Here is a 57,671-nt window from a genome sequence, read left to right as displayed (position 1 = left end):
GTGGTTTAGCGCTTCCTCGATTTCGAGGTCGAGCGTACGGCTGACGGTAACTTCATCTGATACGACTGCGTCAGTTCGAGTATCTTCTCGCCGTCTGGAGAGCGGGTCGCTCAGCGCCGCCGCGGCGCGGCTGTATGTCTCGCAGCGTCGCTGTCCCAGCAGATGCCGCCGAGCACGGTGCGGTGGCACGCGCTGTTTCCGACCGCCGTCCTTCGGGTGCACGACTTCTCACATCGGCGTGCGCTCGAGGACGCTGTTCGCAGTAGACAGGGCGATATCGCGGTCGGCCCAACTGGCGCAACGGTATCGCGACCTGCTCACCTCCCTCGAGTTTCCGCTCACCGACGCGGGGGACCTTCCGGCAGGGGCGCTGCGCTGTCAGCCTCCCGACCGAGTCAATTGGAGGTGCGTTGGTCGGCGCTTTCGGCCCGTCGGTGGAGGCGAATGAGACGGCCCCGGATCTCGAGGTGGACCTCGGGGCGGACCATGCCGAACCGGGGCGCGATGCCGTAGGCGGACAGGTCGATCCGCGCTGTCGCCGCGGCGACGACTTCGGGGCCGTCCGGGGTGAGCTCGACATCGAACTGCATTTCGGTCGTGGTGTCGCGAATGGTCAGCTTGCCTGCTACCTCGAGTCGGGCTGGGCCGTGACTGATGGCGTCGCCATGGAACGAAATCACCGGGTGCTTTCGGGCGTCCAGGAACTCGGGCGCGCGCAGATGCAGGTCTCGCAACCCGATACCGGTCGCGACGCTGGTGGCATGAAGTTCCAGCAGCACCATGGCCGTTCCATCCTGGCCCCAGGTCAACGAGCCGGACGCTCGACGAAAGCGGCCGGTTACCGGGAGTAGCCCCCAGAGCCCGCGGGCGAAGAACTTGATGTCCGCGGTTGCGGGATCGAGTTTCCAGACACCGGTTCGCTCGACGACGGTGGGTGCCTGCGGGGACCAAGACGATTCGTGCGATATCTGCTGTGCCAACGCCCGCACAGTGCTGTCGAGCGCAGTCGACGAGGGATTCGCGCAGACATAGTGGTCGGGACGGAGTACGACGAATGGTTGCCGCCTGAAGTATGGGCGGGCCAGCTCATGGAGGTCTTCGAGGATATGGGTCGATGCGCCCCGATGGACGGGGCGCTGCCCCGGTGAGGTCAGCGTTACGTAGGTTGCGCCCAAGACGTGTTCGGCGATGTGGCGGCCTTGTGTGCTCAGCGCTTGGCGTGGATCGGCGTCCCAGCCGATGATCCGCCAGCCAGAGCCCGCGACGTCATCGAGTCGATGCTCCGCTCCGCTGAACGTCCGCACGAGCGGTTGGGGAAACAGGCGGCCAACCGGCGAGCGCAGCGATGGGCGCGCCAACAGCAAACCGCGTCGGTACCGGGCCGGCGGGCGCCAACGGCCTTGGCGAACGTGTTCCCGTAACGGCGGGACGTGCAGGAGCGTCACACTCACCGCGTCGCGAATCGCCGCCGCCCACCGCGATCGCATGGTGACCAGACGGCCGACCCGAACCGACATCGCGGTTATCGCGTCGGCGTGCGGACGGCGCTCGGCCTCGTAGGAGTCGAGGATCCGCAGTGGCGCACCGGCATTCACCACGGCCGCGATTTTCCAGGTCAGATTGGTGACATCCCGGATTCCCGAATTCAGACCCTGGCCGATCATCGGAGGCATCAGATGGGCGGCGTCGCCGCACAGCAAAACCCTTCCGACCCGCCAACGCTCGGCGCTCTTGGCTCGGAAAGTGTAGATGAGGTGACGCAAGATTTCCGCGGTGTCGGGATCCGCAACCTCGGCGATCACCTGCCGTGCAGCGCGTGGTGTAAGGATCTCGTCGTGGTCCTCCCACGGCATTACCTTGCGTTCCCAGCGGTGCCCACCAGCGGCGAGTCGGCCGGTCAGACTTGGCGCCGCTGGGTCCAGCGTCATCTGAAAGTAGGGAATGTGGGTGACCGGCTCCGGCAGCTTCGCGTCGAGGATGAGCCAAGTGTCGGTGTATGCGGATCCGACGAGTTGGACGCCGATCGCGTCCCGGGTCGCGCTATTGGCGCCATCGCAGCCGAGAACGAAGCGTGCGCGCGCGTTGCCGGTCCGGTCGTCGGCATCACGAAACGTGAGTTCGACGCTTTCGTCGTCCTGGGTCAACCCGGTGAGCCGGTGACCCAGCCGGATATCGACATCCGGATACTCTGCGAGGGCCGCCCGAAGTTGCCTGTCCAGCAACGGCTGGTAGATCGCCGATATCCACGGATGCCCCTGGAGTTTCTCCGTCGGCAGCGTCGTCGAGACAACCTTGCCGCGAGCCGACACCCACTGGGCGCCGGCCCCGAGGAGCATGTCGGGAACCGCGCGCTCGTACACTCCCGCTTTCTGAAGCGTGCGCAGCGCTTCTCCGTCGAGAACACCGACGCGCGGATGGGGGTACACATCGGCTTCTCGCTCGAGTACCAATACCGTCAATCCCGCACGCGCCAGCAGAAGCGCCGCCAGCTCGCCAACCGGCCCCAGTCCGATCACGGCAACGTCGAATGTCATGACAGCCCCCGGCAACCCGTGAGAAGGGTATCGGTAGCTCGCGAACGACTCACGAGCCCGGCGGCCGAGCGTTCGAGTTGCTGCAGTACCTCTTCGACATCCGCGTCGAGCAGTCGGCCATCGCGCTTGACGATGCGCCCGTCCACGATCACGGTGTCGACGTTGCGGGTGTCCATATGCTGGACGACGGCGCCGGGCGCGTGATTCACCGGTCCGGCGTTGAGCGCACGTGCGTTCAGCGCGATGACATCCGCCCGCTTGCCCGGCGTCAGGGACCCGACGAGATGGTCGAGAGCGTCGGACCAGTACGGGCGCAGGGCGGTCTGGAACATGTGGTGCGAGTTCACGAAATCGGGAAGGACGATCTTGCCCGCACAGTCGAGCACCTCTGCGTCGGCGTCCAGATCAGGCCCGACCTGCGCGATCTTGCCGTCCTCGATGAGCACATCGCCGCGTTCGTAATCACCCAGCTCCTCGTGCATCGTGAGGACGATGCCGCCACCATCCGAATTCATGACCGCCTCCAATGGGACACACGAGGTGGGGGTGCAGACCGCATCTGTCATAATGGTCACAGTGTTGCCATTATTGTGGTCGGTGTCAAGATGTGAACATCAGCGGCCGAACGTGGCCCTCGCCGATCTCGAGTGACGGTGATATTGCGACATTGACGGGCCCATCTATAACGGACACACTGTAACCATTATGAGTGGACGGGCAGCTGCTGTTGGGCAGGTCGACCAGGGCTCGGTCTTTCGTGGCCAGCCGCACGACGGGAGTGCGCCGCAACTGCCGCAGGTCGCCGATCGGCTGAGCGCGCGGGAGCGCAGCGCTCTTCGCACCCGTGCGGCACTGGTTCGTTCCGGGCGGTGGGCCTTGGGTAGCGGTATAGCCGGACGGATCGGCATCGCTGGCCTGGCGCGGGAGGCCGGTGTCGCAACCGGATCCTTCTACAGCCACTTCAGCGGTAAAGATGATCTTTTCGATACTGTCCTCGCCGAGGTGATCGGGGAGTTGGTGTGGATACTCGACAGCGCTGCTGCAAGCGTCGACGACTCCGCCGGGATCGTTGTAGCGCACTTACATGCGATCGGCGAGGTCGGTATCGGCCACCCTGATATCGCCGCGATCATCCTTACCATGGGATACCGGCTCCTCGAAGACCCGGACGTCAGATCGCGGCTGGCCGCTGGCATTCGTGCCGGCATCGCTGCGGAGCGTTTCCACATCCACGACCTGAACGCCGCACTCGACCTGGTCGGTGGAGTCGCCCTGGCGATACTGCGAATGTCGCAGCGCGATCCGGCCGCCTTGACAGCGCCCTGGATGGACATCCTCGCCCAGCAGACGCTCACCGCGTTGGGGCACCGTTGAGGCGGCGCGGCGAGCGAGCATCACGCGTACGCCTGGTCGCGTCCGTGTGCGATACCGAAGTCTCGACTTCTCCGAAGGGCACGGCATAGCGTCGGCGCGGACTGTTGTCGAGTGCGCCGAATCTCTACGCCGAACAACAAATCAGGCGAAGCCTATCGACCCGTCTCCGCCGTGTTGAGTGATGCGAGGCCTGCGACGAGGTGTCGAAGCCCGAAGTGGAATTCGCTTTCCAGGGTCTGCGCGGGTAGGCAGTCGGCGACGGCGATAGTGGCGGGGAACTGCGCTGGTTCGAGTTGGCGATAGAGAGCGACGAGGGCGGTGGGGTCGATGTTCGCTTCGGTGTCGGGACCTTGAAGTTGTGCGGCGAAGCCGACGACGTAGCGGGCCAGGGTGGCGTACATCATGGCGGCGGATGGTGGGGGGAATCCGTTGGCCAGCAGCATGGCCAGCACTCGTTCACGCACGCGAAGGGCGTTGGGTCCGGTGGGCACTTGTTCGATGAGCAGGGGAGCGACACCGCGGTGGCGGTGCAGGGCGGCGAAGATGGCTTCGGCCGCCGCGATGCAGGCGCGCTGCCAGTCGCCGTCGGCGGCGTCGTCATCGATGTCGACCTCACCCAGAACGCAGTCGACGATGTGCCCGATGAGTTCGGCGCGGTTGGCCACGGCCCGGTAGAGCACCGCGGTACCGGTTTCGAGGCGTTGGGCCAGGGTGCGCATCGACAGCGCCTCGGCGCCTTCCTCGTCGACCAGGCGCAGCGCGGCTGTCACGATGCGATCGAAAGGAACCCGTGGGCGGCCAGGGGAGCGGCGGCCGGTGGTCTCGGTGGCGTCGGAATCGGCGGTGGGCACGCTCGCATTCTCCCCGATCGGCGGGCTGGACATCTGATCAGCATATAACGGTCACGACGTCGCTCTTTTGGTCCAACCTGTGCCGCAAGCATTCGGCAACATTTCCTCCACGGAACGCGGGCGGGTATGGACATGCCGAATGCTCGGTCCGTTTGATAACGCGCCCCGGTGACTTGCGCCGCCGGGGCAGGTGGAGTTCGCCGACTTTTCACCCCCCGATTCGCACGGCGTGGACAGTGCCGCTCAGTACTCGAGGATGGCTCCCGGCGATGCCGATCGGGTGATTGTGCCGATGCGGGCTGGCGTTGCCGCCCGCATCGGGCAGCGTTTCCTCTCAATGCGCGGTGCGCCGGCGGTGTTCGGCCAGACTGTCGAGCCCGAAATCCGACCGCGGATCGCGCCAGACCGAGTGGGCATGGTTGGCCTGGCGCTGGGTGTTGTCGTATTCGATGAGCAGGTCGGGGCCCTGGATTCGGTAGTAGTGCGGTTTCCCGGCCTCGAGGCTGCCCGCCCATCCGAAGTGGACCTCGTCGAGTACGTCGTCGGCCTCATAGTGTGTGGTGTGGATTTCGGCGAGTGCGCTGGGCGCGCGACCGGTGTACAGGCTGATCAGCTGCCGTAATACGTGCCGGTGCTCTGGGTCGAGGTCGCGCGCGGCCAAACCTCTGGGGGGAATGGAGATCGCCATGGCCGCATGGTCGGCTGCGGTGTATCCGCTTCCGCTTTCGGCGCGTATGTCGATGTCGTCGACCAGCTTTCGCAGCGCCGGGTCGGTGAACCTGCCGCGCCAGAGATCCTGCATGTGCATCATCGCGTCGCCGTGGGCGATGGTGGGCCGGTTGCCGGAGACGATGTCGGATATGGCGTTGGTGTGCAGTAATGCCGTGTGGTATCGGTCGGAGTCCAGTGACCGGGCCAGACGCCGCGCTGCCTCTTCCGGCCCGCCCAGCGGTCGTAGTGTTCCGCCGAGCAAGGCGGCGCTGGCTGGATCAGCTCCGATGAAGCATGGTGTCGTCGAGACGATGCGTCCGCCGATGACGAGGTTGTTCAGCGAAATGTGGTGGCCGCCGAAGCGCCATGCCCAGACCGAGTCGCCCGGTCGGCCGAACAATCTCAGCCAGTACAGGCCGGGGTCTCGGCCTCGTTGCCGTCCCCAGTGAACTTGCCATCCTTCGACCTGATCGAGAACGTTCTCCAGGCCCATTACAGTTGCGACGGTCGCGTATCCGGCCTCGGAAAGTCCCGAGGCGACCAGTCGCATCGCCAAGCCCTGCTGACGTGCGGTTTGGTCGCGCAGGGCGAGTCCACCGTGGTCGGTCGGAGTGTAGAACCAGCGAAGCCGCTCGGCCTCCGCGTCCGGAGCCAGAGGGGAGTCGAACAGCGCTCGAGTCAGTTGATCCGGGGCGAGCGATTCCAGCCATGCTGCCGCGCAGGCAGCCATGTCGGTGGCGACCAACTCGCGCACCGGAGCAAGCGTGGCCTCATCCGGTGACATCGAGCATGACCTTGATCGCGTTGTCTCGCCGTTCCGCGTAGGTGTCGAAAGCTTCGGCGATATTTTCGAGTGGGAAATGGTGGGTCACCAGGGGCCTGGTGCGCAGTCGTCCGCGCGATGCCAGCGACAAGGCCCTGGCTACCGAGTTCGCGCCTTCGCCGCGGACGGTGTTGATCGAGATTCCATTCATGACAGCGTGGTTGAGGTCAGCCGTCACCGGCTGTTCGAAGAATCCCGCCAACACGATTCTGCCGCCGCGCTTGACCATGTGGATCGCGTCGTCGACGGCGCCCGCAGCCCCGGAGCATTCCACGACGATGTCGGGGCCGAGTCCGCCGGTGATCTCCCGAACCGCGGCGACGGCGTCCTCCTCGCGGGAGTTGATCAGATAGTCGGCATCGAATTGCTTCCCTATCTCCAGTCGGCTGTTGCGGGTGCCGACGAGCATCACCGGGTCGGCTCCGAGTTCGCGGGCGACCTGGACGGCCATCAATCCGATGGGGCCGGGACCGATCACCGCGACGCCTGCGCCGACCAGCAGCGAGTCGAGTACGTCGAAAGCATGCATCACGGTGCCGACGGTGGTCAGCACGACGGCCGAGTCGAAGTCGATGTCATCGGGAAGCCGGTACAACGTGGAGACGTGGTTGACGACATACTCGGCGAAGCCGCCGTTGACCGTCATCCCCTGTGTCCGATGGCCTTTGGCCTGGTTGCCGTAGTTCAAACAGTCCGTGTAGGAGCCGGACAGGCAGTTCACGCATCGCATGCAGCCCCGATGCGCCTCGGTGACGACGCGATCGCCGACCGCGAACTCGTCGACCGTGCTGCCGACCGCGACCACGACGCCCGCGTACTCGTGGCCGGGGATGAAGGTGTCCGGCGCCGGGCCGGCGCCGTGGAAGAAGCGACGGCTGCGGACCTTCAGGTCGGTGCCGCACAGTGACGCACGGTGAACTCGTACGAGAACGTCGTCCGGGCCCGGACGGGGCACTGGCATGGTTTTGGTCTTGATAATTCCCGGCTCGCCGATCACTGCCGCGAGCATTGTTTCCGGAAAGGACATCACGTTGCCTTTCGTTGTCCTTTTATGGTCCATCAGGAGGCTATGTGAGCGATTTCTTTCCTGTCCAACGACGTGAGGCCGGTCATCACTGGAGCGCTTTCGCCGACCATGTGCTGTACTGCACGTATAAGTCTGTCCTATAGGCTGCGGCAAATATTGGTATTGGGTGCACTCGTCGGCGCGGTGTTACGGTGCGAAATATCTGGAAAATGCCGGGTTATCGGCGTTCGGTCGAGGAGTGGACTTTGGATCTCGAGATTGCCGGTCGAACCGCACTGGTTCTGGGCGCGGGCGGTGGCCTCGGTGGCGCCATCGCGGAGAAACTGGCGGCCGAGGGCGCCGAGGTGGCCGTCGCCGACATCCATCGAGAAGCCGCCGAATCCCGCTGCGACACGATCGTCGCGGCCGGCGGCCGAGCCGTCCCGGTGGCGTGGGATATCGCCGACCTCGACGCCATCGAGGGCAACGTCGCACTGATCGAGCGAACCCTCGGCCCGGTCGACATCTTGGTCAACAACACCGGCGGGCCGCCGCCCTCGCCGGTCCTGGGCCGGCCTTCTGCCGTGTGGCTCGATCATTTCCGTTCCATGGTGCTTTCGGTGATCGCCATCAGTGACGAACTCGTCCCGGGTATGCGGGCGCGCGGATGGGGCCGCGTCATCACCAGCACCAGCTCGGGGGTCGTCGCTCCGATTCCCGGTCTCGGCCTGTCGAACAGTCTTCGTGCCGCACTGCTCGGCTGGTCCAAGACGCTGGCGCGGGAAGTCGCCGCGGACGGCGTCACCTGCAACATCGTCGTGCCAGGTCGGATCGGCACCCGTCGCGTCGAGCATCTCGACCGGATCAAAGCCGAAGCCGAGGGCCGAACCGTCGAACAGGTGGTGGCCGACAGCGTCGCCACCATCCCCGTCGGCCGCTACGGCGACCCGGACGAGTACGCGGCGACGGTGGCGTTCCTGGCGAGCGTTCCGGCGTCGTACATCACCGGCACGGTGGTGCGCGTCGACGGCGGTCTCATTCCCAGCCTCTGATACCCACTGCGACAAAGGATTTCCACCATGGCCGTGCTCACTCGTGAGGCGAGCGGCGTCTTCGCCATCGCGCCCACCCCCTTCGACGAGGAAGGAGCGGTGGACTTCGACTCACTGCACCGGTTGGTCGATTTCTACGAATCGGTCGGCGTCACCGGGATCACCGTGCTCGGCCAGATGGGCGAGGCGCCGAAACTGTCGCATGACGAGGCGACCCGAATCGTGCGGCACGTGCTGCGCAGGACCCGGCTTCCGGTCGTCGTGGGAGTCTCAGCTCCCGGCTACGCCGCGATGCGCGCACTGACCGGTGAGGTCATGTCGGCGGGAGCGGCAGGCGTCATGGTCGCACCGCCCAATACCTTGCGCACCGACGATCAGATCGTCGGCTATTACGAGGGCGTGGCGGCCATGCTCGGCGACTCGGTTCCCCTTGTCGTGCAGGACTATCCCTTGTCGTTCTCGGTTGTCATGAGCGCCGGGGTCATCGCGCGGATCTCCCGCGCCGTACCGAACTGCGTCATGCTCAAGCACGAAGACTGGCCGGGACTGGAGAAGATCAGCGCTTTACGGCAACTGGAAGCCGAGGGCGAAATGCCACGACTGTCGATCCTGTGCGGCAACGGGGGACTCTTCCTCGATTTCGAGACCGCGCGGGGCGCTGACGGCGCCATGACCGGATACTGCTTCCCCGAGATGCTGGTCGATGTGGTCGGTCATACCGCAGCGGGTCGTTGCGAGGAAAGCCATGACATCTTCGACGCGCATCTGCCGTTGCTGCGATACGAACAGCAGCCGGGTGTTGGCCTGGCGGTGCGTAAATACGTCATGCAACGGCGCGGCCTGCTCGCCTCCGACTACCAGCGCGCGCCCCGCGGCGTGCTCTCGAGCCGAGCGCGGTCGGAAGTCGACCATCTGCTCGCCCGGCTCGCTCGCCGAGACAGTCGGGCGAATCCGGTCGCATGACGCGCTCGCTCTGCGTCTGCGGCCAACGGCGACGGCGGTAACCTCCTCCGATGCGACTGCGCCAGCTGGAGTACTTTCTCGCCGTCTGGGAAAGCGGATCGTTCAGCGCCGCCGCGGCACGGCTGTATGTCTCGCAGCCGTCGCTGTCGCAGCAGATGCGTCTATTGGAGAAGGAACTCGGCGCGCAACTGCTCGAACGCGGCCGCCATGGCCTGGCCCTCACGCCCGCGGGACGGGCCTTCCTGTCGCACGCCGAGCGGGTATTGCGGGCTGTCGGCGAAGCCGCGGATGCCGTGCACCAAGTGGCCGAGGGGCGAAGCGGCGACGTGCACGTGCTGACCGTCCGGTCGATCGCCTCCGGCATCCTGCCCCCGAGCGCCGTCCGGTGGCACTCCATATTCCCTACGGCAGTCCTCCGGGTGCACGACTTCTCGCACCGCCGCGCTCTCGAGGAGGCGGTCCGCAGCGGACAAGGCGACATCGCGGTCGGACCGCGGCCCGAACTGTGGGAGGGACCCGTCGTGTCACTCGGTTATGAGGAGATGGTTCTGGTCGGCCCGGCGGGGCAGGACACGGGTTCCTCGGTGGAACTCGACGAACTGGCCGCAGCCGACTGGATTCTCTACGAGCCAGAGCAAGGCATGAGTGAGATCGTGGACCGGACGGCCACCGCCCTCGGATTCACCCCACGCGCCGTCGCGCGCACCGGACAGGTGGCGGCCGCACTGCTGTTCGCCATGGAGGGCTTGGGAGTCGCGCTGGTGCCACACAACGCCGTACCCGGCGGCTGGATACGGCACGCCAGAAGGATCGGGCCGGGGGTCTACCGGGAGATCGTCGCCTACAGCCGCAGCGCGCCGACGCAACTGGCGCAGCGGTATCGAGACTTGCTCACGTCGCTCGAGTTGCCCCTCACCTCTGCGACGGAGCTTCCAGCGGGGGCATTGCGCTGCTAGGCGCTGCTCGCCACGATCCATCGAGGCCATCGAGGCCTGGATTTCGCTGCTGGGGGTCGATCCGCAGAACCGGGCCCTGCGCATGATGATCCGAGCGGCGGGGGGCGCCATCGACGAGGCCGCCGTCTATCGGCTGCCGAACGGTGAACCGTTCGACGTCGACGCTGTGGTCGAGTGCCTGATGCAGCTGACCGTGGCGGCGCTGCGTTCGGCCGCCCCGCTGGCTCCAAAAATAACGGCAACAATGTTATCGAAACATCTTGACGACTGGCGTGATATCGGCCACACTGTAGCCATTATGCCTGGACGAGCAGCTGTCGATAACCGGATCGACCCCGATCCGATCTTCGGGACCGAGTGGCAACGGAAGAGCTCACGCGGGAGCCGCAGGTGGTTGATCCGGCGAACGCGGGGCGCGAAGCGGTGCTGTCCACGCGTCGAAAGCGTCCACTGAATTGATGTTCATCCCTTCCGCTTCGAGCGGAGGGGCCAACTGAGCGAAATGCATAGTGATCGTGGACCGATCATGCGCGGACGCCGAAAAGCTGATCGGCGTATATCGGTCCCAAGCGAAAGTTCGATCGTTTTGACTCTGACACCCGACGTATTATCGCCGCCGCGGCGCGACACCTCCGCACTGCGGATCGTGCAAGCGAATTTCTCCGATACCGTTGTTTCGGGGGTGCGCACCGGCGGACGGATCGTGGACATCGCGTTGGAGACCGTCGGGGGGGCGTTGGCGGATCTGGTTCGTCGCCGCTTCCAGTGGCGCGAGATGCTGCAACAGGCGTGGTACCTGATCACGGTCACAGCTCTCCCCGCGATACTCATGGCGGTGCCCTTCGGGGTGATCGTCTCATTGCAGATCGGCAACATGATCCGGCAACTGGGCGGCGACTCCCTGCTGGGGGCGGCGAGCGGGCTCGGGGTCATCAAGCAGGGCGCTCCCATCGCCACCGGGCTACTGCTCGGCGGCGCCGGTGCGGCGGCGATCGCCGCGGACCTCGGCGCGCGCACGATCCGTGAAGAAGTGGACGCGCTGCGGGTGATGGGCGTCAGCCCGATCCATCGGCTGGTCATTCCCCGCACCGTCGCCATGGTGCTGGTCGCACCGCTGCTGAATGTGCTGATCATCTTCGCCGGCGTTGTCGCGGGATACATGGTCGCGATCGGGGCACAGGGTGTGACCTCGGGAAGTTACTGGGCTACTTTCGGTTCTTTCACCACGGTCACCGATGTGGGCATTTCGCTGCTGAAGGCCATGGTGTTCGGATTGATCGTCGCGATCATCAGCTGTCAGCGTGGGCTCGAGGCCAAGGGCGGCCCGCGCGGAGTGGCAGACGGAGTGAATGCCTCGGTCGTGCTCTCGGTGGTGTGCATCATGATCGTCAATCTCGCTGCCACCCAGTTGGTTCAGATGTTCGCCCCGGCGAGGTTGGCCTGATGACCGCGACCACGTATGCCCCGAAGCGACTGCGCTGGGCTTATCGATTGGCCCGCGACCGGAACATGCTGCTGCCGGTGGACTCCCTCGGATTCGCCCTGTCGTTCAGCTGGCAGGTGCTCTCGGCCATCCCCATGACGCTGAAGCACTATCGGATGCAAACCCTGCGCGCCATCGGTGACACAACCTGGGGGAGGGGTTCGCTGATCGTCGGCGGCGGCACCGTGCCGATGCTCGTCCTGCTGGGCATGGTGCTCGGCGCCAGTGTGGGCATCGAGTCCTACGGCACCTTGAATATGATGGGGCTCGGCCCACTGACCGGCGTGGTCTCGTCGTTCGCGAATACCCGTGAGCTGGCGCCGATCATCGCCGCCGTCGGATTCGCGGCGCAGGCCGGGTGCCGGATGACCGCCGAGATCGGATCGATGCGCATCTCCGAAGAAATCGATGCGCTGGAATGCCTGGGATTGCGGTCGATTCCGTTCGTGGTCACCACCCGGGTCATCGCCGGCGTCGTGGCGATCGTACCCACCTTCCTGGTCACGCTGATCCTCAGCTATCTGGCCTGTGCCGCGATCGTTGTCGGCGTCCACCGTCAGTCATCGGGGGTGTACCAGCACTATTTCGACCAATTCGTCAGCGGTCCCGATATCGCCGCGGCGGTGCTGAAAGTGCTGGTATTCGGCATCGCGGTGATCCTGATCCACTGCTATCAAGGGTTTTTCGCCGTCGGTGGGCCGGAGGGTGTGGGAATCGCCTCCGGCCGGGCGGTGCGTGCCAGTTTCGTAGCGATCATCACTTTGGACATGCTGCTGAGCCTGGTCATCTGGGGATTCAGCTCACCGGTCACGTTCACGGGGTAATGGAATGCCAACATATGGATTGCCGGGCACCGCGATCACCGCGAAGTCAGCACGCCGGACAGGTGCGCTCGCATGCGCCGTCGCCGTGGTCGTCGCCGCGGTGTGGGTTGGGCATCACGCGGTGCGTGTAGACGCTCGAATGGCGGTCACGCTGCGCACCGAGCGGATCGGCGACGGCGTGGTCGCCGGAGCTCACGTGCGGCTGGACGGGGTCGGTGTCGGCGAGGTCACCGGCATAAGCAGTGTCGGAGGCGGGCAGCAGCAGATCACCCTGCGGCTGGACGGCTCTCAGTTGACCGGACTCACCGACGCTCTCGTTGTCGACTACGCGCCGTCGAACCTCTTCGGTATCAGCGAGATCGAATTGCGTCGCGGCCAGGGTGGCGCCCCGTTGCGGGAGGGAGCGACCATCGACCTCACCGGTGCGGCGGCGTCCCGAGTCTCCGATGTCACGATGGGCACACTGATCCGGTCACTGGGGCAGGCCACCAATCACGTACTGACACCGGAACTGACCGGCGTGCTGACCGGACTCGCCACCGATGCCAAGGCATTCACGCCGATCCTGGAGGCCATCGTGATGTTGGGGCGAGCGGTGGCCGATACCCAGCGATACGATCCGTCGTTTCTGATCGGCCAGTATGCTTCGACGCTGTACGGGACGGCCGATTTGGCGGGCGCCACTGTCGACCTGCTCGACCACATCAACAACATCGAAGTTCTGCGCACCGACCAGCCGCTCTTCGATGCCGGTGTCACCCTGCTCACCGATGACCTGTTTCCCGCGCTCACGCGCTTGGGCCACGTCGGGCAGCGGCACTATACCGGCTACAGCGACATGCTGACGCCACTGCTGAGCGTCACCGCCCAGATGGTGCCCACCCCGCAAAAGTCGAGTGCGGAGCTGCGAACCATCTTGGAACGCATCGACAATTCGTTTGTCGACACCCCCGAGGGACCTGTCCTGCAGCTGGAACTCGTGCTACGCGGATTCCCCGTCCTCTCCTCCCCGCTACTCGGCTCTCTCGGGACAGCAGCGGTGCTCGGGGCACCCGCCTCGGCTGACCCGGCTGTGCTGCCGAGAGGAACTCGATGAAATCGACCCCTTACATAATCCTGCGTCTGGTGACCTTCGCGGTAGTGATGGCAGCCCTCTTGGCCCTCGTGGTAGCGGCGATCCAACGACCGGTAGCCGGAAGGACCGACCTCTATCGGGTGATCTTCACCGATGCCAACGGCTTGAAACCCGGTGACGACGTCCGCATGTACGGAGTGCAGGTGGGCAAGGTCGAGGCGATCACCTTGGATCAGGGGCGGGCCTCGGTACGAGTGACCGTTCAACGCGACCACGCGGTGTACGAGGCGAGCACATTCGCGATCCGGTATCAAACGCTGACCGGCCAGCGGTATGTCGACGTGCGCCAGCCGACCACGCCGGGCCCGAAACTGGCGACCGGCGTGACCGTTCCGCCCGAGCGCACGATCCCCTCTTTCGACATCACTACGTTGTTCAACGGACTGCAACCGGTGCTCAGGGAGTTCTCGCCCAGCGCGCTCAATCAGTTCGCCGAGAGCGTCCTAGCCGTGATCGAGGGCAACGGCACCGGGTTGGGGCCCGCGCTGGACGCGGTGGAGCAACTCAGCCGCTACGCCGTCGACAGACAGACCCTGATCTCCACGCTCGTTCGCAACCTGCACATCGTCGACGACCGCATCGGCGGCAAGTCGCCCTACCTGGAAGACCTGATCCAGGGCCTGACCGACCTGTTCTCCGTGCTGGAGAACAAGCTGGACGGTCTGGTCGACTTCGCACTCGCCGCACCACCGGTGCTCGGTCCCATCGACGATTTGCTCGCGACGCTCGGGTTGACCCCCGATACCAACCCGGATCTCGACGATGCCCTGCGCGCGGCGTTTCCCGACCCACAGTCGGCGGTGGAGGTGCTGGGCAAACTTCCCGGCGTTCTGCAGTCGCTGGCGGCGCTACTGCCGAAAACCGGGCCCGAAATGAACACCAGTTGCTCGAAAGGAGACGCCGCGGTGCCACCGCAACTGCGGGTATTCATCGGCGGCCAAAGGATCGCCCTATGCAACCGCTGAACAAATTGCCGCGCGGACGACTTCGATTCCGTGGCGATAGACCCGTTGCCGACGACCGGACGGTGCGCCGACGGGAGCTGCGGCTCGGCTTGATGGGCGCGGCCACGGTGGTGTCGGTGCTGGCTGCCTGCGGCATCTTGTACGCGCTACCGCTGGGCAAGGTGGAATACCGAGCCGACCTGAGCGAGGCCGGAGCCATTCGTCCCGGTGAGGACGTGCGCGTGGCGGGGATCAACGTGGGCACCGTCGAATCGCTGGAATTGCATGACGATCGAGTGCACATGGTCTTCACGGTGGACAGCGATGTGTTCGTCGGTGATCAGTCGACCCTGGACATTCGTATGTTGACCATAGCCGGCGGCCACTTCGTCGCACTGACGCCCGCGGGATCGAAGCCACTGGGCAAGAAAGTGATCGCCAAAGACCGCGTGCGGCTGCCGTACACGCTCGGTCAGGCGTTCCAAGACGCGATCACCCCGGTGCGGGAGGTCGATGGGGATGTTCTCCGGGACAATCTAGGCCAATTGCAGGCGGCATTGGTCGCGAGCCCGGATGGTCTGCGGCAGCTGGGACGAGCGGTGGATTCCATCGTCGACATCCTCGACCGACAGAATATGGATGTCTCTCGCGCACTGGCGGTTTCCCAGGAATACCTGAGCAGGATCAGCGGCAATATCGCGTTGTACGGCCGGCTCAACAGCAAGCTCAAGTTGACCACCGACATACTCGTCGACAAGCGTGCCGAGCTACGAGTGTCGTTGGCTCTGCTCGCGCGGTTGTTGTCGCGCATCGCGGCAGCCGAACCCGCCTACGACCACACGCTGAAGCCGATGCTGGACGAACTCGCGAAGGCGATCCCGGAGCTGGAGCGGCTCACCGGTCGCCTCGATCAGGTCGTCAACTCCGTCCAGAGCATCGGTCAGCAGCTACAGCAGATCGCCGGACCAGACGGGTACGCCATCGATCAATCGCAGACGACCGTCTCCGCGCCCGCACTGTGCATCCCCGTGCCCGGGAGGTCGTGCTGATGCGACGACTTCTCGCGTCCCGCGGATTCATGTCGGTCACGACCGCCCTGGTCCTGGTCGGGCTCTGCGGTGCCGCCTACGTCGTGCTGACCGGAGCCGGCAAATCGATGCGCTCGTACTGCGCGATGATGCCGGACGCGGTGGGGCTCTACCAGGGCAGCCACGTCACGATGCTCGGGATCCCGGTCGGCTCGGTGACTCGGATCGAACCGTCCGGTGATGGCGTTCGTGTCGATTTCACTGTCGAAGCCGATCACCCCCTGCGCGGCGACGTATCAGCGGTGACGCTGTCCGACACACTCGTCGCCGATCGCAACCTCGCCATTCTGTCCGCGCCGAGATCGGCGGCCGAGTGGGACGCCGGCCGGTGCATCACCCGGTCTCTCACTCCCAAGAGTATGACCGAGACGTTGAACGCCTTGTCGAAGCTCGCCACCGAGCTGAGCGCCCCGGACGACACGGGCAAACGGGACACGGTGAGCGCAGGACTGTCGGCTCTGGACACCGCAGTGTCGGGCACCGGCCCCGCGCTCAACGAGCTGATCTTCAAACTAGGCGATGCGCTGAAATCACCCGACGCGGCCATCGGACGCCTCGGTGAACTGATCGACGCGATCAGCAAACTCGGCGCGGCACTGAAGAACAACTGGGGCGATCTGAAACATATGCTGACACGACTCGGCGGAATGCTGGATCAGGCCAATAGCGAGGTGATCGCACCGATCATCGAAGTCCTCGATCGACTGCGAGTGATCCTGCCCTGGTTCAACGACATCACCACTACGTTCGGGCAGCCGCTGCTGAGCATCGTGCATGCGACGGTCCCGGTGGTCCGCTGGGCCGGCGCCAATGTCGCCACGCTCGAACAACTCGTCAACATGATCCCTGCGCTGACCGATGCCTTCCAGCGGTCCGTCGATCCGAATACCGGCCAGGCCGCACTCTCCTACGCTCCACCCAAAGTCGCTCTCGACCGAGCGGATGCCGAACAAGTGTGCTCGGTGATCGACGCGACACTCCCCGGTCGCTGCCGCGGCGCTGAAAACGGTTTGGTCACAATTGATCTGGCACCGGTAGTGCTGGCTCTGGTAGGTGCACGATGAGGGGTCGGGGCGGATCGAAAGGCGCGACGAGACTGATCGCCCTCGTTATCGCAGGTGCTTCGCTCGGCGGTTGTGCCTTCGATCCGTCGGCCATCACGATCCCCGGCACGGGCCGCGGCGAGGCATACCGCGTGCATGTCGAATTCGCCAATGCCCTCAACCTGCCCGCACGGGCGAAGGTGATGGCCAACGGCGTACAGGTGGGTGATCTGGCGGCGGTGACGGTGGTCGACCCCACGGCAACGGTCCCCGGCCATGTGATCGCGGATCTCGACATCGATCGAGCGGTAGAGCTGCCCGCGCGCACGACCGCGCAATTACGACAGAACACCCTGTTGGGGGACGTCTTCATCGAGCTGACCACACCGCCGGACGGATTCGACCACACTCTGGCCGACGGCGGCGGCATACCGATCGCGCAGACGAAACCACCTGTGCAGGTGGAAGACGTGCTGGCAGGCCTCGCGACGTTTGTCCAAGGCGGTGCGGTCCACCAACTCCAAGACCTGGTGAACCGCATGAACGCGGTGCTGCCGCAACAACCGCCCGATACAGCTCGCATCACACAGGTCATCGGTGCCGACTTCGAAGACGTCGCCCGGCATCTCGACGAGGTGGACCGCTTCCTCGACGGAATGGAGGCCGGTACGGCGATGGTGCTGGACCGCGATCGGGCATTGGATGGGCTGCTGAGCGAGCAAGGTACGACCCACGTCACCGCGGCACTGAAGTCCTTGATCCTCGTCCTGGGGGTAGCGGGCGTCACGGGCGATCTCGCCCACTCCATCTCCTGGATGACCTCGCTGGTGACAGCGGGCGATGCCGCCGCAAACGCCTTGATGCCGCTGATGTTCACCAACCGGCCGTTGGACCTGAACGCGCCGTCGAATCTCAACCGAATCGTGTCGCTCATTCGAGATCAGATCATTCCGTTCGCCGAGCACGGCGCGAAGGTGAACATCATCAGCATCGATGCGGGGACCGGCATCCCTGCCGACGAACAGACCAGCCGGATCGTCGACACCCTGCGCATGATCGGAGCCGTGCGATGACATCACGAGTTCGGGGCCCGGCGGTGTCGCTGGGCAGTCTCGCCGCCGTGTTACTCCTCGGCCTCGCCTACCTCACCTTCGATGTGGTCGGTGTCGACTGGTTCACCAGATACTCCACACTGACAATGACATTGACCAACTCGGGCAGCCTCGGCCCGCGCTCGCCGGTCCTTCTGTCCGGCGTCCGGGTCGGCGAGATCGTTTCCGTGCGCAACGAGAACGGTGGTGTCCAGGTCGGCATGCGCGTGCGGGACGACTACCGCATACCGGTCGCCAGCACGGTGATCATCGAAAACCTTTCCGCTCTGGGCGAACCGCAGGTCCGATTCACTCCCGTCCAAGGCGGCCACGGACCCTACCTGCGCGACGGACAGCACATCGACACCGCGGCGATCCGTACGCCGACGTCGATACCGGAGGTCGCGCGCCAAGTGACCCATCTGATGGAACAACTGGACCCGCAGGCACTGGAAGCCATCGTCGAGACCTTCGCCCAGGGGCTGGCCGGCACCGAAGTCGTCGTCCCGCAACTCGCCCGGTCGACCTCCCTGCTGGCCGCGACCCTGCTGGCCCGAACCGATGCGATCCGAGCCATGCTGGTGGACCTTCAGGCATTGGGCGCGGATATGGACTGGACCGGTCCGGCGATGAGCGCAGCCGCGCCGGGCTGGACACAGATCGGCGCTTCCATGAACGACATGGCGCGATCGATCGAGAGGTTTGTCCGGATCGGCACCGTGCCGGACATGTACGTAGAGGGCAACGGAGTCGTACCGTTCGCCGGTCGACTCACCGACTATCTGGATGAGATGGGGCCGGATCTCGCCCGATTGGTGCCCGTGCTGACCCCCGCGGCCGCGCATGCCGCTGGGCAGCTGGGCCGTGTCGAACTCAGCGCGCTGATTTCGCAAGCGCTCGCCGAAACCGGGGACGGCGTCGTGCGCTTGCAGATCAACGCCAAATAGCGGACCCCGCAGATGTGAACAACACCGCAGGAGCGCACATGACCATCGAGACCAACGACCGAATCGGCGAAGAAACGACAACCGACCGGCCTGCACAGGCAGGCGAACGATCCGTAGCGGCCGGGCGGGCATCGTGGACGGTGTCGATACGGCCGTCCGGAATCGCACTCGCGGCCGCGTTCATCGCCGTCGTAACGGCGATGGGCGTCTTCGCTGCTCTCTGGCTTTCGACTCGTAGCCAGCTTAACGATCGCGACGCCGCGGCGGCCGCCGACCGGCGTGCCGAGCAAGTCGCCACGGATTACGCGGTCGGCGCCTCCACCATCAACTTCCAGGACTACAACGCGTGGGTCACCAAACTCAAGGCGAACACCAGCGCGCCACTGGCGAACAAATTCGACGCCACGGCTCCGAAACTGCAAGAGATCCTGGTGCCGTTGAAATGGTCCTCGACCGCCACACCGATCAGTGCCGTCGTCGCCTCCGAGAACGGCGGCGTGTACAAGGTGAACGTCTTCTTGAACGTCCACTCCACCAACGCTCAGACGCCCGATGGAGGCCAGACGACGGTGACCTACAACGTCACCGTCGATTCGGGTGCGGGATGGAAGATCACCGATGTCGGCGGTATGGAGGGCGCTCTGCCGTTGAAATGACCGCTGCTGATACGTAGCCGAGTCGGTTCGTTACCGGTCTCGAGGCGCTCGGTCACGGCGTATACAGCGCGTCGGCGTCTTCCTCGTCGACCAGGCGCGGCCCGGTTGTCACGATCCGATCGAAAGGCCGGTCATCCGCTCGGCACTAACAGTCACAATGTTGCCGCAACACTTGACCTGGGCTCATATATCGGCAACACTGTAACCATTATGAGTAGACGAGTAGCTGTCGATGACTACATCGATCCTGATTCGCGCTTCGTGAGAGTCGAGGGCCACAACCTTCACTACAAACGGGCCGGAAGCGGGCGATCGGTGCTGCTCCTACATGGCAGCGGCTCCTCGCTGCACTGCTTCGACCAGGTGGCCGCCACCTTGTCGTCGTCCTTCGACGTCATTCGCCTCGATCTGCCCGGGTTCGGTCTTACCGGCCCGCGCCTCGACCGTGACTACCGGGTGCAGACCTACGCCACGACTGTCGCCGCCTTCTTGAACCGGCTCGGAGTGGTCGATGCCTCGGTGGTAGGCAATTCGCTCGGCGGCAACATCGCCTGGAATTTCGCACTGGATTACCCCCAGCGTGTGGATCGGCTCGTGTTGATCAATGCCACCGGCTATCCGGGCAAGTCGCTGCCGCTGGCGCTGCGGCTGGCCCGTAATCCGATCGGTCGGGCGTTGTTGCCTCGCTTGGCTTCTCGGTCGGCCACGGCACGCAATCTGCGCTCGGCGGTCGGATCGCGATCGTCGGTGGTGGACGACGAGATGATCGACCGCGTCCACGCGATGCTGACCAGGCCCGGCAACCAACAGGCATTCATCGACTTCGCCAATACCGACCAGATCGACCGAACAGCCGAGATCCCGGCCATCACCGTGCCCACCCTCGTGCTGCGTAGCGCGTCTATCGACGGCCAGCACTTCACCCGCGATATCCCCGGCAGCCACGAACGAGTGCACCCCAGCGGCGGCCACCTGCTCCCGGATGAAGATCCGGCGTGGGTGGCAGCCGCGGTCCTGGACTTTTTGACCACCGAGGTGGCCGCGCAGCCGAAGGAACAACGATGAAGTACTTCGTGGCCCGCGACGAGACCCGTCGTTTGGACGGGCCTACCAGAGGCGAGCTGCGCGGTGAGTTCCTCCAATGCGGCGATGGGATCACTCACTACGAGCTGAGCGGGCCCGCCGCGGCAGAGACCGTCGTCTTCGTGGGCGGTATCACTGTCCCCCTGTTCTACTGGGACGAACTCGCCGCCGAACTCCGCCGCCGCGGATTCCGCACCCTCACCTACAGCGCCTACGGCCGGGGCTATTCCGATCGCGTGGAGGCACGCTACGACGAGGCGCTGTTCGTGCGGCAACTCACCGACCTGACCGAGCGCCTGGAATTGTCCGAGCGGTTCCACCTCGTCGGAACTTCGATGGGTGCGCTGGTGGCTATGGCTTTCGCCGGGCAGCACGTCGACCGGGTAGCTACCTTGACGTTGGCGGGCCCCGCCGGGTTGCAGCCCGCACCTGCCGCCGCACGGCTGCTGCGCCACGAGTTATTGGGAACCGTCCTGGCCAAGAGCCTGGGAAGCAGAATGCTCGACCGGCACCTCTCACACAACGTGCGCGATCCACAGCAATCCGCGGCACTCACCGCGATGGTGCGGGAGTCCTACCAGTTCGAAGGCTCGATCTACGCGTTGGCTGCCACGATCGCCGACTTTCCGTTGGGCGGCCGCCAGGATCTCTACCGGCGAACCGGCCACCTGCCGGTGCCGCGGATGCTGCTGTGGGGCGATCAAGACCAGGTCACTCCCATCACGAACTACGACGAGGTGTGCGCATTGCTGGCGCCCACCGTGTCGCACATCTTCTCGCCGTGCGGGCACATGGTCCCCTACGAGGAGCCCGCCCGAATGAGTTCCCGATTCACCGCCTTCATAGACGCCGCCAAGGAAGGGACGCACCGATGACGACCCAGCCGAGCACCGATATCGTCGATGTCCTCGTCGTCGGCGGCGGGCCGACCGGCACCGCCTTGGCGATCGATCTGACCCGCCGCGGACTGGCGGTGCGGATCATCGACAAGGCCGCGCACGCCTTCGACGGTTCGCGCGCGAAGGGAGTCCAGCCGCGCACCCTGGAAGTGTTCGAAGACCTGGGCGTCCTCGATGACATCCGGGCCGGCGGGGCCGACTACCCGCTGTTGGGCATCCACGCGGGCCCGCTGAACATTCCTTGGCGCATGATGTCGCATACCGACGTGAGCTCGGATGTGCCGCACCCGAATACGTGGTTGATCCCCCAGTTCCGCACCGACGCCGCACTGCGCGCCGGACTGCAGCGGCTGGGCGTGTCCGTCGAAGCCAACTGCGAACTGGTCGGATTCGAACAGTATCCGGATACGGTCGTGGCGATGGTTTCCGGCCCTGACGGTGTGACCGAGATCGGCGCTCGCTACCTGGTCGGCGCCGACGGCGGAGGCAGCACGGTCCGGAAAACCGCGGGCATCGGCTTCGAGGGAACGACGGACGAAGCCGATCGAGTGATCATCGTCGACGCCGTGGTGGACGGCCTTTCCCGGGACCGCTGGCATGTGTGGCCGCGTCCGGGTGGCCGGTTCGTCGGTGCGTGTCCGCTGCCGCATTCCGATCGGTTTCAGGTGATGATTCGTCTGCGCCGCGATGAGGAGCCCGATCTCGACGAGGACAGCCTGAACGCGCGCCTCCGCAAGCAGACCGGCGACAAACATATCCGTTTGTCGCATATCAGCTGGAAGTCGGTGTTCCGCCCCAACATCCGCCTGGCTGAACGCTACCGGTCGGGACGGGTGTTCGTCGCCGGCGACGCCGCTCATGTACATCCCCCCACGGGTGCGCAAGGACTGAACACCGGTGTGCAAGACGCCTACAACCTGGGCTGGAAACTCGGTCAAGTGCTCGCTGGCGCGCCCGACAGCCTGCTCGACACCTACGAAGCCGAGCGGCAGCCGATCGCGGCCGGGGTCCTGGGTTTGTCGATCGAGAAGTACCAGGGGCTGTCCAAGCTCGACCCGTCGTCCATCAAACGCGGTGATGACGAACGCCAGCTGGCCCTCCATTACCGTGGTGGGCCCCTGGCGGCGAATGAGGCCCAGCGTACCGCGACCGTGCGGGTGGGCGATCGCGCGCCGGATGCGAAACTGCTAAGCGCGACAGGGGGATCGCAGCGGCTGTTCGATCTCTTCGCCGGGCCGCATTTCACCGCGATCGCCTATGGTCCCGCGGCGGCCAAGGACCTGGCCGCACTGCCGTGGCCCGCGGCGGGCGCGGCGCTGAGACGAGTCGCCGTCGACAGCGGTGATCTGGTGGAGGCCGATGTGGTCCTCGCCGACATCACCGAGTCCTTTGCCCGGATCTACGGCCTGACCGACTCCACCCTGCTGCTGATCCGCCCCGACGGTTACATCGGCTCGATCGCCACCACCGACTGGACCGCGCGCACACTGAAATCCGTCACCGCGATGACCCCGCCAGTCGAATCCCCGTGACACACATCATCGGGAGGGAGGAGTGAATCGCTGTGGCTCACCCGTCCTGGTGGGCTCAGCTATGGACGAGGGGTGCACGATCACCGCTGCGGCGACATCCCGTGTGGTGCGGACACCTCGCCGACTTGACGAGGTTCGGATATCGAATGCCCGAGGAATGTCCGGCTGCCGCCATCGGCATTGCTGAGGGCGCGCGTTCATGAGATCTGGAATGCCATGTGGCACTTGATGGCCGATTTCGGTCTGGGTTCCCCGTTGCATTTCGTTGCCTCTCGCGAGGCGGCCGTAACGTTCGCGCGCTTCGACCTTCTCGCCCGCAGTATTGCGGATATTGCCAAGTAATATCGGCCACATCGTTGCCGATTTGATTGGACAGAGGCAATCAATAGCGGCAACGTTGCCATTATGGTCACTCGATTATCAACGCACGACACCTTTCCCTCGTACACGCACCGCCCGATCGCGCGCGGGCCCCGCATCGGGTCGATGGCGCAAATCGCCTACGCCTTCGCCGTGGTCATGCTCGGCACGACCCTGCCGACGCCGCTGTACACGCTGTACGCCGCCCAGCTCGGGTTCTCCATCGGCATGTCCACCACGATTTTCGCCGCCTATGCCGCCGGAGTCGTGGCGGCGCTGATACTCTTCGGCCGATGGTCGGACATGCTCGGACGTCGACCGCTGCTCGTTGCCGGACTGGCCTGTTCCGCAGCCAGTTCCCTTGTCTTCCTCACCGCCGGGCCGGTGTGGCAGTTGCTGATCGGGCGGGTGCTCTCGGGGCTGTCGGCCGGCATCTTCACCGGTACGGCAACCGCCATGATCATCGAGGTCGCCCCTGCGAAATGGAAAAATCGAGCCACTACGGTCGCCGGTGTCGCGAATATCGGAGGACTGGGCATAGGACCGACGCTGTCGGGGGTGCTGGCGCAATACGCTCCATGGCCACTGCACTGTGTCTTCGCTGTGCATCTGGTGATGATCGGGGTGGCCGGGCTCGCGATCGGGCATGTGAACGAGACCGTTGCGACGCGGTCCCGAACTCAGCTCACCATGCAACGGCTGTCCATTCCGCCTCAGGCGCGAGGCGTGTTCACTCGTGCGGCACTGGCCGCCTGCGCCGGGTTCAGTGTGATCGGTCTGTTCACGTCGGTCGTGCCGACATTTCTGAATGAATCTCTGCACATTCACGACAAGGCGATGGTCGGCTTGCTGGTTGCCGCGGCGTTCGCCGCGTCCGCGGGAACTCAAGCGATCACCAGGACGCTACCTGCCTCCAAGGCCATGATCCTCGGTTGTGCGGCCCTGATACTCAGTGCCGCGCTGCTCGCCACAGCCTTGAGCACTCGGTCGGTGGTCGTCCTCACTGTGGCCGCGCTGATGACCGGCCTCGGGCATGGCGCGAGCTTCGGCAAAGGGCTCGGCGCGGTGGTGGAAGCGGCTCCGCAATCGCAGCGCGGCGAGATCGCCTCCGCCTATTTCGTCGTGGCCTATTTCGCGATTTCCGTGCCGATCCTGGGTGTCGGCTTCGCCGCTCAGCGCTGGAGCCTGTCCCTCATCGGAATCGTTTTCGGTGTAGTGGTCGCCGCCGTGGCCACAGCGGCGCTGGTCGGCGCGCTCTGCGCCGCCCGGTCCCGCGAGAACGCGTGACGCGAGCCCGCTATTCGGGCTCGAGTGAATCACTCTGCGGCGCACCCGCCGAGCCCGTCCACGAGTCGTTCTCGTCGACGGCACTGGCTTCCACGCCCTCCGCGCTCGGAACCGGCATCGCCAGTTGACACCGAGCTCAATAATGGCAACACTGTTACCATTATGATGATGGATGAGGCACTGGCCCGAGTCCGTCGCCGCGCGCACCCCGCCTCGCGAGCGCGGTGGCGGGGCGGCAACGGATCGTGACAACCGTCGCCGGTGCGTCGACCTCGAAACACCTGATCACACCCGAATAATCTCCTATTCGAAGGACATTGCATGATCGCAACGACCGCATTGGCGATACTGCTCGCCGTTGTCTTCCTCGGGGCCGGCGCGAGCATGGTCATGGCTGTCGACGCCCAACGAGCCAACGCCGCACACCTCGGGTACAGCGTCAGCGCCTTCCGGCGCATCGGCGCCGCGGCCACGCTGGGTGCACTCGGGGTACTCCTCGGGCTGGCATACCCTCCCGTCGGCCTTGCGGCGGCGACAGGCCTGGTGGCGTTGATGGTCGGCGCGATCATCTCTCACGTTCGAGTCCGCGACCGGTTCCATCACCTGATACCGCCGGTCGCGACCGGCGCGGCGAGCATCGCGTATCTGATCCTGATCGGGCAGCAAGCATTGTCGTGACCGGTGCCCGATTCATGCACCGCGACGCGAGCGACCTGCCATCACCCGGTTGAGCTTGCGGCCATCCGTGCGCGCTCTCCGGGAGTGCGAAGTAGGCAGATCAGTGTTTCGATCGGCATCCAGACCCGCGAGAGCGGAGGGCATTGTGCGACGCAGCCTTGACACATCCAATAATTTCGGCAACGCTGTAACCATTATGAATGGACAGCGACGGACGACCTCGCGAACGGCGACCGCACGCAACCTACGATCAGCGGTCGGCCCCGCCTTCGACGGCGTCGATGAGGTCATGGTCGATCGCGTGCACGCGATGTCGACCCGGCCGGGAAACCGGGAGGCTTTCATCGACTTCGCCAATACCGATCAGATCGATCGCACGGCAGATATTCCCCGCATCACCACTCCAACGCTCGTGCTGCGCAGCGAATCGATCGACGGCCAGTACTTCTCGCGCGACGTCCCCGGGGCCCAAGAGTTGACATATGTCGGCGGAGGACACCTATTGCCGGAGGAGGCGCCCGAGTGGGTTGCGGTCGCGATCCGGGACTTCCTGGCCGGCGGCTCGCGCGACGGGCAGAAAGCCTAGGAGACATCATGAAATACTTCGTAGCCCGCGGCGAGCATCGCCGCCTCGACCCGACCACCCGTGGGCAGCTTCGTGGCAGCTTCATGGAGTGCTCCGACGGCGTCACCCATTATGAACTCGCCGGCCCCGACAACGGGGAACTGGTTCTACTGAGCCCAGGAACAACGATCCCGCTGTTCTATTGGGACGGACTCGCTGAGGAACTACATCAGCGCGGATACCGGACACTGGTCTACAGCGGTTATGGACGCGGCTACTCCGACCGGGTTCGCGCGGTGTACGACGAGTCGCTGTTCGTACGTCAATTATCCGACCTGACAACACGACTCGGGCTCCACGGGCCATGGCATGTGATCGGTGCCTCGCTAGGTGCACTGGTGGCGATGGCGTTCACAGCGCGCCACATTGAGCAGACCATGACACTGACGCTGGTCGGCCCGGCGGGCCTGGACACGCAACGGCCGACCGGGGCCGGTTTGCTGCGCCATGCCCGGTTGGGTGCTCTGCTGGGTAGAAATCTGGGTAGCCGACTGCTGGAGAATCACCTGTCCCACAACGTGCGAGATCCCGAGCAATCCGCAGCGCTTTCCGCGATGGTGCGTGCGTGCTATGAGTTCGAGGGCTCGATCTATGCCCTGTTCGCCACGATCGCGGATTACCCGCTGACTTCCAGACAGCCACTCTACGCCCAGGCGGGGCAGTCCCCCGTGCCGTCATTGCTGCTGTGGGGTGACGAGGACCAGGTCACCCCGATCACGCGGCTCGACGAGGCCCGCGAACTGCTCACCCCGGCCGAATGGCACGTCATCAGGAAGTGTGGACACATGGCCCCCTACGAACGGCCCACCGACGTGGCGGTCCGATTCGACGCATTCGCTCAGCAAGTCGGACGGCGGGTGCAGCGATGAACTCCCCGATGATCGATGTTCTCGTCGTCGGCGGCGGGCCGACCGGCACCGCGCTTGCGATCGACCTGACCCGGCGCGGCCTGGACGTACGGATCATCGACAAAGCCGCCAACTCCTTCGGCGGATCCCGCGCCAAAGGGATCCAACCCCGGAGTTTGGAAGTCCTCGACGATCTCGGCGCCCTCGACGACATCCTCGCCCATGGCAGCACCTACCCACTGCTCGGAATCCACCTGGGACCAGTGACGATCCCGTGGCGAATGCTGCCGGTGACCGAGCCGACCACGGATGTGCCCTACCCGAGTACCTGGCTGATACCGCAGCACAGCACCGACGAGGCGCTGCACACCCGATTGAGCGTGCTGGGGCGCAGCGTCGAATACGGTTGCGAACTCATCGAGTTCCAACAGCACCTCGATGCGGTCTCGGCAACGGTGGCGAGTTCCGACGGTTCGGAGACGATCACTGCCCGGTATCTCGTCGGCGCCGACGGCGGAGCCAGTGCTGTGCGTCGCGGTCTCGGAATAGGCTTCCTCGGTTCCACGGACGAGGAAGACCGAATGGTGATTGTCGACGCCACGGTCTCGGGGCTCAGCCGCGACCGCTGGCACGTATGGCCGGGCCCCGGTGGCCGATTCGTCGGCGCCTGCCCGCTGCCGCATTCCGACCAATTCCAATGGATGATCCGGTTGCGCCCGGACGAAGAACCACCTCTGACCGAGGACCGGATACTTCAGCGCATCCACTCCCACACCCGCAACAAGCGCATTCGCCTGTCCGACATCACCTGGAAGTCGGTATTCCGCCCCAACATCCGCATGGTGGAGCACTACCGGGCCGGACGAGTCCTACTCGCGGGGGACGCCGCGCACGTGCATACCCCCGCCGGGGCACAAGGACTCAACACCGGCATACAGGACGCTTACAATCTCGGCTGGAAACTCGGCCAGGTTCTTGCCGGGGCGCCGGAGGCACTGCTGGACACCTACGAAGCAGAGCGTATGCCCATAGCAGCCGGGGTGCTGAACTTGTCGACCAAGAAGTACGAAGGCATCTCGAAACTGGATCCGTCCAGTATCAAACGCGGTAAGGACGAACGCCAACTCGGTCTGAACTACTGCGGCGGACCGCTGGCGCCACCCGACGCCGACCGCACGGAAACTCTGGCGGTCGGTGATCGCGCACCCGACGCACGACTGCTCGATGCCGCGGGCGGACCACGGCGAATTTTCGAAGTCACCCGGGGACCGCATTTCACCGCAATCGCCTACGGTGCCGCCGCGGTCGCAGACCTCGAAGCACTACGGTGGCCGACGGCCGGTGCGACCTTGACCCGAGTGGCAATCGACGCTGGCGATGACATCGAAGCCGACATCGTGCTCGCCGACATCACCGGCTCGTTCGCCCGAACCTACGGTCTACACACAGCGGCACTGCTGCTGATCCGACCGGATGGTTACATCGGCTGTATCGCCACCGGTGCAGACCGACTCACCCCCACCCAGACGGCCGCGCACGCCATGACGCCCTCGATCGGCAATCCCACCGGCATCACCGATCCGCAAGCAGTACAGAACTCCGAAATGATGTGATCAGCATGATGATTCGTGCAGCATGCCCGCTACGGCTCCCGCACACCGCGGTCACCCTTGCGCTTGCCGGTCCGGCGTAACGCTCAGACCTCGGAGGCCGAAGTGATGACCTCGCCACGCCCAGACGAGCCGGACGTCCACCTGTCGATGTCTCTGCGCGGGATACGATTCGATTTCAGGGCATGCGTCACCGCGGCACTGCTGTTCATCCAGGACAACCAGCAGCGCCGCTACATAGAGGACGTTCGGATAATCCCCGGCGACGCTGGAGCAGCACTGCGACGGATGGCCAATGAGCGGCTGTATCTGGAACCGTGACATCGGCCTACGCCATGCCCTGGTGGGGCCAGGCGGCGCACAGTCTCGTGCGGCCAGGCTGGTTCTGCGGCGACACGCCTCGAAGTGCCGACCTTGCGGCAGACCCTGGCTGCGACGGCGGTCACCAGTGTCGGCACCCTCGGGCGAACCAGGCGATCGAGAATCGAAGCCACCACGATCGCAGGCGCCGATCTCATCCGCGGTCGCTTCCAGTGGCGAGAAACCCTTACTCGGGCTTGGTTCTCATCAAGGTGACCACCGTCCCGGGCGTGCTGATGGCGATCCCGTTCGGAGTGGTTGTGTCGGTGCAGGTCGGCAACATGCAGGGCCTCACCGCCCTCGGATGACGCGACCACCGGACGAGGCGAGCAGATCAACGCGATCACCCTCAACTGTAGGCAAACACATTTCGCAGACGGGAGAATTCACCATGCGGATATCGCCTGAACCACGCGGTTCTGGTTTGCGCGGCGGGCGTTCACGAGGAGCCAGGTGGGGACGGCGGGGGGAGATCGCTCGCCTGCCGGTCAGCGCAGAGGCCAAGGCTTTCCTGATCGGCAATCGTGCCGCCCGGATTCCCGTGCCGCTGACACCACTGACCGCGCGCATTATTCGCCGGGTGTACAACCGCAAGCGAGTTCCGATCGTCGAACTGGAGGCCCGATTCGGTGTCGAGGCCAGCACTGGTACCGCCGGTGGTGTCGAGGTCTGTACCATGGTCCCGCGCGGTGGCAGGGGCGCCGATAGGTACGCGATATATCTGCATGGCGGGGCGTATCTTCTCGGCGACGCACGCGATGATCTCGCAGTGCTGATGGCCGAAGCGCTGGGCTTTCCTCTCGTCTCCATTCAATACCGCCTATCGCCAGAGGCGGCGTTCCCCGCTGCGCTCGACGATGCTCTCGCCGCGTACACGGCGACGATTGAACAACGAGGCACCAAGTTCGTCCTGATCGGTTTATCGGCAGGTGGTGGGCTCGCGCTGGCGCTCATGCAACGCGTCCGCGAGCTCGGTCTACCCGAACCCGCGGGGTTGGGGCTACTGACACCGTGGACCGATCTGGCCCGAGTAGGCACCAGCTATCACAGCCTCGAGGGAAAGGATCCGCTCATCCGGTGGCGCAGGCAGCTCGATAAAGCTGCTCGCGCTTACGCTGCCGGACAGGACGTGAGCGACCCGTTGCTGTCGCCAGTGCATGCCGCGGACCTGAGTGGCTTCCCGCCCAGCATGATCACCACCGGCACCCGAGATCTGTTCATGAGCAACTGCGTTCGCATGTACTGGGCATTGCGTGCGGCCGAGGCACCGACCCACCTTCGCGTGTGGGAAGGCATGTGGCACAGCTTCTGCGATCAACCCGACATTCCCGAAGCAGCCGAATGCCGCGATGAAGTGGCTGCCTTTCTCCGTCGAGCACTCGATGCCGCCGCCGGCTGAGCACAGCCGGGCTCCGGGGCATCGGACTTCGACGCGCCGTGATGGCGCGTTGGTTGGCGCGTGGTGTCGTTCCGGGCCGGGTTCCGGCACCTTGTTCGCGCAGAGTGCTGGGGTCTTCACCGTCGCGAAGCCGCTCGAGCAGATAGTCCGGGCCGATGTCGACTCCGACGGGGTCGGCGGCGAAGGCGCTGCTGTAGAGGTATTCTGCGGTCGCTTCGGCAGTGGGGAAGTTCTCGGTCTGCCTGAGCATCGTCCAAGCCTCGCTGGTATACGTCGACACCCTGATGATCCAAGACCTCATCGACGACCCCGAGACCGGCGACATACTCGTCACCGCTGCTGACAAGCGTCGCGGGAGACTCGTTCTCGGGTTGTTCATGCGACGGGCCCCGTGGACATCCACAGGGCCCGTGCATTGCGGTGCAGGAGGATTCAGAATCCTCGCGCGGTCAGCCAGTCACTCAGGACGTGCCGAAATTCGTCGACGGTCGGCTCCAATGTCAGACCATGGGTGGCTTGGTCGATGACATGGGTCGTCACATCGTGGGTTCCGGTGAACAGATTGCCCTGCAAGCGGGCCCGGTCGACGTCGAAGACCCGGTCCCGGCCGCCGACGACGGTCAGTACCGGGACCGTGACCTGGCCCAGCCTCGTCAGGTCGATTGCCGTGGCTTCGGCCGCCGTGGCCATGTCGGCGCAGGGGTTCAGCCCGCGTAGCGCCGAGGCCGGTCCCCGGACGTCCGGGGGAGACTGGGCGAGGAAGTTGTCCTGGTAGGACGCGAGGCTCGGGGTCAGGTAGGCGTAGCCGGGCGCACCTGCAACCGAGCGCCGGCCTCCGGTTAGGCAGTTTGCTCCCCACGACAGGGTGCCGATCAGTGACTCCCCGCTCAGGGCCAGGTCGGAGTACGACAGCACGCTCAAGGCGTCCACGTCGCCGTAGGAGTAGGTTTCCACCTGGGCTATCGCGCCACCGAGTGAGTGGCCGAGCAGCGCGACGCGCTTGAACGCGACCGCCCCCTCGGGAGCCGTGTAGCGGCCCGACCGTAGTTGCTGCACTATCTGGTGCGCGATGTCGGCTTGCCCGCCGACGCAGCTGAGCAGCCCGGGTGGTTGCCCGCTCGAGCCGTATCCGATCCGGTCGATGGCGACCGAGACATGCCCCTGCGCCGCCATTTCCCGCACATGGTTGTAGCCGGGCGCATCCCCGAACCGCCAGAACCATTCACCCAGTTCGAGCCCGTGCAAGTACAACGACACGCTGTCGGCCGAGGTACTGGCGAGCTTGCCGGCCGGTCCGGTCAGGTGACCGCGCACTTGGTAGGCGGCGCCATCGGTGGGGCACGGCACGCCCGAGGTATTGGTATTGCGGACCGTGAAGGCGACCTCACGGTCGACAGTGTCACCTGCCGGCGCGGCCGAAGCGGGCGTGCCTGCCGCGACGGCCATCCCGAGAAGCACCGAACCGATCGCCGTTGCGAAGAACCGTTTCATAAAAGTGGACTGCGACATTTCCTCACCTTCGATAGGGAGACAGAACGACAGCCGGTTCTGTACACATTGCCCGACGCCGCGCTGACGACGGTCGCACCTGGCCGGAACAGCATCGAGCCATCGCCCCGGGCGCCGGGAAGCATGGGCGCGCGGGGAAAGCCCGAAAACGTGAGATTTCTGTGAGATGGGTCGAATCCCGACACACCTCCACCGAACGAGAAAACCCCTTCCGACGCTGGTCGGAAGGGGTTTCCTGTGTCGGGCTGACAGGATTTGAACCTGCGACCACTTGACCCCCAGCTCTGGGCTAATGTCATTTGCACACGTCAAACCCGGTATTCGAGCATGCGGCAACATTCCAAACGTGCTGGTCGTTCTCGGCCGCGCACAGCGTGTGGCCCCAGATTGGCCCCAGCTTTCGACGGCCAGCCGAATGTCAATCGGCAGGTTTCTGGTTCGAGTCCAGATGGGGGAGTAGAAACAGCAGGTCAAGCCTGCTAATCGGGCTTGACCTGCTTCTTTTCTCGGTATGTCGCCAGGAATACACCAAAGTTTCCGGGCCGACCTTCCAATCAGTTGAATGGGGCCTGGCGGTCGTCCGTCGCAGGTTCGTTCCCTCGGCAGGACACGCACAACAGGGGCAGTTGGAAAACGCCTGGTCATCGTGGGTGCCTACCCAGTCTGAGGGATTGCGATGCCTGCGTAACGCCACATACGATCTCGACGCTGGTCAACCGACTCGTGGTCGCGGTAGTGCGCGGATGATCCAGCCGCGCCCGCACGGTACGCGGTGGGGCAAGCCATAACCTCGGCCAGTCACGCCAGATGAGCCGACAGTGGTTCTGAAATGGTGAAAGGCGCTCTTGCATCGTGCGGCAGCACCACGCGGGCTGTTGTGGCGCTTCGGCGGACATGCGTGTATCTACTACTGCTGCGCCATGTGGCGGGTGGGGACTCAGGAGTTGCTTGACCGAACGTCATCACCTGATGCTTGACCGCTGGTTGTGGTCGCTCCCTTCCCGGTGACGTGGAAGCGGGTGATGAGTTTCGTGCTCTTGCGAGGGCGGACGGCGATCTCTTCTTCGCCGTGCAGGATTCGCAGGTGGGTGTCTTCGATGATGACGGTGACGAGCTTGCCGCGGTGGCGGGGTCCGAGTTCGATGCGTTGGCCGACGACAAGGATGCAGCCGGATTGGTGAACGCGTCGCTGGGCTCGGAGGGATCCGGTCGATAACGGCGCTGGTGGCAGTGAGGTGGTGGGTGTTCGGGGCGCCCCGGAGGCGGCCGAGTTGGTCGCGGGCGACCGGGCAGGGCCAGGTGCCGATCAGGGCGTTGTCGGTGATGGCGTGCTTAAGGTGTCCGTCCAGGAGCAGTGTGACGGTGCGTCCGGTCCAGGCGAACCCGACGACATGGTGGTGCCCGCCGGTACCGAGGCGGCCGTCGCGGTCGACGACACGGTCGATCTCAATAGCTTCGCCAGCGGGAATAGCGATGGTGCCGGTAGCCTTCCGCAGTGCGGGTTTGCCGGGCTCGGGGTCGGCCGGGTGGCCGCCGCGCATTCGAAGTGGTTGCAGGTGCTGATGTGGAGGCTGCGTGCGTTGACCTAAACGGTTACCACGCGCCCAACGTAGGCGCGCAAACTCACCTTCTGCTGGCCGTTGGCGAGGGTGATCGCACCATTGGTCGGCACACGCACTTCGAGTTCGACCCCGCCCTCGCCCGAGGGGACCGGTGCCGGCTCAGAACCCACGTCCGACAACAACGTCGGCGGTCACTGACTGAAGATCTTGCGGGGTCTGCCACGTTTCGGGGCAGCAGGTTGCCAGGCTGCCAGGTCATCCTCTTTTATCCCGCACTGATCCTGAACCGATATACGGAAATCGACGACATCTTGGCAGCGGTCGGGATGCCACTGCCGGATCCACGGTTCCAGCTCCAATAGTCCGGCAAGCAGCGGTATCAGGTGGCTTTTTGTGGTGTTGCTGCTCGTCAGGTGTCGTATGTGCTCGGCCAGGGCGACAGCACGCTGCTCATAATCCCATCCCGCCCAGCCGTACAGCTCGGGTACAGGGCTATCGATTGGGTAGGAGACGAATCGCTCATTGGGTACATCGAGCTTCCCGCGTGCCAGCCAGTAACTCTGTTTGAGAAAGTCCGCCGAAGTGTACTTTGGTGGAAGTGGATGAGATTGACGGGCGTCGTGTTCGGCGCCGCTAGTCGTGTCTTCCGCGCGTTGGTCATGCCAGGTTCGCTGCCATGCCTCGAACTTTCGGCATCCTGACGGCCGGTAGCGTAGCGCCGCCAGGAATGGAACATGCTCGGCCTCGATCAGATTTCTCAGGACCTCTGTGACGGAGGCGCTGGAGTCCAAGAGTGAAACGGCTCGAATAAGGTCGTCATCGCTCGATAGCGCTTGGAGGAGTTCAGTCAGGGTCCGCAGGCGCGGTTGCCGAGGCTGGTCGTCTTCGTTGCCGAACCACAGAGCGGGCTTCTCCATACGGTCGAGAATCCAGGCTTCGAGCGCGTCGTGAAGCAGGGTATCCCAATCAGGGGAGTGCCAGCGTCGTTTGTATTCCGGCTGTTCCACGCGACGGATGTTCTGCCGGGTTTCGATGAACACGATACGTCGTTCGATGGTTTCGCGGTAAGCGTGGGGCCAGTGGTGAGGGACGGAAGTGATTGGCGCGATGCCATTTCGTTCGAACCACTTACTGTCGGTTTCTCCTCGCGCCATACGCCGTGCAAGGACAATCTCGAATGCCCGCTCACCGGGTTTCAGTTCGGGAACCGCGTCAATCGGTCCGCGGAGCTGGTCGGTGTCATTCGTTAAGCCGTAGCGTTCGTAGATTTCCCAGTCCAGTTCTTCCTGGAGTCCCACGAGCCGGCCGCGCGCTTTCGTCCATCGTGTACGGGCGGCATCCAGTTCGGCGCTTGTGGGCAGGGTGTCGTGGCGCAACGTGGATCGTGGGTCAGTGTCCTCAATCTCCCTCACCAGCTCGTCCAGGACCTCGGAGTAGATGGTCCACCGGTCCTGGAACCATTGGCCACGTGGCAGTGGGAGTTCGCGGAGTCGGTTACCGGCGAACTCGTAGAACACCGACCATGGCTCGCCGATTCCGATCTGATCGATCCCTGGCTGGCCTTTGCTGTTGCAGTGGTGCTTGAGCCAGAAGCATGCCAGTGAGCTGTTGAGCAGGGCGGCGAGCTGGAGCACATCGGAATTGGACGCGGTGTGCGGCAACTCGATGATCGGCGCGGAGGTCAGCGGCGCGATTCGATCGCGGAGGATGACGAAATGGTTGTGCGTACTGACCCAGGTGAAGGCGATCCGCCATGGGTGTGCATTCCTCACCTCGGAGACATGATGCCACGTGTACCAGGGGTCACGGTTGTGCCGTAGCACCGTTCGGTACGGCCACAGCCTTCTCATCAGATTCGGGAAATCCCCCACATCGGAAATCCGAGAGGGGCTCGGCAGTAGGGCTGCCTGGTGGCTGGGCCGCGCCGTCCAATCCCGAATATCGGAGCCGCGGAGGATCGGAATCAGAAATTCCTGCTCGGCCCGGGACCGCTGAAAGGCCGCCTCCGACGCGACGAAGGCCTCGTCAGAGCCAGTGTTGGCAAAATAGCCAATGCGTCGTACCCGGTCCTTAAGCTTCATCCGATTCTCGGTATCAGTGACACCTTCCATCTTGCGAAGAACCGCAGCACTCGCCGCATCGGTAAGTTTCCATGGAAACGTTTGCAGCACCGATCGATCCAGAGCGACTCGTTCTGTCCAGGAGTCGGCGTAACCGGCGCAGCGAACCGTTGACAGCGTCGACTGCCACACCCGGCCCTTCGAGGGATCGGCAGGCCATTGCGATTCGCCGCGCAGACAGATCACAGCCGGAACCAATGATTGTGATGGCGGCTGATTGCGGCCGAACAACAACACCGTCGGTGTGCCGTGGCCGGGGATGTAGGCGCCCGATGTGTCGATGATCTGGGTGATGTCCACCGTCGGGAAGAACCTCTCGACCAGGTGGCGTCCGAAGTCTCGCTTCATGAAACTGTTCGCAGACAGCAAGCCCACGAACCCGGAGTCACGTCCATCGCGCCGCGCAAGGTCGAAGAAGCGGACTATGAAAGGGACCGGTAACGCGTATCTGCCGGTGCAGACGTCGGGAAAACGGGTGCGATAAGCCTCGTCGATCAGACGGCTGTGGGGAGTCGTATAGGGCGGATTGCCGACGACCACATCGTACGAGCCTGTTTGCAGGAGCTCGATGTCCGAGAAAGACCCGACACTGTTCCGGGCTACACCTTGATCGACAAGCCTGCCCTCAGGGTTCGAGATCTGGTGACGCTGCGGGTCTTCACCGGCTAGTAGTGAGTCGCCAGTGGCGATGGCGATGCGGAGATCAGGAATATCTGCCAGACGTCGTGCACCTGCTGCACTCATCGCGGCGACGAGCAGGCGGAAGCGCGTGATCGAGACGGCATTGGAGTTTTTGTCGACGCCGTGCACAGACCGAAGCGCCCGCTCTACGAGCAGCCACGGGGGCAATTCGGGTTCCAGCCTTCGCCAGTGATCGAACAGTCGCTGAAACATGCTAAGCACGAAATGCCCTGATCCACAGACAGGATCGATGGTGCGTAAGCTGGGCAAGCCGATGGTAGCGATGGCAGGCTCGAGAGTCTGATCGAGGATGAACTCTGCGACGAAGTCCGGGGTTTGCACGAGGGCGTCAACTTTGCGTTGGTGCTCGGAAAGGTCTTGGTATAGGTCACCGAGGAACCGAGTGTCCCATCCGCCGGTGTCGCTGAGCGGCTCGTTGAAGGTATATATGAGGTCGCCGCCTTCGTCACGGGTGCGCCAGAATTCGACAACCTTCCGGGCGGCTTCCGGGGAGACCGTCAGCGATGGAAGAAGCCCGCCGCTGCGAGTGTTCAGAATGTCGACCATGACCGACGACTCGGTGCACAGGTGGTCGAACCCGTGGATCAGCCAGTCCCGATCAGTTGCCGTTGGTCTTTCCTCGAGGAACGTCATATGACGGTCCCGGGTCAGTCCGTCCCCGTCGTTCGGGTCTGCCAGGTGGGGTTCGTCGACCAAGCCGTTGTCCTCGCAGAACCGCAAGAAGACAGTGTCGAGCACCCAGGACACCGCCGCCTTTGTGACTTGGTCACTGACCCACGCCGTGTAGGAAGCATCGGTGTTCTTGGCCTTGATGCTCGCGCGATGTTGCGAGCGCAGCGCTGTCTCGATGTCCGGATTCGTTGCCTGGGCACCGAGGTCGCCTTCGAGTTCGGCTCGCAACTTCCTGAGGTCGGCGAGAAGCAACATCCGGTCGATCATAAGGTCTCCATCGTTCCACGGGCGTCGACTGATCCTGCATCCGGTCTCGACCGGCTGGAGAAAAAATCTACCACGTGTCAGAAACGCTTGCTACTCTAGGTCGAAACATCGCGGCCTTGCCGAGATGGCGCAGATCACGCTATGACCGGTCGATATTTCCATCGCCTAACGAGGTGATAAAGAATAGCCACGTGTCATGGCCGGGTTGTATGAGAGATCGGGATGGCACTCGATGACAGAAATCGGGGGACGCGCGATGGGCTGGAGCAGCGACATAAACACCACCGCAGGCGGTGCGGCCATGGAGGCCGTGCTCCGTCGGCCGATGCTGATGATCGTTCTGGCCAACGTCGGGCTGATCTTCGATGGCCCGCACACCAGCACCAGAACCGTCGGAGGTCGGCTGTGCCGATTGCGGCAACACACATGTAAGAACTTTGATGCCGACACGATCCGCGAGATGAGCCGCACTGACCCGAAGCGGAGGACCGCGTGATGCAGTTTCCGATCGCCTCGACCCCGGCGGCCGTCGAGGCCGATCCCCCCAGCGCCGATGCCGGCACGGCGATCGGGTCGAGAGGACCGGTGCTGCTGCGGACTAACACCCCACCGGTCGGGCTCTACGACCTCATCGACCGCCTCATGACGTTGATCGGCACCAGCTATAAAGCAGCCTGCAACATCTGCGGCGTGGTCATCGTCGGCGGGGTAGTCGCCTACACCACGCTACATCATGCCTGGTTGGTCCGGGCCGAGCCCCCAGTACTCGCAGGCGTCGGCGGCGCAGGCGCAGGCGTCCTCGGAGTCATTGCCCTGATCCGCTGGGTTCGCCGGACAGGACGGGCAGCGCAACCGCGGTCATCGGAATGAACCGTCTGCTTATCTGAACGCAGCGGTTCGTGGTCGGGGTTAGCTGCCCCGTAGCGTGCCGTAGGAGACCGGGCGGGCTGACTCGTGAACCGTATGTGGCCCTTTGCGGTTGACTTGCCGTGATGTGTCGTCCCGCGTCATCCATGGCATGGGTAACTATCAGCTCGTTCTACCGGGCTTCCTTGTGCGGGGGCATGCGGGCGGGGATGAATGCGTAGTCGTCCGTGATGATTGAGTCGCTGATGACTACGGCGAAATGCGAACGACAGAAGAGGGTGTTTCGGCTGGTCACGGGCATTGTTGGTGCCGTTGGAGCGCGTTCGTGGCCAGCGTGTTTCGATGGTGGGTGTGTTGGTCAGGGTGGGTGCGAGTTGCCTCTACTGCTGACGCTCCGCGGACGATGAATACCGGTGCGGCGAACCATCTCGATCTTCCGAGCCTTGCGGTCGGCACCCGATACAGTCACCACGTGGACAGCGGGCAGAAGAACCACGGCAAAACGGTCAGGATGTTCCTTGCCGATGGAACGCCTGGCGGCCTGCAGACGGCGGAGATCATGAACTGGACGGGTCATATAGTCGCGGCGCCTCGCTCGGATCTTGCTAGGCTGCTCGCTCGCCGCGAAGTCGGCAGAACGGGTGTCTACGTCCTGATCGGTGAGGATCCGGATACCGGCGGAATCCTTGCCTACATCGGCGAAGGGGACGAGGTCGGTGTCCGCATTCGGCGACATGCCGAGCCCAAGTCCCAGAACGGCAAGGACTTCTGGGATCGAGCGATAGTAATCACCAGCAAGGACGCCAACATCACCAAGGCGCATGCGAGGTATCTGGAGGCGAGGCTCATTCAGCTCGCCCAGCAAGCCGGCCGCGCCAAACTCGTCAACGGCACCGCGCCGCCGCTGTCGACCCTGCCCGAAGCAGACATCTCCGATATGGAGAGCTTCATCGCAGAGGCGCGCATCGTGCTCCCTGTCCTCAACGTCAACATCTTCCGATCGGTAGCCGTGATGCCGAGCCCTTCGGCGGGTCCCAAAGATCCCGTTGCCGAAGCACTCTCTCCCGTGTTCGAGATGGCTGTCCGAAAGTGCGGGATCACCGCGACGGCACAGGAGATCGACGGCGAATTCGTCGTCCGCGCCGGATCGCTGGCGCGCTCATCGTGGTCGGGCTGGCCCAGCAACTATCAGCGGTTGCATCAAAACCTTGTCGGTGAAGGCGTTCTCAAGGCAACCAGTTCCGGTGAGGTGGCCGCCTTCACCCGTGACTACCCGTTCTCTTCTCCGTCCGCTGCTGCTGCCGTCGTTGCAGGTCGCAATACGAGTGGGCGGGAATCGTGGAGGATCCCTGAGGCTGGTACGACATTCGGCGACTGGCAGAACAGAGAGACCTGAATCACAACCGCGACTTTATCGGGCGAGCAGCTCTGCGTCGCCTCGGTCGAGGTAAGGCCGAGCGGCGTTCGGCTGCGGGCGCAGAAGCTGGGCCACGAGAGGCATGCGAGGACCACGTCGAGACCGGTTTGGCTCCAGGCCGCCGTCGAGCGGTGCTGATCCGTAGTGGCGGCAGGTGTGAGAACCCCGACTGCGTCCAGGTAGCTCCGGACGTCACAGACAGGGACTGCCTGTCCTCGATGTCGACCATGTGGAGGACATCGCAAAGGGAGGCCGCGATCACCCCGAGCAGATGATTGCGCTCTGCCCCAACTGTCATGCCGTCAAGACACGCGGCAAGATGCGCCACGCTATGTACCCGAAACTGCTCGCAGCAGCCGCGCGGCGCCACAATGATCAGACCGCGATGGCGGGGGGATGACCACGAGACCTCGTCCCAGGTCGCCTGAAGGACCATCTCGTCCGCCAATCGGTCGGTCCGTCGCGGCGGCAGCGTACGCCACATGTCTGTCACTCGATCCAGTAGCGGCGGGTCGGGATGCCATCGGTCCATGGATCGACTGATTCGAGGAGGCCGCCGCGGGATTCGATGATGCGCCGAGAGGCGAGGTTGGTGTCGTGGCAGGTGAGGAGTATCCGGTCGATGCCGATCGCGCGGGCGATGGTGAGGCTGTGGTGGAGGATGGCGGTGCCGTAGCCGCACCGCCGATATCGCGCCAGGACTGCGTAGCCGATGTGACCGCCCCGCCGGAGTAATGCGTCGTTGAGGGTGTGCCGGATGGACGCGCGGCCGACGATCTCGTCATCGACGGTGGCGACCAAATAGGTGGCCTTCGGGCGCGCCAGCAGGGCCCTTGAAGGCGCCCACGGCATCTAGCAGCGATGTTGGGGCGATCGAAGCGGCGTGGCCGGTAATCCGTGAGAAGGCGCGGCAGTTGGGCGGAGCCCGTGTCGATGCGCTGCTGGCAGGGGCGTCGGTGGTTCGAGTTGACTGCACCACGGTCGTATTCGCCCATCAGCACGCTGTGCTGGCGCGGTACCAGACAAGCCCGAAATACGCGGGGCCGGTCAGCGCGGCGGTGCAACAGGTCCTGGGCCGGGACTGCGACATCCGATGGGAGGTTGGGGCACCGCTCGACCCGTCGGCGAAGAAGCACACCGTAGGACAGTCTTCGGCGCAATCCAGACAGCGCTTCGACATTCGGGTTTCACATGTAGAAGATTTCGACCAGGTCTTTGATCTTCTCTGTTTGGCGGGCGCCAAGTATGCCGGCGGTAACCGCGAGTTCGTCATCGAAGGATCAACCTTCACCTTCGAGCAGGGGTGGGCGTTGATCGAACTGGCTCGACACCCCGAACGACCGACGGTGGAATCACCATGGCAACCAGACACACCGGTATGAGCTTTACTACGTGAGGGCTGTCGACTCGGGTCGATCTGCCGACCTCCCGCGAGACTAAGTCAGCCGGGTACTCGTGATCGCAGATGATCTTGTCGGCGAGATCGCCGACACGCCAGTTGTCCCCGAACGCCCCTCTACCGAGAAATTCGACGGCTGCTACGCCCAGCGCGGCAGCCACCTCTCCCGCCGCGAAACGCGGAGATTGCGCCATAGCCCCTCATCTGCAAAAATTCCGCCCGTGGTGTAGGCGGTTGCCGAGGCCGAGCGGGTCCTCGGACTCGATGATTGCGTGCCGATCGTGGGCTGGCCGAGGTGTGCGGTCCGGCCGGGGAGGTGCTTGGTATCGCACCGGCGCCGATCGCGGGTGGTCTCGGACAACGGTCCCTGTTTCCGCGGCGAGGTGTGCAAGACCGCGTTCGCCGGACCCGACCCGCTGCTGCGACACCTCCGCACGCGGGTCCGGTCACCGCAGACCAATGGAGTGATCGAGCGGTTCTTCGGTACCTTGAAATACGAGCATTTGTTCCGTGGTGCAATCGCCGACGGCCACACCCTGGACATGGAGGTCCACCGATTCCGGGTCATCTGCAGCACGATCAGACCACACCAAGAGATCGACGACCAAGTGCCCAGAGCAGCCTTTCGCCAGCTGTGACAAGCTGAAAACGTCCGCCCAGCGGCAAGAGCGGACATTCTGCACGCTAGGGTCCGTCCTCAAAGTTGGTGGGGTTGATGTGGTGTGGTTCTCGGTTGTGGTGCGTAGGCACGAGTTGAGCGAGGGGCAGTGGCGGGTGATCGAGCCGCTGTTGCCGGTGTCCGGAGCAAAAGGTCGTCCGCGCGTGGATGACCGCCGGGTGATCAACGGCATGTTGTACAAGGCCAAGACCGGGGTGACGTGGCGGGACCTGCCCGAACGTTACGGGCCGTGGAAAACGGTGTACAACCGGTTCTGGCGGTGGTCGCGCAACGGCACCCTGGGGACGCTTGTGACGAAGGTGCGTGTGGTCGCCGAGGCTGTCGCCGAGCTCGATCGGGAGGTGTCGGTGGATTCGACGATCGTGCGTGCCCACCAGCATTCCGCTGGCGGGCGTGCGCGTGTGGTTCACACAGGGGGACAACGGATCCGGCGGCGAACACAGTGAGCCAGTTGATCATGCTATCGGTCGTTCCCGTGGCGGGCCGACCGCCAAGATCCATCTGGCCTGTGACGGGCTCGGCCGCCCGCTGAGCGTGGTGTCGGCCGCGGGCAATGTCAACGACTGCACCATGTTCACCCAGGTCCTGGCCGGTATCCGGATGCCACGTCCGGGTCGGGGTCGGCCATGGACGCGTCCGCGGCGGGTGTTGGCCGACAAGGGCTATTCGACTCGCGCGATCCGCGAGCACCTTCGGGGGCGTGGTATCACCGCCACGATCCCCGAACGCAGCGATCAGCAGGCCCACCGTCGCCGCCGGGGCAGTGCTGGAGTTCGCCCACCGACGTTCGATCCGACCGCGTATCGGCGCCGCAATGTGGTCGAACGCTGCTTCAACCGGCTCGAGCAGTACCGGGCCATCGCGACCCGATACGACAAGACCGCGATCTCCTACCGAGGCATGCTCGACCTGGCCACCCTGCTCATGTGGCTTTGATGACGGACCCAAGCCCGCCACCCCCGGCCCGTCGACGCAGGGCCCGGCGGATCCCGCCCCGCCAGCGGCCCGGCACCGCAGCGCCTTCTGTCGGTGTCGGGGCCGCGCGGTAGCGTACGGACACAGACCGTTTCGACCCACACGGCCATCCCGATGCAGCCGAAAGGTCGCATGCCACCCTGGATTCGCCAGCCCTCATTGACCAGTGACACCGTCACACTAACGGGATTGATGAGCAGGCGGCCTCGCTGAGACCAGAGGTCGACGCTGGCGACGATGGCTCGGCCCCGTCGACATCGCGGCGGCGACGAGGTCGGGGCCGAACCCGTCAACTGGACCTACTGTGGCTGATCCAGCGGCATTCGGATCACTTGGCGAGAGCCTTGCCCCCATTCGGAGCCACTGCGAACCATGTCCCCCCGACGCCCTGGCCGAGCAGATCCCCTGGCTTCTTGTCTTTCGAGAAGAAGTACACTGGCCAGCCGCCGATGGTGATTTGGCATGTGCCGTCGGCCCGTTCGATGAACCCGACGAGTTGTGGGTCGACTCCCGACGCGTAGACCGATTGGTCGCGGGTAACGGTCAGCGGCGGCCATGTCACGGCACATTGCCCGGCGCAGTTGGACGCCGACGGCTTCGCGGTGTCCTTGTCGAACCGGTACAGCGACCGGCCCGTCCCGTCCGACACGTACTGCCCGACACTGGGATCGCTGGTCACATCGAGCTGCACCGCATTCGCGGTCCCGGCCGGGGCTGCTCCGCCGTAGATCTTCAGCCAGCCCTGCGTCTTCGCGACCGCGGGAGCCTGCCCCGCAGCGGGCGCCAGCGCGGCGGTCACCGTGGTCGACGATGCCGGCTCGGCCGCCGGAACAGCTCGCCCGTCATCGCCACCACAGGCGCTCAGCAGCCCCGCGAATACGACCACGGTGGCTGCGACCGGCACAGCGGCACGCTGGAATCTTCTGGCCGAGGTCATCTTTCGGTCCCTTTCGTCGCTATTCAGCGAGGCGCACAATGCATCTCGTCACCTGTACTACGAACTGTCGCGACCATAGGTTCACTCGGTGCGCCGCCCCTGCGGTGTGCGGTGCGTCATAGCTGCGGGGCCGAGGTGCCCTCGCGGACCTGGCACCCGCTTCACGCTTGGATCGACCACGTCTCGCATGACTGCGCCCTCGTCATCTCGCCGGCCATGAAGCTCTTCTGTGCCGACTTGTCGATCGACTACTCGGCCGTCGGCGTCCACTCGTGGCGGTACTGGAAGGCCGCGCTGCCCAAATCCTGGCCCTCTCGGCAAGGAGGCCTCGGCGTTCGATGGGACGTCGACAAGCTTCGAGTGCTTCCGCGTCCCGCGCTGCACCGGTGAGGCCGCACGCATCATGTCCGCGCTCACCACCGAGCTGCCCGGGATCCGGCTGCACGGGCTCGGGGTCAAGACCACCGGCCTGAGCCGCTACGGGGCGCTGCTGTCGAGTGCGGACTCGATGGCCTGGTCCTACTGCGCTCGCGGCGAACGCCCGCTGCCCCGCCGCAGCCCGACGCGCGGATCCACCCCGCCGGAATAACTACTCCTCGCTCAACTCGTGCCTACGCACCACAACCGAGAATCACACCACATCAACCCCACCAACTTTGAGGACGGACCCTAGGTGGCTGGTGTCGAACGGGCAGTGTGCGGGCTGTGGCGTGCCGGGAAGGTCGGAGTGATCGACCAGTTGACGGTGCCCGTGGTTAGTCGGTGTCGGGCCGTGTCAGGGTGCGCTCGTGGTGATTCGGCATGAGGGTTCCGGTGGCCGGTATCGTCAGGCCTGAGCCGCGGTCCAGCCGCTGGTGGTGTGGCCGATGCCCAGGACCGCGAGGCGGGCGAGGTTGACCGCGGCGGCCAGCAGGCCGAAATCAGCGCCGATCTTGACCGGTCCGCGCATCCGGGCACGGCGCCCGCCGTGGCGGCGGCGCATCAGATGACCGATTTTGCGTTCCACTTTGGGGCGGATTCCGCGGTAGTCGGCTTTCCAGACAGGATCGTCTCGACGCTCCCGGGCCGTGGCCAGGTAGCGCTCGTAAGCGCCGATGGTGATCGTGCGCCCACTGGCTGCGGTGGTGCACTGTGCGCGCAGCGGGCAGGACGCGCACGCGTCACCGAAGCAGGCGACGCCGGTGTGGCGACCGATCCGGGCGGCGATCGGTGCGGTGACTGCGGCCGGACACCTCACCGTCCGGGTGTTCAGGTCGATCGTGAACCGGTCCTTGGAGAAATGCCCTTTCACCGACGGCGACGGCTGCACCTTGATCAGATTTCGAATCCCGTTGTCGTCCAACCGTTTCAGCAACTCTCCCGCCCCATAGGCGGCATCACCGAACACTGCGGCGGCGTCGTTGTCCCGGCCTGCGGCTTCGGCGGGCAGGATGTCGGCGAGTAGTTCCTCGGCCACCTCCGCGTCACCGTTGTTGCCGGGGGTGACGGTGGTGGCGGTGATGATCTCGCTTGTCCGGATCGACAGCGATGTGGCCCTTGTAGCCGTCGAACCCTCGCGCGGAGGTTTTGCGCCCGTGGCGGGTTTCGGGGTCAACGGTGGAGATCACCCGATCGGCGGCGGTGCCGCACACGATCGCGAAATGCCCGTCGGCGTCTTCACCGATGTCCTGGCCAGCACGGTGGCCAGCAATGCCGCGGCCTTGCCGACTCGCTCGTCCAGCTCGCACCCGTCCAGCAGCGCCAGCATCGCCATCCCGTCGCGAACACGAGAATAGATCAGCTGGTTACGGGCGGTTTCGTCGTCCCAGTCGATGCCCGGTTTCGCCGCACTGGCGTAGTCGTCACCGCTGCCGGCCAGAGCTCGCAGCCGGGCAGCCAACTCGGCACCTGCCGCAGCGAGCAGACCCCGGATCGCCGAGCGGACCAGGGTGATGGTGTCCATCGTGGCCACCGCGTCATACAACGGCGTCGAATCCAGCACCCGACGACGACGACCCACGAGCCCGGCCTGGCGCGCCACCTCCAGCACGGCATCGAAGACACGGTCCGGCCGATCCGAGCGAGCCAGCCTCGCGCGCATGTCCACCAAGACGGTGTGCACGAATCCCGGATAGTCGAAATCCAGTCCACCAGCTGCGTACTTCCAACGGGCGTCGAACGCGGACCGCTCCACCGCCTCCCGATCCGACAGACCCTCGAACCGTTGCAACACCATCACCACCGCCACGATCATCGGCGGCACCGACCGCCGCCCGACATCGGTGAACAGGTCCGCGAACATCTCATCCGGGAACAACCGGCCGCATTCTCGGTGCAACACACCATAAATCGAGTCATCGGCCACCCGGCCGGCGGTCGCCGCGGATGCACCGATGACGGTGTGGGCGTTGGATTTCCAGTTCGACTCCACTGTCGATGGTCGGACGGTGAAGATCGCGTCGATGGTCGATGAACACACCCGGGTCGCTGCTGCATCTGGTGGAACGCTCCATCACTGGCGAGAAACTCGTCGCCGAACTCGCACGGGTGTTCGCCACCCGGGGCGTCCCGAAGGTGCTGCGGTGCGACAACGGCCCGGAAATGATATCCACAGCGCTGCAACGCTTTTGCGCCAACAGGATCGGGATCACCTACATTCCGCCCGGCACGCCGTGGAACAACGGCTACATCGAGTCGTTCAACCGCCGGTTGCGCACCGAGTGCCTCAACCGCAACCACTGGACCTCCCTGCTCGAGGCCCGCGTGGTCATCGGTGACTTCAAGACCGAGCACAACCTGCGGCACCGGCATTCAGCCCTGGGCTATCGGACACCGGCCGAGTACGCTGCCGCCTGCACCCACACCCACCACCCGGTGGACTGCGGGATCGACTGACAACGGACGAAACAACCCGGGCTCTACGTCCGGGTGGTCGCGTTATCGGGGACTGGCCATAAGCGATGAGTGCACCCTGCACGAGGTGCCATCAAACATCTTATGGAGTTGAGCGATCGATCAGTGCGTGGAGGTTGCGGGCCACGGCTAGGCCGGTCAGCACTCCCGTTGCGGTACCAGATACGAATGCAAGTGCCAGGCCGGCGATCGCACCGTATGCATGAGTAACCTTCAATCCAGCTGCGGCACCAGCGCCAACGCCTGCACACAATCCCACCAGCATCGAGACCCCGATTATCACCATCGATCGGAGTGAGATCAGTGGCTGCGGAGTGTCGGCGTTGCGGCCGACGGACGCGCCGTTGGCCGGGTCGCCGGAACCCGCTACTGTTGACATTCTCGTCCTTCCTGCTCAAAGCCATGGTTACGACGAGGACGGCCCCTGTTCCCGCAGGGGCCGTTGCCATTTCGGCGCCGACCAGCCGTCCTCACCGCGCTAGCCTCCTCCGCCTGAACCCCTTTGGTCAAGTCGAACATTCTTGGAGATTTTCACCAACAGGCACTACTGTTGAATCCATGGCGAAGCAGGTTGCAGCCGTGGGGCCGACTGGGATCCGGGTAGGCCAGCGGTTAAGGCACCTCCGGCAGTCCAGTGGTCGCACCCTCGATTGGGTCTCGACGAGGCTTGGCGAACTCGGTCGACCGATCGATCTGTCTGCGCTGGCAAAACTTGAGAAAGGTCAACGACGGGTCGATGTCGATGATCTTGTGGCATTAGCTCTCGCGTTGGACGTTTCCCCCAACTGGCTCCTCCTACCCATGGACGCGACTGACGACAGAGTCGACTTGACTACGGTGTTCAACGCACCGGCGGAAGAGATCTGGGCGTGGGCTGTCCGTGATCAGCCCACCGGTATCAGGCCAAACGCTGGCGTAGTAAACGAGCCATCCCCAAAGCAGTCGAACTTTTGGTTTCTTCAGGCAGAGTGGCCGGATCTGTACGATCAGGCCGCCCGTGCCGAGTATCACGCAAATGTCGATCCACGAATATCATGCTTCTACAGCCGGTCTGCGCTTGAAATGACGTTGAGATGGCTCTACCGACACCTAGGCTCCGATCAGGAGCCCAAGAGCGCCACTCTCTCGGCTATGATTTCCGACCCCGCGATTTCCGACACACTGGGACCGCTGACTGCCAAGGCGAAGAACATCATTCGACATGGAAAAGCGGCTGTTCACAGTTCGAGGATGCTGTCTAGAAGTGACGCGCTCGCCTGCGTCACCGAACTGTATAATATTCTGAAGTTGTTTGCTGGAATGTTTTCCTCTCATGCCGATAGCCTTCCGGGAGAAGAATGCAATTTCGATCCCCGGGCTACGATACCGACGGGCTTCATCGAAGATCGGACATCTCAGGTATCGGGACAGGGCGATGCGCGAAGGGTCTCAGCCGCTTTAGGGATTTCTGAAGACGTATCAGAACGTGTTCACTATGTATCTCTCGATATGGATGTGGATCTGCCGATCGAAGAAGAGAAACGGAGCGGAGGTGAACTTGCATCGAGAGCTGTCTTTGAAATGCTCCTAGAGGAAACGGGTTGGGCCGATGGCCCGTCTCTGAGTCGCGACTATCCCCTTACTCGCCCTCAGGGCTCGGGACGTTTGTTCGCTGATTACGTCTTGTGGGACGATAACCGTCGTCCACTGGCGTTGGTCGAAGCCAGGGAAGCTGGTTCCGATCTGCAATCCACCTTCTCGCAATTGCGAGCGTACGCCCGCGAATTTGAATACAAATTCGGCCTGCTTCCCTATCTTTTCGGTGTCATAGGTAGCGACCTCCTTGTATGGGATGAAGTCTCATTCTCGCCGCGACTAATAAAAGGGTTCTACACAAAGGAGGAACTTGGTCGTAAGATTACCAATCGCTTAAATCGTCGGAGTTTGAATCAAGTTCCGATCGAGGAGCGGATCGTCACTCGCGACCATCAGAAACGTATCGTGCATGACGTTTGCGAGGCTTTCGAGGGCCACAATGGGCGGCGTAGGGCGCTGGTGAGTATGGCAGTCGGAAGCGGGAAGACTGCCACATGTGCAGCCCTTGTTGATCGCCTCGTTCGTGCCGGTTGGGCTAATCGCGCGCTCTTCGTTACCGATCGACAGGCCAGGGTTGACCAGGCTTTGGACGTGTTCAAGGCGCATCTGCCAGACCTTATCGTCTCGGATAGTGCGCGCGGTCACGACCCGAATGCACATTTATTTGTCGTGCCGCTCCACAAATTGGCGTCGTATATCGATCCAAACGGAGAATCCTCGCTTCGCCGATACGGTCACGGATTCTTTGATCTTATCTTCATAGACGAGCTCGTATCGGTAGGAAGTCGAGCGTGCCGACGGATAATGGACTATTTTGACGGGCTGGTGGTTGGATTTACGTCCTGCCCTACGGAGAGTCTTGATGAAGATATCAAGATACTGTTCGATATAAGCGAAGACACGCCAACCAGTAGTTACGGCTTCTACGAAGCTGTGGCAGACGGCTACCTGGTGGAACCCGAATTCACGAGCGTGAGGATTACCTCAGGGCTCAATAGTCAAGATAGCGTGACAGGCAAACTTGGAGGCGAAGAGGCAATCGATGCTTCGCTGAGAATACTCATGGAGCGGGGGGCTTATGCCGCTGACGGAAAACTAGGAAAGACGATCATTTTTGCTCAGAACGTCAGCCATGCCCAGTTGGTTGCGCGTCGTTTCAGAATTAAGTATCCCGACTTGGGAGGCGACTTCGCACTTCCTGTCACTTCTCGAATAATCAATGTATCAAATATCATTGAACGATTCAAAGATGCCCAGTCCGTGCCGAGAGTGGCAATTTCTTCTGGAATGCTAGATATGGGATTTGATGTGCCGGAACTCGTCAATCTGGTATTTCTGAAGAAGGTAACATCCAAAGGCTTGTTCTGGCTGATGTTAAGCCGAGGCGCGCGACCAGTAAAGAGCGTCCATGGTGACGGGTGGCGAAAGGAATCTTTTCGAGTATTCGATTTTGGCGATAACGGCGAACACCTACGCTAGACCGAATGGACCATACATGTTGCATGCTGGCATCAATGGGCATCCATCCAATGCAAATACTGGCGCGATGTGCGATAGCCACAAATACGTGCCACCCAAGCGGTGCGCCCGACGTGCGGGGTGGCCATGCGGCGCATGTTCGGCCAGTGGCAACGCGAACTCGTCGCCCAACCGTGCCGGGCTACTGGAAGGCGACTACGCCAGCAGCCGGTGCGATCCCAAATGCGCCAACTGATTTCGTGAGTACATGGGTAACTCCATGTACTCACATCGAGCCAGCTTGCAATTGGCATCGTTGTCAAGAGCGGACCGTGTTGGAGGTGGTTGGTGGCATTGGGCCGCTGAGCTGCGGATACTTCCAACGCCTACCCCACTCCCGCTGTAGCATTGATTGCTGGCGTTGGCGGGTGCGAGCCTCGTTGGTTGACGTCAGTCATTAAATGGCGATTTTGATGACAAGTAGCGATGATTGACCAGCAACCGCGCCGGGCACGAGCGAATCACGCGTGGTGCAACGTTGGATCCTGCTGGACTCGTACAGCGGACCATCCCCGCGTGCGCGGGCCGACCGCTTCTGTGGTCGACGCAGTGCCGTTGGCCGCGGACCATTCCCGCGTGCGCGGGGCCGACGCAATGTATGAGCACAGCTGGCGCGTCTACTACGGACCATCCCCGTGTGCGCGGGGCCGACGAATGCTACTGCGGCGAACCGACCTACGCCGACGGACCATTCCCGCGTGCGCGGAGCCGACCGGTGCTGGCGGTGGGCGTGCTGGTGCTGGCGAGGACCATCCCCGCGTGCGCGGGGCCGCCGTTCGTAGCCATCTCCGATCGTGTGATCCGCTACAGCGGCGCCGACGTGATGGAGTACCTGTCGAGCAGGCGCATCGATCCGAAGGCGGCGTGATGAGCGACCGCATCGGCGCCATTCCGCTCGGGGTCGCAGTCCGAGGCTATATCGAGGTCCGAGGCAAAGGCGGGATGGTTCGGGCTCGGGTCCGCTGGACCGATCCAGTGGCCAAGGCCCGGGACACGAGGTCGAAGACGTTCGAATCCCAGGAGGAAGCCGAGAACTGGATTTCGGGGATCGAGCAGGCGGCCCTGCGCGGTGTAGATCCGAAGACCGCGACTGCGACGCTGGCCGAGTACGGGAATGCGCACTGGGATACCGCGATGCGGGGCGTGGAGCCGAAGACGCTCGATCCGTATCGGGCGGGCTGGCGGCGTCGGGTGGTGCCGACACTGGGTCATCTGCCGGTCACCATGATCACAACCGGTTTGGCCGATCGGGCGGTGGCGGGCTGGATCGCGGACGGCTGCGGAGAGTCCACGATCAAGAACACCTTGGCAGCACTGGCGCGGGTCCTGGATCAAGCCGTGCGCGACGAAGTGATCGATCGCAACCGGGTCGACGTGAGCGGGTGGCGTCGGCAGCTGGCGCGGCGCGAGGACGAGCTCGACGATCCGCGTGCGTTGGCGTTGCCGGATTGGGCCGCGCTCGAGCAGTTGATGACGGCGCTCACGGAAGCATCGGCCGGGCGATTTCGCGGCTGGGGCGATGTGGTGATGTTCGCGGCCTGCACGGCGACCCGGATCGGGGAGGTTTCGGGTTGCCGGGTCCGGGATATCGACACCGAGCAGTGGGTGTGGACGTTGCGGCGGCAGACGACGCCGGGGCCGGGTGGATTGCAAGACAAGGGCACGAAGGGCAAGCGGTCGCGTCCGATTCCGTTGATCGAGGAGATTCGTCCGCTGATCCTCAGGCGGATCAACGAGGCGCGCGCCCGCGTTGAACGTGGCCTGCAGGAGGCGAGCGAGAAGCAGCGGCGAGAGGCGCTGTTGGATGCTCGGCTGTTCGTCGGGCCTCGGGGAGGTCGCATCCAAACGGGAGTGCTGCGGGATGCGACCCATTGGGACGAGGTTGTGACGAAGCTCGGATATGAGCATCTGCGGCGTCACGATCTCCGGCATACCGGGCTGACATGGTTCGCGGATGCCGGGGTTCCGCTGCATCGGCTTCAGCGGATCGCCGGGCACACTGATCCCAGGATCACGCAGCGGTACCTACACCCGGATATCGCGGCATTGCAGGAGGACGGCAATCAGCTGTCGCGGCACCTGCGGGGCAAGTCTGGCCCCAGATTGGCCCCAACTCTGCGGGCGGTACCGTAGGAAAAAATCCCCTCCGATGCAGGTCGGAGGGGATTTCTCTATGTCGGGCTGACAGGATTTGAACCTGCGACCACTTGACCCCCAGGTAGGTCCGGGCGCTAAAAGTGCAGGTAGATACCGGTTTTCGGTAGGTCGCTGGCTCGCATTGAGCAGCTTGTTGTTTGGCATCGTTCATAGCGTGTGGTCCCGTTCTGGTCCCGTCCCTCTAGCTTGCAAGACAGGTGCGGACTGACTGCTCTCTTCCCTACGACACGGCTGTCGCGAATGATGTCGTACTGATCGAGTACGGTGCGCGATTGTTCTAGTCCTTCTGCGGTGGGGTATACGAAGTGCAGCTGTCGAGGTTGACCCGTCCGTTCGTGTTGCAGGCGATCGAGAAGTGCGACAAGGCTGGTAGGCCCAAGTTCCTACGGGAGCACGGATTCAAACCGGCTCGGGAGTACTTCTTGCTGTACGAAGGTCGTGCGTACGACTCGAAAGCGATCGTCGGCGTTGCGTACAGTTTGATGACAGGTGAGCGGTACGCCGCCGAAGACTTTTCGGGTGGACTCGCACTGACTGATCGGCTCGAACGGCTCGGCTTCGAGGTCACCGGCAAGATGGCCTGGAAGCTCGAAGAACAAATCCTGGCCTGCGATCTGCTCGACCGGAACGACTGGCGAACGATTCCTGAGAGGGACCCGCGGACCGAGGAACTGTCGAAGCTCCTCCGTGCCCAGTGGGTGTACGCGCCGAGCATTCCTGAGTACAGAAGCACGGACAGCGTGCACCGTAAGTTCGAAGACCTGAGGACCGCGCATCCGAACCATGACGGTACACGTACAAGAGGCGGCAGGCTCTCAGCGCACGTCGCAGAAGCATTCGCCAAGCACCGCGACAAGATGCGAGCCCTGGCCGCGATGCTTAGACAGCACGGGCAGCTCGACTTGGTGTTGGATCACGACGACGAGGACATCGAGACCCCTGACGCTGACGCTGCGTCTGCTGATGAGTTCGCGGCGGCGATTGAAGGCAAAGCCCGCCAGCGCCTCACCCGTGTCTACGAACGAGATCCGAAACTGCGGCGCCGAAAGATCGAGCGGTCGAGAAGAGAGCGCAACAGTATCGCGTGCGAGGTATGTGGCTTCGACTTTGAGGCCACGTATCCCGGAATAGGTGACGGATACGTTCATGTCCACCACGTAGTGCCGTTGCACACCAGCGGACCCACTGAGAACACCCTCGACGACCTGATTCTTCTGTGCGCTAACTGTCACCAAATGATCCATCGGCCGAAGCAATTCCTGACTCCGGACGAACTGCGGGCGATCATTACAGCCGGACCTGGCAATCTTATGCGCTTTCATCTTGAGGGGAAGCCGGGTGCTAGCAACTCATGACGAATCAACACAAGGGCCTAGGCTGGCTTCAGAAGCAAATTCTCAAGTGCTTACATGACGACGACTTTTCCCTCTCCGTGTTCGAGATCGCATCCGATATTTACAGTGCCGGGGATGAGGACTACCTTCCAGGAGATGCTGAAAAGGGTTCGGTATACGCCGGTTTGAAGCGGCTTGAGAAGCGAGGCCTGGTCAAAGGACGGTGGACGTGGATCAGAGATATTGGGATGGTCATGGTATGGAGGTCGACAGTGGATCCGTCCGGTCCAGTCCTGGATCCGGGCGGATAAGCCCCTCAAAGAGCGTCAGCATCCTCTAGTCGGGTAGCCCGAATTACGGCGAATCGTTGTTGTGATGCGCGACCCGCCCTGATTACGCCTCGAACGGCCTCAGTTCGTGGCATGATTTCCTTATGCAGTTGTGGGTGGTCAGTGCCGCGGAGGTCGATCCAAGTGATGCGCGGGATGTGGTCCTATTGCGCGAGACCACTTGGAATGATTGGTGGAAGTACTCCACCCTCTATACCGTGTCGTACGTCGATGCCGCTGGCTCCAGCAAGACTCTGGGGGTGGTCAAGGTGGGTCAGCAGGGAATGAGCCCGCCAGAGCCCGGCGAGCCCGCGGCGCGCCCCGCTCTTCCTTCAAGATCTTCCGCCTTCGACAGCAGTACGTTCAGTCTCGGTCAGGATCCCGCGTATTACGAAAACGTGAGTCAGCTCGGATCACCGCAGCGAGTTGCCATTCACAAGACACTTCGTGATGTCGCGTATGACCTTACTCTTTGCGATGCAATGCTGAATGAGGACGTAATGACGGAGTCTCTGCTAAGAGAAATACCTCTGCAATTGTTGAAGGGGCAATTTCATCGCCTCGCACACGGCGGTGCACGCCTAACTCCCTATGTATTTTCTTTTGTGAGTCGTGATTTAGAAGGCAAAGAACAGCTCAATCTATCCTTCGAGGTTAAGCCGGAGTCTTATCCTCCTACTAATATTCACGCAATAGTTGGAAGGAATGGTGTCGGCAAGTCTACATTATTAAATGCAATGGCAGATGATCTTGCGGGGCGCGACGGATCTAGCCGGGGAAGTTTCCAAAGCCCTAATGGCCGACGGTTCACAGATTTCAATAATCTGGTGTCTGTTTCTTTTAGCGCATTTGATGATTTCGAACCTGACGAGAGGAACAAGGATCGTCACAAATTTGGGTATTCATACATTGGTCTGAAAATTCAAAGTGTAGTTGACCCGTTTCAGCCGGTGCCGTCGCAGCTCGACCTACTGCTTGAAGCTGTCGGCTCATGTCTGTTCGAAGCTCGAAAGGAGCGTTGGCAGAACGCTCTGAGAATCCTCGAAGCGGACCCGATCTTCGAGCAAATGGGGCTCGTGTCGCTGATCTCTTCGAGCGCGAATGAGGTAGTCGGATTCGTTAGAGAGACTTACCCTCGACTCAGCTCCGGACATAAAATAGTTTTGATAAGCATTACAAGACTTGTGGCGACTGTGGAGGAAAAGACACTCGTGTTGATCGACGAGCCAGAAGCGCACCTCCACCCTCCTTTGCTCTCTTCATATATCCGTGCCCTTAGCGAGCTCATGGTCGACCGTAATGGTGTCGCAATTGTTGCAACCCACTCTCCAGTAGTGCTCCAGGAAATGCCAGCGACTTGTGTATGGAAGCTGTCTCTCGTTGGTCAAGCTAGCGTGGCCATTCGCCCGGACATGGAGACTTTTGGAGAAAATGTCGGCGTTCTAACGAATGAGGTTTTCGGGCTGGAAGTAACATCAACCGGTTTTCATAAAATGTTGAGTGACGTCGCAGAAAAATATCCTGAGTACCCAGTTGCGCTACAGCAATTTAATGGTCAGTTGGGCATGGAGGGCCGCGCCATTTTGCGTGCTCGTATTGCTAAAAACAATCGGGGGTAGTCGGGCAATGTGGGCGGCGACACCCCCGGAATTCTCGTGCTCCGAGGTTGCTCTGGCGTGTGTGCACAACATCGAGGACGCTACGCTGACGGAGCGATTGACAAGCGAATTGTCATCGCTTGAAATCAATAACGCTCGATATAAGTCGGCTGGTACCGCGGGTATTCTTTGGAAGGAATCGGCTGGCGACTATCCGGTGTCAACTGTATCGGATGAAGAGTTCATCTGGTTGTACGAGAAAAAGCTTGCTCGAAAGTCTTCTCCCGCTCGCGCGTACTACGATCGAATCCTCGCCTCGGCGCTCTTGAGGCGGTGTCCGTACTGCAATTACAATAAGGCGACTACTCTAGACCACTTTCTGCCAAAAAAGCGGTACGCATCAATGGCAATTGATCCCTGGAATCTGGTCCCGTGTTGTAAGGATTGCAACCATCATATGCTTGCTGGGGTTGCGCTGACAGGTAGCGAATACGGATTTCATCCCTACTTTGAAGTAGTGACGGACACTTGGTTGGCAGTCGAGATCGTCAACGATGCGGGGGTGGCTGCAATATTTACAGCGGACTGTCCCACCTCGTGGCCACCTGAGTTGGTGATGCGAGTGCAAAATGTTTTTAGAAATCTGGACCTCGCGGATTCTTATGCGTCAGCTTCGGGGGCAGCTATTGCGGAAATGCAACGTCATTTACGGCGGCTATTCGACGGCGGTGGCAGCGATGCCGTCAGGACCCATTTAGAGGAATCGGCAGAGAGCATTGATCACGTCAGCCCAAATGCGTGGCGAGCGGTACTGTACCGCGGCCTGGCGAACTGTGACTGGTACTGCGCCGGAGGCTTCGAAGCTGGCTGAGCGGGCTGGCAATGCTTGGGCACGGCTCCTCCTGGCGGTGTTGATGACGCCGGACGCAGTGCAGCGGCCGGGAAAACGGCCATTGTGGGCATTGGGCTAGCTGGTCTTCGTCGTGATTGCCGCGGACTCGTGGCGCACTCACTTCGCCTTCTGGTCCAGAGGCAGGTCAGAGGTAGTTTTTGAGGTATTCGAGCGGATGTTGTCGTCGCTCCACGTGGCGGTTCAGTACGTCGATGTCCGGCCATGTACGGGGCGCCAACGACGTGTCATCGCTCGTGTCGGCGAGCGGGCGTAGAGTCAGCGCATTCAAATCTGCGAGGAGGGGCCTGCTGATGGAACTGAATGATTCTTCGGAGACCGTCGATCTGGGGATAGGCCGGAGCGTCCCGCGCCCGAACAACGTCTACAGCCTGCGCGGCCTTCTGAGGTCGGCCTACGCGAATTCGGGCACAACCATGACCGATGTCGCGGAGCGCACCGGGTTGTCGAGGTCGGCCGTTGCGAGCGTACTGGGCCACGAGACCGCGGCATTCCCTTACCGCGAACTGTTCATGGCGATTGCACGAGACCTCGTCGATGAGCCATACCTTGGCGAGTGGTCCGCATGTTGGCAGGCGGCTCACGACTCACCCAACCGGGACGTTCACCCTCCGGTCTGATCAATGACAGCGAGCAATCGTGGCCCTGCTGTGTGGTGGCCTGCACCTAAAGGCGGGCTGGCTGCGCCTGCCCCTTATCGGCCTGCCTTTCGCGCGTAGAGGCTCCGGGGTCAAGAGTGGCGATAGCCATCCCGTAGGGACGCCGTAGGCGCTCTTGACGCTGGAGGGGCGCGGGAACACAATGCAGGCCACCACACAGCAGGGCCAAGCGGCCGAAGGACGCTCAGTAGTTCGGCAATCCGAGGAAGGGGGCCGAAGCCCCCTTCGGGTCAGTACGGGTAGCGGTCGAGGACCTCGAGGTTGCGGCGGTGCTGGGTGTTGCACGGGGTGCAGTGCCAGATGACCTGGTCCTGTGGGCCGTACTTGGAGGTGAACGGGATGGCGGCGGGGTTGTCGCATCCGCGGAGTTGGCAGGTGGTGGGCTTGGTGGTCATCTCGTGGGTTCCTCTCCGGTTGGGGTGGTCTGGCTGAGGGCGTCTCGATCACGGCTCCGGTGGGTGTCAAGAGTGGCGCCAGCCATCACGGAGTGACGCCGTAGGCGCTCTTGATGCCCGCTGGTGGCGTGATAGCCCTCGGATCAGTCAGACCGCCACGGCCGGAGAGGAACTGGTGACCGGCGAGCCCTGTCGGCTGGATGCGGTGACCTCATTCGTGCAATCCGGGGACCTCGGGGGGACCACAGCCGGTGGACCGGGCAGAGTGCCGGCCGATTCGTGCTCGGCTGCGGGAGGTAAGTCGGGTACGGCTCTCGGCGTGCCCAGCACTGCTTCGGTTGATGCAGAAAGCGACCAGACAGGAACTCCGGTGCGCCCCGGCGGCCGAGTGTCGCCGACGCGCTCGACGCGCCGCGAGCGACGCCCCATCAGCCGCGCTGCGTGTCGCAGCGCGGCGGCGGCGCGAAGCGCCGCCGGGGCGCTCTTGATCCTGTATGGCGAAATTCGGCAACAACTCGCACAACGTGGGGCACGACGGAATGTCGTCCAGATGGGCCGAATCAGTGCCGGGGTCGGCGTATCTGGCTGATCCTGCCCGGTGTAAGCCCAAGCTGTTGGCTGATCTCTGCGAAGCTCAGGCCGCGCTCGTGGGCCTCCTCGATCGCCTCTTGACGGATGGCGCCGAGTTCGGCGATTCGAACTTGGTAAGCCGTGATGAGTTCACCGGCTGAGCGTGCACGCTGCACCGGATCGCCGGTGTTGCGAAGTCGGTCCAAATCGTCAGCGCCAGGCGGTAGTGATGGCTCGGCGGTGGTGTCTTCGCTGGTGCGTTCGTCGAGTTTGGTCACGTAGGTGCCGCGGCGGCGGACAGTCCGGACGAGGTGCTCGGACTGTAGCCGTCGCACAACCTCTCGGATCACGATCATTGATACGCCATGCTGTTTGGCCAGCTCGGCATAACTGGGGAGCGGTGTTCCGGGCGGGAGCTCGCCGCTACGGATCAGTCGGGCGTAGTCGTTCGCGATGGTGATGTAAC

The 57,671-nt window shown here is 63.5% G+C and carries 55 protein-coding genes and 2 pseudogenes (2 of these 57 only partly in view); 44 read left to right on the top strand and 13 right to left on the bottom strand.

Annotated elements, in window-relative coordinates:
- On the top strand, positions 1–9 hold the 3' portion of the coding sequence (locus tag ABZ824_RS24410; RefSeq protein ID WP_356965503.1) for a fumarylacetoacetate hydrolase family protein. Its footprint begins 783 nt before the window's first position; the window shows 9 of its 792 coding nt (coding positions 784–792); its start codon lies off the left edge, out of view; the stop codon is at positions 7–9.
- A 386-nt stretch (positions 10–395) separates the two neighbouring features.
- Here ABZ824_RS24410 and ABZ824_RS24405 read toward each other — a convergent pair whose 3' ends face one another.
- Entirely contained in the window at positions 396–2,534 is a 2,139-nt protein-coding gene (locus ABZ824_RS24405; RefSeq protein WP_356965502.1) for a bifunctional 3-(3-hydroxy-phenyl)propionate/3-hydroxycinnamic acid hydroxylase, read from the bottom strand.
- Positions 2,531–3,049: a hypothetical protein gene (locus ABZ824_RS24400; RefSeq protein WP_356965501.1), complete on the bottom strand. Its 519-nt coding sequence runs from the start codon at positions 3,047–3,049 to the stop codon at positions 2,531–2,533. The genes ABZ824_RS24405 and ABZ824_RS24400 overlap by 4 nt, the downstream gene beginning before the upstream one ends.
- A 190-nt stretch (positions 3,050–3,239) precedes the next feature.
- On the opposite strand from ABZ824_RS24400, the gene ABZ824_RS24395 reads away from it, so the two are divergent.
- Positions 3,240–3,908 (top strand): TetR/AcrR family transcriptional regulator, encoded by a 669-nt coding sequence (locus ABZ824_RS24395; RefSeq protein ID WP_356965500.1) that lies wholly within the window; start codon positions 3,240–3,242, stop codon positions 3,906–3,908.
- A 152-nt stretch (positions 3,909–4,060) separates the two neighbouring features.
- Here ABZ824_RS24395 and ABZ824_RS24390 read toward each other — a convergent pair whose 3' ends face one another.
- From ABZ824_RS24390 to ABZ824_RS24380, 3 genes are all read right to left on the bottom strand, one after another.
- Positions 4,061–4,792 carry a TetR/AcrR family transcriptional regulator C-terminal domain-containing protein gene (locus ABZ824_RS24390; protein ID WP_356965499.1) on the bottom strand — a complete coding sequence of 244 codons (732 nt, stop codon included), beginning with the start codon at positions 4,790–4,792 and terminating at the stop codon, positions 4,061–4,063.
- A gap of 301 nt (positions 4,793–5,093) precedes the next feature.
- On the bottom strand, positions 5,094–6,254 hold the full coding sequence (locus ABZ824_RS24385) for a DUF3500 domain-containing protein (protein WP_356965498.1): 1,161 nt from the start codon (positions 6,252–6,254) through the stop codon (positions 5,094–5,096).
- Positions 6,241–7,320, bottom strand: coding sequence for a zinc-binding dehydrogenase (locus tag ABZ824_RS24380; RefSeq protein ID WP_356965497.1), 1,080 nt, complete (start codon positions 7,318–7,320; stop codon positions 6,241–6,243). Before ABZ824_RS24380 ends, ABZ824_RS24385 begins: the two co-directional genes overlap by 14 nt.
- 245 nt (positions 7,321–7,565) lie before the next feature.
- Between ABZ824_RS24380 and ABZ824_RS24375 the strand changes: the two genes are divergently transcribed.
- From ABZ824_RS24375 to ABZ824_RS24265, 23 genes are all read left to right on the top strand, one after another.
- Positions 7,566–8,351, top strand: coding sequence for an SDR family oxidoreductase (locus ABZ824_RS24375; protein WP_356965496.1), 786 nt, complete (start codon positions 7,566–7,568; stop codon positions 8,349–8,351).
- Positions 8,352–8,378: 27 nt separating this feature from the next.
- Entirely contained in the window at positions 8,379–9,314 is a 936-nt protein-coding gene (locus tag ABZ824_RS24370) for a dihydrodipicolinate synthase family protein (RefSeq protein ID WP_356965495.1), read from the top strand.
- Positions 9,315–9,364: 50 nt separating this feature from the next.
- Positions 9,365–10,270 (top strand): LysR family transcriptional regulator, encoded by a 906-nt coding sequence (locus tag ABZ824_RS24365; protein ID WP_356965494.1) that lies wholly within the window; start codon positions 9,365–9,367, stop codon positions 10,268–10,270.
- A 586-nt stretch (positions 10,271–10,856) separates the two neighbouring features.
- Positions 10,857–11,714 (top strand): ABC transporter permease, encoded by an 858-nt coding sequence (locus ABZ824_RS24360; RefSeq protein ID WP_356965493.1) that lies wholly within the window; start codon positions 10,857–10,859, stop codon positions 11,712–11,714.
- Positions 11,714–12,577: an ABC transporter permease gene (locus ABZ824_RS24355; protein WP_356965492.1), complete on the top strand. Its 864-nt coding sequence runs from the start codon at positions 11,714–11,716 to the stop codon at positions 12,575–12,577. Before ABZ824_RS24360 ends, ABZ824_RS24355 begins: the two co-directional genes overlap by 1 nt.
- 4 nt (positions 12,578–12,581) lie before the next feature.
- Positions 12,582–13,673 (top strand): mammalian cell entry protein, encoded by a 1,092-nt coding sequence (locus ABZ824_RS24350; protein ID WP_356965491.1) that lies wholly within the window; start codon positions 12,582–12,584, stop codon positions 13,671–13,673.
- A complete protein-coding gene (locus ABZ824_RS24345; protein WP_356965490.1) occupies positions 13,670–14,677 on the top strand; it encodes an MCE family protein in 1,008 nt (335 codons plus the stop codon). Before ABZ824_RS24350 ends, ABZ824_RS24345 begins: the two co-directional genes overlap by 4 nt.
- The gene (locus ABZ824_RS24340; RefSeq protein WP_356965489.1) at positions 14,665–15,705 is read left to right on the top strand and encodes an MlaD family protein; all 1,041 of its coding nucleotides are present in this window, start codon (positions 14,665–14,667) and stop codon (positions 15,703–15,705) included. Before ABZ824_RS24345 ends, ABZ824_RS24340 begins: the two co-directional genes overlap by 13 nt.
- Complete coding sequence (locus ABZ824_RS24335) at positions 15,705–16,808, top strand: MlaD family protein (RefSeq protein WP_356965488.1); 1,104 nt, start codon at positions 15,705–15,707, stop codon at positions 16,806–16,808. Before ABZ824_RS24340 ends, ABZ824_RS24335 begins: the two co-directional genes overlap by 1 nt.
- A gap of 131 nt (positions 16,809–16,939) precedes the next feature.
- On the top strand, positions 16,940–17,860 hold the full coding sequence (locus tag ABZ824_RS24330) for an MlaD family protein (RefSeq protein ID WP_356965487.1): 921 nt from the start codon (positions 16,940–16,942) through the stop codon (positions 17,858–17,860).
- Positions 17,857–18,825, top strand: a complete 969-nt coding sequence (locus ABZ824_RS24325; protein ID WP_356965486.1) for an MlaD family protein — start codon at positions 17,857–17,859, stop codon at positions 18,823–18,825. Before ABZ824_RS24330 ends, ABZ824_RS24325 begins: the two co-directional genes overlap by 4 nt.
- 38 nt (positions 18,826–18,863) lie before the next feature.
- Complete coding sequence (locus ABZ824_RS24320; RefSeq protein WP_356965485.1) at positions 18,864–19,481, top strand: hypothetical protein; 618 nt, start codon at positions 18,864–18,866, stop codon at positions 19,479–19,481.
- A 210-nt stretch (positions 19,482–19,691) separates the two neighbouring features.
- Complete coding sequence (locus tag ABZ824_RS24315; RefSeq protein WP_356965484.1) at positions 19,692–20,546, top strand: alpha/beta hydrolase; 855 nt, start codon at positions 19,692–19,694, stop codon at positions 20,544–20,546.
- Positions 20,543–21,439: an alpha/beta fold hydrolase gene (locus ABZ824_RS24310; RefSeq protein ID WP_356965483.1), complete on the top strand. Its 897-nt coding sequence runs from the start codon at positions 20,543–20,545 to the stop codon at positions 21,437–21,439. The genes ABZ824_RS24315 and ABZ824_RS24310 overlap by 4 nt, the downstream gene beginning before the upstream one ends.
- A complete protein-coding gene (locus ABZ824_RS24305) occupies positions 21,436–22,995 on the top strand; it encodes an FAD-dependent oxidoreductase (RefSeq protein ID WP_356965482.1) in 1,560 nt (519 codons plus the stop codon). Before ABZ824_RS24310 ends, ABZ824_RS24305 begins: the two co-directional genes overlap by 4 nt.
- 486 nt (positions 22,996–23,481) lie before the next feature.
- Positions 23,482–24,642 (top strand): MFS transporter, encoded by a 1,161-nt coding sequence (locus ABZ824_RS24300; RefSeq protein WP_356965481.1) that lies wholly within the window; start codon positions 23,482–23,484, stop codon positions 24,640–24,642.
- A 321-nt stretch (positions 24,643–24,963) separates the two neighbouring features.
- Positions 24,964–25,320, top strand: coding sequence for a DoxX family protein (locus ABZ824_RS24295; protein WP_356965480.1), 357 nt, complete (start codon positions 24,964–24,966; stop codon positions 25,318–25,320).
- Positions 25,321–25,465: 145 nt separating this feature from the next.
- Positions 25,466–25,906: an alpha/beta hydrolase gene (locus ABZ824_RS24290; protein WP_356965479.1), complete on the top strand. Its 441-nt coding sequence runs from the start codon at positions 25,466–25,468 to the stop codon at positions 25,904–25,906.
- Positions 25,907–25,914: 8 nt separating this feature from the next.
- Positions 25,915–26,814, top strand: a complete 900-nt coding sequence (locus ABZ824_RS24285) for an alpha/beta hydrolase (protein WP_356965478.1) — start codon at positions 25,915–25,917, stop codon at positions 26,812–26,814.
- Positions 26,811–28,406, top strand: coding sequence for an FAD-dependent oxidoreductase (locus ABZ824_RS24280; RefSeq protein WP_356965477.1), 1,596 nt, complete (start codon positions 26,811–26,813; stop codon positions 28,404–28,406). The genes ABZ824_RS24285 and ABZ824_RS24280 overlap by 4 nt, the downstream gene beginning before the upstream one ends.
- Before the next feature lie 105 nt (positions 28,407–28,511).
- The gene (locus ABZ824_RS24275) at positions 28,512–28,724 is read left to right on the top strand and encodes a hypothetical protein (RefSeq protein ID WP_356965476.1); all 213 of its coding nucleotides are present in this window, start codon (positions 28,512–28,514) and stop codon (positions 28,722–28,724) included.
- 212 nt (positions 28,725–28,936) lie between these two features.
- Positions 28,937–29,071, top strand: a complete 135-nt coding sequence (locus tag ABZ824_RS24270) for a hypothetical protein (protein WP_356965475.1) — start codon at positions 28,937–28,939, stop codon at positions 29,069–29,071.
- 83 nt (positions 29,072–29,154) lie between these two features.
- Positions 29,155–30,162 (top strand): alpha/beta hydrolase, encoded by a 1,008-nt coding sequence (locus ABZ824_RS24265; protein WP_356965474.1) that lies wholly within the window; start codon positions 29,155–29,157, stop codon positions 30,160–30,162.
- A 432-nt stretch (positions 30,163–30,594) separates the two neighbouring features.
- On the opposite strand, the gene ABZ824_RS24260 is transcribed toward ABZ824_RS24265, so the two are convergent.
- On the bottom strand, positions 30,595–31,671 hold the full coding sequence (locus ABZ824_RS24260) for an alpha/beta hydrolase (RefSeq protein ID WP_356965473.1): 1,077 nt from the start codon (positions 31,669–31,671) through the stop codon (positions 30,595–30,597).
- A gap of 1,009 nt (positions 31,672–32,680) precedes the next feature.
- Between ABZ824_RS24260 and ABZ824_RS24255 the strand changes: the two genes are divergently transcribed.
- Positions 32,681–32,887 (top strand): hypothetical protein, encoded by a 207-nt coding sequence (locus tag ABZ824_RS24255; protein ID WP_356965472.1) that lies wholly within the window; start codon positions 32,681–32,683, stop codon positions 32,885–32,887.
- 175 nt (positions 32,888–33,062) lie between these two features.
- Positions 33,063–33,260 carry a hypothetical protein gene (locus ABZ824_RS24250; protein WP_356965471.1) on the top strand — a complete coding sequence of 66 codons (198 nt, stop codon included), beginning with the start codon at positions 33,063–33,065 and terminating at the stop codon, positions 33,258–33,260.
- A 164-nt stretch (positions 33,261–33,424) separates the two neighbouring features.
- Here ABZ824_RS24250 and pglX read toward each other — a convergent pair whose 3' ends face one another.
- Positions 33,425–36,994 (bottom strand): BREX-2 system adenine-specific DNA-methyltransferase PglX, encoded by a 3,570-nt coding sequence (gene pglX, locus ABZ824_RS24245; protein WP_356965470.1) that lies wholly within the window; start codon positions 36,992–36,994, stop codon positions 33,425–33,427.
- Positions 36,995–37,190: 196 nt separating this feature from the next.
- On the opposite strand from pglX, the gene ABZ824_RS24240 reads away from it, so the two are divergent.
- From ABZ824_RS24240 to ABZ824_RS24225, 4 genes are all read left to right on the top strand, one after another.
- On the top strand, positions 37,191–37,490 hold the full coding sequence (locus ABZ824_RS24240; protein ID WP_356965469.1) for a hypothetical protein: 300 nt from the start codon (positions 37,191–37,193) through the stop codon (positions 37,488–37,490).
- On the top strand, positions 37,490–37,864 hold the full coding sequence (locus ABZ824_RS24235; RefSeq protein ID WP_356965468.1) for a hypothetical protein: 375 nt from the start codon (positions 37,490–37,492) through the stop codon (positions 37,862–37,864). Before ABZ824_RS24240 ends, ABZ824_RS24235 begins: the two co-directional genes overlap by 1 nt.
- Before the next feature lie 469 nt (positions 37,865–38,333).
- Positions 38,334–39,257, top strand: coding sequence for a GIY-YIG nuclease family protein (locus tag ABZ824_RS24230; protein WP_356965467.1), 924 nt, complete (start codon positions 38,334–38,336; stop codon positions 39,255–39,257).
- Between the two features lie 190 nt (positions 39,258–39,447).
- Positions 39,448–39,678, top strand: a complete 231-nt coding sequence (locus ABZ824_RS24225; RefSeq protein WP_356965586.1) for an HNH endonuclease signature motif containing protein — start codon at positions 39,448–39,450, stop codon at positions 39,676–39,678.
- A gap of 89 nt (positions 39,679–39,767) precedes the next feature.
- Here the strand turns inward: ABZ824_RS24225 and ABZ824_RS24220 are convergent, their stop codons facing one another.
- Positions 39,768–40,130 carry a GNAT family N-acetyltransferase gene (locus ABZ824_RS24220; protein WP_356965466.1) on the bottom strand — a complete coding sequence of 121 codons (363 nt, stop codon included), beginning with the start codon at positions 40,128–40,130 and terminating at the stop codon, positions 39,768–39,770.
- Between ABZ824_RS24220 and ABZ824_RS24215 the strand changes: the two genes are divergently transcribed.
- The 3 genes and pseudogenes from ABZ824_RS24215 (at position 40,112) to ABZ824_RS24205 (ending at position 42,292) form a co-directional block, all read left to right on the top strand.
- Positions 40,112–40,660 (top strand): hypothetical protein, encoded by a 549-nt coding sequence (locus ABZ824_RS24215; RefSeq protein WP_356965465.1) that lies wholly within the window; start codon positions 40,112–40,114, stop codon positions 40,658–40,660. The genes ABZ824_RS24220 and ABZ824_RS24215 overlap by 19 nt on opposite strands.
- Before the next feature lie 289 nt (positions 40,661–40,949).
- Positions 40,950–41,315 carry an integrase core domain-containing protein gene (locus ABZ824_RS24210; RefSeq protein WP_356965464.1) on the top strand — a complete coding sequence of 122 codons (366 nt, stop codon included), beginning with the start codon at positions 40,950–40,952 and terminating at the stop codon, positions 41,313–41,315.
- A 79-nt stretch (positions 41,316–41,394) separates the two neighbouring features.
- Positions 41,395–42,292 (top strand): annotated as a pseudogene (locus tag ABZ824_RS24205) (IS5 family transposase).
- Positions 42,293–42,659: 367 nt separating this feature from the next.
- Here the strand turns inward: ABZ824_RS24205 and ABZ824_RS24200 are convergent.
- Positions 42,660–43,307, bottom strand: coding sequence for a hypothetical protein (locus ABZ824_RS24200; RefSeq protein ID WP_356965463.1), 648 nt, complete (start codon positions 43,305–43,307; stop codon positions 42,660–42,662).
- Between the two features lie 177 nt (positions 43,308–43,484).
- On the opposite strand from ABZ824_RS24200, the gene ABZ824_RS24195 reads away from it, so the two are divergent.
- Together ABZ824_RS24195 and ABZ824_RS24190 are read left to right on the top strand one after the other, a co-directional pair.
- Positions 43,485–43,658, top strand: a complete 174-nt coding sequence (locus ABZ824_RS24195; protein WP_356965462.1) for a hypothetical protein — start codon at positions 43,485–43,487, stop codon at positions 43,656–43,658.
- A gap of 13 nt (positions 43,659–43,671) precedes the next feature.
- Entirely contained in the window at positions 43,672–43,857 is a 186-nt protein-coding gene (locus tag ABZ824_RS24190; protein WP_356965461.1) for a hypothetical protein, read from the top strand.
- Positions 43,858–44,094: 237 nt separating this feature from the next.
- On the opposite strand, the gene ABZ824_RS24185 is transcribed toward ABZ824_RS24190, so the two are convergent.
- Both ABZ824_RS24185 and ABZ824_RS24180 read right to left on the bottom strand, forming a co-directional pair.
- Entirely contained in the window at positions 44,095–44,862 is a 768-nt protein-coding gene (locus ABZ824_RS24185; RefSeq protein WP_356965460.1) for a transposase, read from the bottom strand.
- A 9-nt stretch (positions 44,863–44,871) separates the two neighbouring features.
- A complete protein-coding gene (locus tag ABZ824_RS24180) occupies positions 44,872–45,588 on the bottom strand; it encodes a transposase (RefSeq protein WP_356965459.1) in 717 nt (238 codons plus the stop codon).
- Positions 45,589–45,616: 28 nt separating this feature from the next.
- On the opposite strand from ABZ824_RS24180, the pseudogene ABZ824_RS24175 reads away from it, so the two are divergent.
- From ABZ824_RS24175 to ABZ824_RS24140, 8 genes and pseudogenes are all read left to right on the top strand, one after another.
- A pseudogene (locus tag ABZ824_RS24175) lies at positions 45,617–46,142 on the top strand (integrase core domain-containing protein); the annotation flags it as partial.
- Between the two features lie 576 nt (positions 46,143–46,718).
- Positions 46,719–49,214, top strand: coding sequence for a DEAD/DEAH box helicase family protein (locus ABZ824_RS24170; protein ID WP_356965458.1), 2,496 nt, complete (start codon positions 46,719–46,721; stop codon positions 49,212–49,214).
- 676 nt (positions 49,215–49,890) lie between these two features.
- Entirely contained in the window at positions 49,891–50,121 is a 231-nt protein-coding gene (locus tag ABZ824_RS24165; protein WP_356965457.1) for a hypothetical protein, read from the top strand.
- On the top strand, positions 50,121–51,386 hold the full coding sequence (locus tag ABZ824_RS24160; protein WP_356965456.1) for a site-specific integrase: 1,266 nt from the start codon (positions 50,121–50,123) through the stop codon (positions 51,384–51,386). Before ABZ824_RS24165 ends, ABZ824_RS24160 begins: the two co-directional genes overlap by 1 nt.
- A 344-nt stretch (positions 51,387–51,730) precedes the next feature.
- Positions 51,731–52,765, top strand: coding sequence for an HNH endonuclease (locus tag ABZ824_RS24155; protein ID WP_356965455.1), 1,035 nt, complete (start codon positions 51,731–51,733; stop codon positions 52,763–52,765).
- Between the two features lie 412 nt (positions 52,766–53,177).
- Positions 53,178–54,692, top strand: coding sequence for an AAA family ATPase (locus ABZ824_RS24150; RefSeq protein ID WP_356965454.1), 1,515 nt, complete (start codon positions 53,178–53,180; stop codon positions 54,690–54,692).
- Positions 54,693–54,753: 61 nt separating this feature from the next.
- Positions 54,754–55,542, top strand: a complete 789-nt coding sequence (locus ABZ824_RS24145; protein ID WP_356965453.1) for an HNH endonuclease signature motif containing protein — start codon at positions 54,754–54,756, stop codon at positions 55,540–55,542.
- Between the two features lie 332 nt (positions 55,543–55,874).
- Positions 55,875–56,201, top strand: coding sequence for a winged helix-turn-helix domain-containing protein (locus ABZ824_RS24140; RefSeq protein WP_356965452.1), 327 nt, complete (start codon positions 55,875–55,877; stop codon positions 56,199–56,201).
- A gap of 269 nt (positions 56,202–56,470) precedes the next feature.
- On the opposite strand, the gene ABZ824_RS24135 is transcribed toward ABZ824_RS24140, so the two are convergent.
- Together ABZ824_RS24135 and ABZ824_RS24130 are read right to left on the bottom strand one after the other, a co-directional pair.
- Positions 56,471–56,635 (bottom strand): hypothetical protein, encoded by a 165-nt coding sequence (locus ABZ824_RS24135; RefSeq protein WP_356965451.1) that lies wholly within the window; start codon positions 56,633–56,635, stop codon positions 56,471–56,473.
- Positions 56,636–57,195: 560 nt separating this feature from the next.
- Positions 57,196–57,671, bottom strand: partial view of a GntR family transcriptional regulator gene (locus ABZ824_RS24130; RefSeq protein WP_356965450.1) — the 3' portion only. It continues 85 nt past the right edge of the window; the window shows 476 of its 561 coding nt (coding positions 86–561); its start codon lies beyond the right edge, outside the window — the gene reads right to left on this strand; its stop codon occupies positions 57,196–57,198.

It is taken from the genome of Nocardia sp. NPDC047038 (assembly GCF_040644075.1).
Classification (GTDB): domain Bacteria; phylum Actinomycetota; class Actinomycetes; order Mycobacteriales; family Mycobacteriaceae; genus Nocardia; species Nocardia sichangensis.
This window is presented reverse-complemented; position numbering and strand designations above follow the sequence as displayed.

Excerpts from the sequence above, each read along its gene's own strand:
- ABZ824_RS24405 (WP_356965502.1), bottom strand. The coding sequence starts at position 2,534 with ATGACATTCGACGTTGCCGTGATCGGACTGGGGCCGGTTGGCGAGCTG.
- ABZ824_RS24400 (WP_356965501.1), bottom strand. The coding sequence starts at position 3,049 with ATGAATTCGGATGGTGGCGGCATCGTCCTCACGATGCACGAGGAGCTG.
- ABZ824_RS24395 (WP_356965500.1), top strand. The coding sequence starts at position 3,240 with ATGAGTGGACGGGCAGCTGCTGTTGGGCAGGTCGACCAGGGCTCGGTC.
- ABZ824_RS24390 (WP_356965499.1), bottom strand. The coding sequence starts at position 4,792 with ATGTCCAGCCCGCCGATCGGGGAGAATGCGAGCGTGCCCACCGCCGAT.
- ABZ824_RS24385 (WP_356965498.1), bottom strand. The coding sequence starts at position 6,254 with ATGTCACCGGATGAGGCCACGCTTGCTCCGGTGCGCGAGTTGGTCGCC.
- ABZ824_RS24380 (WP_356965497.1), bottom strand. The coding sequence starts at position 7,320 with ATGTCCTTTCCGGAAACAATGCTCGCGGCAGTGATCGGCGAGCCGGGA.
- ABZ824_RS24370 (WP_356965495.1), top strand. The coding sequence starts at position 8,379 with ATGGCCGTGCTCACTCGTGAGGCGAGCGGCGTCTTCGCCATCGCGCCC.
- ABZ824_RS24365 (WP_356965494.1), top strand. The coding sequence starts at position 9,365 with ATGCGACTGCGCCAGCTGGAGTACTTTCTCGCCGTCTGGGAAAGCGGA.
- ABZ824_RS24355 (WP_356965492.1), top strand. The coding sequence starts at position 11,714 with ATGACCGCGACCACGTATGCCCCGAAGCGACTGCGCTGGGCTTATCGA.
- ABZ824_RS24350 (WP_356965491.1), top strand. The coding sequence starts at position 12,582 with ATGCCAACATATGGATTGCCGGGCACCGCGATCACCGCGAAGTCAGCA.
- ABZ824_RS24345 (WP_356965490.1), top strand. The coding sequence starts at position 13,670 with ATGAAATCGACCCCTTACATAATCCTGCGTCTGGTGACCTTCGCGGTA.
- ABZ824_RS24340 (WP_356965489.1), top strand. The coding sequence starts at position 14,665 with ATGCAACCGCTGAACAAATTGCCGCGCGGACGACTTCGATTCCGTGGC.
- ABZ824_RS24335 (WP_356965488.1), top strand. The coding sequence starts at position 15,705 with ATGCGACGACTTCTCGCGTCCCGCGGATTCATGTCGGTCACGACCGCC.
- ABZ824_RS24325 (WP_356965486.1), top strand. The coding sequence starts at position 17,857 with ATGACATCACGAGTTCGGGGCCCGGCGGTGTCGCTGGGCAGTCTCGCC.
- ABZ824_RS24320 (WP_356965485.1), top strand. The coding sequence starts at position 18,864 with ATGACCATCGAGACCAACGACCGAATCGGCGAAGAAACGACAACCGAC.
- ABZ824_RS24315 (WP_356965484.1), top strand. The coding sequence starts at position 19,692 with ATGAGTAGACGAGTAGCTGTCGATGACTACATCGATCCTGATTCGCGC.
- ABZ824_RS24310 (WP_356965483.1), top strand. The coding sequence starts at position 20,543 with ATGAAGTACTTCGTGGCCCGCGACGAGACCCGTCGTTTGGACGGGCCT.
- ABZ824_RS24305 (WP_356965482.1), top strand. The coding sequence starts at position 21,436 with ATGACGACCCAGCCGAGCACCGATATCGTCGATGTCCTCGTCGTCGGC.
- ABZ824_RS24300 (WP_356965481.1), top strand. The coding sequence starts at position 23,482 with ATGGCGCAAATCGCCTACGCCTTCGCCGTGGTCATGCTCGGCACGACC.
- ABZ824_RS24295 (WP_356965480.1), top strand. The coding sequence starts at position 24,964 with ATGATCGCAACGACCGCATTGGCGATACTGCTCGCCGTTGTCTTCCTC.
- ABZ824_RS24285 (WP_356965478.1), top strand. The coding sequence starts at position 25,915 with ATGAAATACTTCGTAGCCCGCGGCGAGCATCGCCGCCTCGACCCGACC.
- ABZ824_RS24280 (WP_356965477.1), top strand. The coding sequence starts at position 26,811 with ATGAACTCCCCGATGATCGATGTTCTCGTCGTCGGCGGCGGGCCGACC.
- ABZ824_RS24275 (WP_356965476.1), top strand. The coding sequence starts at position 28,512 with ATGACCTCGCCACGCCCAGACGAGCCGGACGTCCACCTGTCGATGTCT.
- ABZ824_RS24265 (WP_356965474.1), top strand. The coding sequence starts at position 29,155 with ATGCGGATATCGCCTGAACCACGCGGTTCTGGTTTGCGCGGCGGGCGT.
- ABZ824_RS24260 (WP_356965473.1), bottom strand. The coding sequence starts at position 31,671 with ATGTCGCAGTCCACTTTTATGAAACGGTTCTTCGCAACGGCGATCGGT.
- ABZ824_RS24250 (WP_356965471.1), top strand. The coding sequence starts at position 33,063 with ATGGTGGTGCCCGCCGGTACCGAGGCGGCCGTCGCGGTCGACGACACG.
- pglX (WP_356965470.1), bottom strand. The coding sequence starts at position 36,994 with ATGATCGACCGGATGTTGCTTCTCGCCGACCTCAGGAAGTTGCGAGCC.
- ABZ824_RS24240 (WP_356965469.1), top strand. The coding sequence starts at position 37,191 with ATGGCCGGGTTGTATGAGAGATCGGGATGGCACTCGATGACAGAAATC.
- ABZ824_RS24235 (WP_356965468.1), top strand. The coding sequence starts at position 37,490 with ATGCAGTTTCCGATCGCCTCGACCCCGGCGGCCGTCGAGGCCGATCCC.
- ABZ824_RS24220 (WP_356965466.1), bottom strand. The coding sequence starts at position 40,130 with ATGCCGTGGGCGCCTTCAAGGGCCCTGCTGGCGCGCCCGAAGGCCACC.
- ABZ824_RS24195 (WP_356965462.1), top strand. The coding sequence starts at position 43,485 with ATGAAGCTCTTCTGTGCCGACTTGTCGATCGACTACTCGGCCGTCGGC.
- ABZ824_RS24190 (WP_356965461.1), top strand. The coding sequence starts at position 43,672 with ATGTCCGCGCTCACCACCGAGCTGCCCGGGATCCGGCTGCACGGGCTC.
- ABZ824_RS24170 (WP_356965458.1), top strand. The coding sequence starts at position 46,719 with ATGGCGAAGCAGGTTGCAGCCGTGGGGCCGACTGGGATCCGGGTAGGC.
- ABZ824_RS24160 (WP_356965456.1), top strand. The coding sequence starts at position 50,121 with ATGAGCGACCGCATCGGCGCCATTCCGCTCGGGGTCGCAGTCCGAGGC.
- ABZ824_RS24150 (WP_356965454.1), top strand. The coding sequence starts at position 53,178 with ATGCAGTTGTGGGTGGTCAGTGCCGCGGAGGTCGATCCAAGTGATGCG.
- ABZ824_RS24140 (WP_356965452.1), top strand. The coding sequence starts at position 55,875 with ATGGAACTGAATGATTCTTCGGAGACCGTCGATCTGGGGATAGGCCGG.
- ABZ824_RS24135 (WP_356965451.1), bottom strand. The coding sequence starts at position 56,635 with ATGACCACCAAGCCCACCACCTGCCAACTCCGCGGATGCGACAACCCC.